The sequence below is a fragment of the Phormidesmis sp. 146-20 genome (genome assembly GCF_052939475.1).
Map to the genome: position 1 here is coordinate 1 of NZ_JBJPHT010000003.1, position 56,491 is coordinate 56,491.

Here is a 56,491-nt window from a genome sequence, read left to right on the forward strand (position 1 = left end):
TAGTTCATTAGATCTCAACTTCTGACCTTTGACACAATTTATTTTACAATCCCAACGCATCTGCTGCTCTCCCACGCACATCGGAGTCAGGAGGCTCTAGCAGTTTGAGCAAGCCAGAAACAGCCGTGTCCGATCGCGTCTCCTCCAACAGTTCAGCCTTCAACCACTCCGGCACATTCAAAGCATCAATCAGTTCAACCGTTTGCTTCTGAAGCTCCTGCTTTACCTCTCCCGCCGATCGTGCCGCCAATCGCTCATCGACATCCAGCGCCAGCCTCACCACTCGCACCGCCTGCGCTTCATCTTCCAATAGCGCTAACATCAACGCCACAGGCTCTGTCCACTTCAGAAAGTTCAAAAACTCCCGCTTCAGTTGCTCATCGCCCAACTCCGGCAACTGCTCCAACAGTGCTTCCGCCGCATAATATTCCAAAAACAGTTGGTGATGAAACTCAATCTGCTTCGGGTCGTCCGCCACCTGCAACAAATGATGCTCCAGCAAATCCTCTAACCATTCCTTCGCAGCCTGTCCCGGTGCATTCACTCGCCCAGTCAGCAACGCCTCCAATCTCTGCTCTGCTTCACGTCTAGGAAGCCTCAACTGTGGCTCTAGCGCCTCTCCTGCCAACATCCCAAACGCCAAATGCTGCAATAGCTCAGACTTAAACCGCCGAAAATCTGCCGAAACAGGCACCGTTCCCTTAATTTCCTCATACTTCTGGTCAAACGTGCAAAACAACGCCCCTAGACTGCGCGGCAACTCTCCCTCAAGCCGAAACACATCGCAGAGCATCTTCAGTAACATTGGCGTTTCTGCCAACTCTTTTAAGCGATCGTTCAACCGCCCCAAAAGCGCCTCTCCCTGCTCCGGCAAATACTTCCTGACAAACTCCTTCAACTGCTCAGAAGTCAAAGGCTGCATCTTCAGTTTTTTCTCAATGCCGATCGCTCCCCCCAGTTCCAAATCACGGGTCGTAAAAACCATCGACACATTGGGATTATCGTCTCGAAACTGCTGCAAATTTTGCCGTAATGTCTCTTGAGGGATCTCATTCACCCCATCTAACAACAGCAACAGTTTGCCTTCAAACAGCAGATCATCAAGATCGGCTTCCGTCAGTTGTAATCGATGCCGCCGCACCGTCTCCCGAATCAACGACAAAATCGGACGATCGGCTTTCAACTGCACCAACACCGGAATCGGCAACGCTGCATCTTTCTGAGATTTCTTTGCCAACTCCAACAGCAATTGTTCTAATGCCGTTGACTTGCCCGACCCCGGGCGACCCACCAGCAAGACGTGTTGTGAGGCATACTTCTGCAATCCCACCAGCACAGGCAACCGTTCGATCTTCTCTCGTTCCTTTGGTCGATCGCGGTCGCCCGGTCTTTCTTCTTCTGCCGTCTCTACCATCAAGTCAAAAAACTGCTCTCTACCTTCCGCATCCGTTTGCGTGTAGAGGTGCGATCGCTTTTCATAAGCGGCACAAATCGACTCAAGATAGGGCTGAAATTGAGAAGACATCGATCGTGCAACCTTAAAAAGAGCTTGTACTTTATCCTACACATTCAAACTTTAAACACTGGGAGGCTTGAGCATTTCTTCCATCCGCCAAGCAACTCAAAAAGAAGGAATGCCGATCGTATCTCCCTCACATCGCATTCGATCTCGCCTGCGGAACATACGGAATCTTGCCGCGCTCATCGAATTTCCCCTGCATTCTATTTGATGTTTCTTTTGTCACATTCAATCTTTTCTGCGGAATCTACCGAATCTTGTTGCGCTAATTGAATTTTTCCTGCGTCGCATTCGATATCTCTTCCGTTCCATTCGATCTCCCCTGCGGAATTGACCTCAGTCGATCGCGTCCCTCAAATTCGTCCTGCATCTCATTCGATTTCCCTGCGGAATCTACCGAATTGCGGCGATCGAGGTGTCTCAAGATCTTCTTCCGGTTCAGCAACGAGGACGATTACACGAACTCGACTGTTGTAAGCGAGATTGAACGGTTCATCAAGGGTGAGTTGTCCTGTTTCGGTGAGGGCTGCGGTGGTTTCGATCTCTTCGAGTTACCCGCAAGGGTCGCTTTCATGGATGAGTTTCTTTTGCTTGCAGTAGGATTTGCGTGTAGAGTGCTGAACTAACTCTGAAGGAGGCTTGTTGAATCAGGGCATCTAAGATAGGTTGAACTTGTGGAATCAGTTGACGTTGCTTTGCAATCAAGAGAACGCCGAGAATTCCGATAATTGGAATTCCTAACTTTGCGGCTTCTTGTCTGCCTCTGCGCTCATCCATCAGGAGTTCATCGGCTTGTTGTTCTAACGCCAGCACGATTGCATAAGACTCGCCTGGATCAAGTTTTTGATCTTGCTGTAGGGTGTTTGCCATTGCGAGATTGACGATCGCTTTTGTTTCAATCCATTCGAGTAATAGTACAGCTTGAATTTCAGGGCGTGAGGCGTTGCTGAGTTCTTGTGCAACAACATCGGGAATCAGAACTTTGCCATAAATGCTCTGAAGCAGCCAAAGGTGATTGACGATCGCTAAGTTTCCAATCGCGGAGGTGTCACTGACAATAATCATAGCCAACCGCGCTCTTGAAGATGCTGTATGTCTTGTTGGAATTCTTCGACATCGTAATGGATGCAGATGCCGCGATCGCTGATGAGTTTTTGAAAATCCATGACGTGTATTCCTGCGATTTTACTAGCACTACCGAGGCTGACGCGATCTTGTTGGAAAAGCGCGATCGCGAGTTCGGTGCGAAGTTCGGCTTCGGTTAAATTGAGAAAGTCGGGGATGTCGATCGTAATTTGCATAACTTAAGCTCCTTGATCAGGGGTTTCACTCAGTTTATCGAGATAGGTGACGACAGCTTTTGACCACACGCTTTCTTCGAGGTAATGTTTGGCGACTTCTGCAAAGGTAGCTTTGATGGCTTGAAGATGCCGTTCTGGATTTAGCAGTTGTTGGCGGAGGGTGACAAAGGGATGAGTTGTGGATTGCCGAATTTCGGTGAATTCTGCGTCGAGGACGGTGAGGGCTTGGGATTCGGTAGTGACTTGAGGATGTTGTGTTTGGAGTTGGGTGAGTAGAAGCGTGAGGTCAGCGATCGCTTTGCTAATTTCGGGATCTGTGGGATGGTTATTTTCGATGTAGGTGGTTACTTGCTCAAAGATTTGAACTTTTTGAGCGTTGGGGAAGTTGTATTTGGAAGAATTAGTCATCTGATTCCGGGTTATTCTTGGTCGAGGGTTTCGCGATTCTCTGAGCGATCGTCTAAAGAGTTGAATTGAGCCTCCGCACGGGTGATAATTTCTCGAACTTCATCGGCAGCAATGTCAGACTTGTCGGACTTGGAATAAATGGTCACAAGAAGAATCTGGACTTCTGTCTTGAGGTAGTAGATGATGCGGTAGCCGCCGCTTTTTCCTCTTTGAACGTCACTGTTTTTGACTCTGACTTTGAAGAGGGTATAGTTCATGCCAGGAATTTGATCTCCAGGCAGTTCACCAGATTCAAGTTGATCGATGATGGGTTGAATGTCAAGCCGGATACGGCGGTAGCGTTTGCCAAGTTGACGGACTTCACTTTCAAAGCGATCGCTCACTCTAACTTCAATAGGTGAATCAATCGACATCCATGTTCTCCCAAAGTTGAGAGACAGGTTTGGTTCTTCCAGCTAGGACATCTTGCCAACCTTGATAAAGTCCTTCGCGAATCACTTCGATCGACGTGTCTTCGAGGTCTTCTTCGGGTTCAGCAATGAGGACAATGACGCGAACTCTGCTATTGTGGGCAAGGTTGAGCGGTTCATCCAGCGTGAGTTGTCCTGTTTCTGTGAGAGTTGCGGTGGTTTCGATCGCTTTCATGGTTAAGTTTCCTTTTAGCTGGGAGTTACGAGTCGTACGTCTCTATGGTGGGGGATCTTTGGGTGGGGCTTCGTGATAGCGATCGACATTCTCGAAGATTTTAATCTCCTTGGCGTTGGGAAAGTTGTTGATGGTAGTGGGAGATCGATCGCTGTCTTGTTGGGTTGAGCGATCGTTCTTCTGTGCTTCCAGATAGGCTTGAAAGATTTCGTAGTTGTAATATTTGCAGTTCTCTTGGATGGCGAGGATAACGCGATGAGCAACTTCACCTGAATCTGTTGGGATTAAGGTTAGGAGGTAAGGGAGATGTTGAGCGATCGCAGCCTTATCTTCACTTTTATTCGCAATTCTACGAATCGAATCTGCGGCAATCGAACTCACATCAGAATCAGAATCTTTTAGCAATTGCAGTAAGCCTGAAATTGCAGTTGCGGAACCAATCTTACCTAGCGAATAGGCTGCCTGTTCACGCACACTGATTTCTGAATCGGTTATGAGTTTCAATAAAGCTTCAACTGCGGCTTCAGAATGAATTTTACCCAATGCGACTGCTATTTCTTTGCGAACAACTGACTCATGAATCACAATCAGTTTGCGTAGTTCTGGAATTGCAGCATCAGAACCAATTTCGCCTAATGCTCCTATCGCGAACAGGCGAACATCGGAGTCGGGATCTTTCAAAAGTTTGAGTAGGTTGAGAATTTCGGTAACGGAGCCAATTTGTCCCAATACCACTGCCGCACGCCAACGTTCGTCGGAGCTAGAACTTTCCAGAAGTTTTAGTAGCGACGGGATTATATCATTGGAACCAATGCTGCTTAATCCATTTGCTTCACTCCAAACATCATCGTAGGAGGAATTTGGATCTACTACTAGGTCAAGCACAGCTTGAGGCGAAGTATCTATCGGAAATGGCTCATAATCCGGAGGAAAGAGCGTGAATCTGGACAAAGTTAAACGGGGAAGGATTGTAGGCTTTAACCAACTCGGTACTTTTTTGTCCACCAATTCAATCATCTTCTCCTGAAAGCTAGGTTGCACCTCCTCCGCCAACCGCTTCCCCAACATCGAATCCACATCCAACGCCAGTTTCACCACCCGTATCGCCTGCGCTTCATCTACCAGCGCCAGCATCAACGCCACAGGCTCCGTCCACTTCAGAAAGTTCAAAAACTCTTGCTTCAGTGGCTCATCCTCTATTCGCTCAATCTTGTGCAGCAGAGCCTCCGCCACATAATATTCTAAAAACAGTTGGTGATGAAACTCAATCTGCTTCGGGTCGTCCGCCACCTGCAACAAATGATGCTCCAGCAAATCCTCTAACCATTCCTTCGCAGCCTGTCCCGGTGCATTCACTCGCCCAGTCAGCAACGCCTCCAATCTCTGCTCTGCTTCACGTCTAGGAAGCCTCAACTGTGGCTCTAGCGCCTCTCCTGCCAACATCCCAAACGCCAAATGCTGCAATAGCTCAGACTTAAACCGCCGAAAATCTGCCGAAACAGGCACCGTTCCCTTAATTTCCTCATACTTCTGGTCAAACGTGCAAAACAACGCCCCTAGACTGCGCGGCAACTCTCCCTCAAGCCGAAACACATCGCAGAGCATCTTCAGTAACATTGGCGTTTCTGCCAACTCTTTTAAGCGATCGTTCAACCGCCCCAAAAGCGCCTCTCCCTGCTCCGGCAAATACTTCCTGACAAACTCCTTCAACTGCTCAGAAGTCAAAGGCTGCATCTTCAGTTTTTTCTCAATGCCGATCGCTCCCCCCAGTTCCAAATCACGGGTCGTAAAAACCATCGACACATTGGGATTATCGTCTCGAAACTGCTGCAAATTTTGCCGTAATGTCTCTTGAGGGATCTCATTCACCCCATCTAACAACAGCAACAGTTTGCCTTCAAACAGCAGATCATCAAGATCGGCTTCCGTCAGTTGTAATCGATGCCGCCGCACCGTCTCCCGAATCAACGACAAAATCGGACGATCGGCTTTCAACTGCACCAACACCGGAATCGACAATGCTGCATCTTGCTGTGATTTCTTCGCCAACTCCAGCAGCAATTGTTCTAACGCCGTTGACTTCCCCGATCCCGGACGACCGACCAGCAAGACGTGTTTTGGCGCATACTTCTGTAATCCCTCCAGCACAGGCAGTCGTTCAATCTTCTCTCGTTCCTTTGGTTGATCGCGATCGCCCGGTCTTTCTTCTTCTGCCGTCTGCACCATCAAGTCAAAAAACGTTTCTCGACCCTCCGCATCCGTTTGCGTGTAGAAGCTCGATCGCTTTTCGTAAGCGGCACAAATCGACTCAAGATAAGACTGAAATTGAGAAGACATCGATCGTGCGACCTTAAAAAGAGCTTGTACTTTATCCTACACATTTAAATTTTAAACACTGGGAGGCTTGAGCATTTCCTCCATCCGCCAAGAAACTCAAAAAGAAGGACTGCCGATCGTATCTCCCTCACATCGCATTCGATCTCTTCTGCGGAACATACGGAATCTTGCCGCGCTTATCGAATTTTCCCTGCGTTGCATTTGATGTTTCTTTTGTCACATTCGATCTTCCCTGCGGAATTTACATAAGTCGATCGCGTTTATTCAATTCGCCCTGCGTCGCATTCGATTTCTCTGCGGAATTTGCTGAATTAGCGCGATCGTCCCCCATCTCAACAGAGATAATTTCAAGGCTTTTCACGGATTTAGCCACAAACGATTGCCGGGAATATTAAAGATAATCATCTAAAAACACCTTTTTTTATGCCAAGCAAACGCCTCTCCCGCGAGATCATCCAACAAGACGTAGACTCCATGAACGGACTCAATGCCGTCATCGGCTACGCCACCAGCCGCACCGAAGCCACCCCCGAAAGCCTACAGATCGCCTACCAAACCATGTTGTCTAAACAACAGCTCGAAACCGAACAGCAAGTGATCGCCCGCGAAGCCGCCGAAGCCGCCCGCAAAGCAGAACAGACCTTCCATAGTGCCGTCCTCGCCATGAAAGAAGCCGTCAGAGGGCAATTTGGCTCAGATGGCAAAGAAGCCGTCGCCATCGGACTCAAACGCAAATCCGATCGCAAACTCCCCTCCCGCAAACTCAAAGAAACCGCCGCCAGCTAAGTCAGTCGATCGGTAGCTGCTCTAAAAAACCAGAGTAGCTACTCCCCGATAAACAGCACCATCCCACCCAAACCTTCTCCACCCTCAAAAACTTCAACCACAACGCCTCCCGCCTCCCGCCTCCCGCCTCCCGCCTCCCGCCTCTCTCCTCCCGCCTCCCGCCTCTCTCCTCCCGCCTCCCGCCTCCCGCCTCTCTCCTCCCGCCTCCCTCCTCCCTCCTCCCTCCTCATCCCTCCTGACCATTCAGAGATACACTTAGACAGTCAGCACTACCTCTGCCTCCAAAATAAGCAGCTTGAAGGAATGCAGTCCTTTACCATCGATCTTCTAATTATTCTGTTTTTGACGCTTGCCAATGCCCTGTTTGTAATGTCAGAATTGGCGATCGTCTCCGCTCGTAAAGTACGTCTGCAACAGGCGGCCAACCAGGGCGATAAAAAGGCAGGAGTAGCGCTAGAACTTGCTAATCAGCCAAACGATTTTTTAGCCAGCGTTCAGATTGGGATTACCCTCATTGGCATCGTCTCAGGGGCGTTTGGAGAAAAGGCTCTGACGACAAGATTGGCTCCGTTTTTGGGAACAGTTCCCGTTTTGAGACCCTACAGTGATGGGTTGGCATTTGGCATTGCTGTGCTGTTGATTACCTACTTGACTTTGGTTATTGGCGAGTTGGTGCCAAAGCGGTTGGCGCTCAATTCCCCAGAACGGCTGGCTGCGTGGGTTGCGATCCCGATGAATCTGCTGGCAAAGATTGCTTCTCCGATCGTCTACTTATTAGGAGCCTCGACTAACCTGGTGATGAGAATTCTAGGGATTCGCCCTTCTGATGAGCCGCAGGTTACAGAGGAAGAAATTCGCATCATGATCGAGCAGGGCACCGAAGCCGGGATGTTTGAGCAAGCAGAAGAAGACATCATGAAACGGGTGTTTCGGCTGGGCGATCGGCGCATCAGCGCGTTGATGACTCCCCGCCTCGACATTATCTGGCTCGATCTCGAAGATTCCACTGAAGAAAACCGTCGCGCCATGATGGAAAGTTCTCACTCGCAATTTCCAGTCTGTCATGGAGGGTTGGATAATCTGCTGGGAGTGGTGCAAGTTTACGATCTGCTGGTCAAAAGTTGGTCAGGTCAAGAACTCGATCTCACCAGTTCTCTGCAAACTCCTGTATTTGTGCCAGAAAGTACTCGCGCCTTAAAGGTTCTCGAACTGTTTAAACAATCGGGAACTCACATCGCCTTTGTGGTGGATGAGTATGGCGTGATCCAGGGGTTAGTGACGTTCACGGATGTGCTGCAAGCGATCGTGGGCGATATTCCGTCGATCGAAGAACTCGAAGAACCGCAGGCTGTCCAGCGTGAAGATGGCTCCTGGCTACTGGATGGAATGTTGCCCATCTACCAATTCAAAGAAATTCTCAACCTGGAAGACGAAGAACTGCCGGGGGAGCAGCGGGGCACTTATCAAACCTTGGGCGGCTTTGTCGTCATGCACCTGGGGCGAATTCCGGCTCCGGCTGACCATTTTGAGTGGAGTACGATGCGCTTTGAAGTGATGGATATGGACGGCAATCGAGTTGATAAAGTGCTGGTGATGGTGGACGAAGAAGCCGACGGGCGATCGCGCGATTATCGAGATTAGCGATCGAGGGTAACGACTCAAGAGCTACAAGAAATCGGGCGTTGCTGATTGGAGGGATGAATCTGTGGGAAGTGTCCATCTTTTCGCCCCCTAAATCCCCCAAAATTGGGGGACTTTGAACCTTGGGGTTCCCGCCGCTTTGGGGCAATTCATCCCCTGATTCAGCAACGCCAGAAATCGAGGTCTGCGAAGGCAAACTTTGCTCTTTTGAGCGCATTTCTAATCCAGATTCCCTGCTAGCAGAAAACTTGGAGACAGTTCGACTCCACACTCCAAGCGAAGAATTCTGTCGAGTTCAAATTTATCGAAATTGCGTTATCTCAAATCCTCAATTAGCCGCACCTCAAGCAGTTGGCCCGGCTGAAGGGTCGCAGGTTTGGGAGAAGTCACATACGTCAAAGCTGCCCCCGCCGCCGCTCCGCCAAACACATTCCCGCCCGACAGACCGCCTAAAATTGCCCCCGCCAACGCCCCAATCCCTGAGTTGCGAAAGAGACGATTGTCAGAAACTTTGCGATTGCCGCCGCCGATCGGTTCAGATTGAGCGGCGATCGTCACACTTTGCCCCGGTAGCGAAATCGTCTGTGTGATAAATCGACTGCCATTGTTATCGGTTTCAAATCGTCCCAAAACGGTGGTGCCTTCGGGCGCAATCACGTTCCCATTCACATCCCGCAAATCGGCTGGCAGCACTAACGCTTCTTGACGGGGTTGACCGCCTTGTAACGACAATGGTTGAGTTCCGGGGTAGCGCAAATTAAACGCCGTCCCCGCAGGCAACAACAGTCTCAAGGCAGAACGGGTGTCGTTTGTGGGCGGAGAACCCAACTCCATGCCACCCGTGGGCAGCGGTTGACCAAACTCGATCGCACCCGATGTCCCCGATGAATTCTCGATACGCGCCGCAGGCTGCACAGGAGGAACCGTCATCGTCGCTGGATTCGGGATCTCAGCCGGAGGAAGCGGATTGGAATTAGCAGGGCGACGATCGATCGGAGGCACACTCACACTCGGAGCCGTCCCCGGACTGGGCGCACTCACCGGAGGCAAAGAGTCTGGAATACTCAAATTAGAACTCACCGCCGGAAGCTGGAGAGAAGGTTTGGCACCCATCGAACTGGCCGCTGGAGTGGTGGCACTTTCTAAAGCAGGCGTTGGATTAATCGAAGCCGTCTCTGGCACAACAGGCGCGATCCCCGGCGGAAAGCGATCGGGCGATGGCGGCACCGGGCCCGGACTGGTCGAAACCACCGTCGGAGGCTTAGTCGGCGGCAGACTGGTCGAAGCCGCAGGAGAAGGAACCCGTTGAGCAGGCCGCGAAACCACGATGTCGATCGGCTTATCGGTTGGCTGATTTGTCTCAGGCTGGTTCGATTGGGCTGTCGAAGTATCTGCGGGAGGCGCGTCGTCTTCAGAAGGAACCGGAGGCTGGGAACTGGGAGGCGGTGCGGTCTTGGCAGGCGCGATCGGGGGGCCAGCAGCAACTCTCGGCGACTCACTCACAGCGGTTGGTTTAGGAGTCGGTGCCTGCGCCAAAAGCGGCCGAAGAACCCAGCGATCGCTCGACTTTTCGGCATCTCCCACTTGTTTTAGCTGCGCTTGATCCCGCGTCAAGACTGTATCTGGCGAAAGCTCTAATACAATTCGCGTCACTCCTGGCTGAAACTGTGACACCCGAACTTGTCTGACCGCTCCGTCAAAACTCTTTTGCGTCGGCACCGTTCCTAACTCTGTTTCAGGAATTTCTAAAATGATGCGAGCAGGTTGCGCCATCAAAAAATAGCGGGGCTTGACCCCATCTTTGACAGTAACTTCTAGCTGATTTGCGGCAGGGTCATATTGCCAGTTTTGTAGCGGGGCCGCCCATGCCGAGGAGCTTGCCAAACAAACCGCAAACGGCAAAAGGTGAATGCCTTGACCAAACCCATTCGATGTCCGTCTCGATCGCTGGTTAAACTGCTTTTTAAACATGAGGTTGCCGCAAATTTTCAACCGACTTGGCTTTCTAGGATAGTCGCAAGTGTTGATTTTGCAGCAAAAGTTTCGACTTTTAAGACAACTGAGATTCGACCAGGTTCAATCGGTTAGAAATCTGCTCAACTTGCTGTAAATAAGCAGTGTCGTCGAAAACAGGGGTTACGTCCGTAACGTCAAATGAGGTGTCTAGATCAATCCACGATCGACAGCCTCCATACGCTTCTCGATAAGGAATCATTTGGGTTTTGGGCAGTCGAGAAACCCTTAGTAAAAGCACATAGAGCGGCGATTTTGGCTTCCATTGAAAGCGTTCTTCTACGAAGTCAGCCGTCCAGATGTGAAAGGGCAACAAAGACTCTAAAACCGCTGCTTCAGTGACTTGAAAAATGTGAGTAATGTCAGCGATCGAGCCAATTCTCACCGTTTCAGGATGCCACCCGGATGTGACAGGCTCAACCGATCGAAACTTGTCTTTCAACAAATGGGGCTGCTGATGTTCGTAAGTGGGATAGAGCAACACCTGATTTTGAGAGACGGTAAAGCGGCCGCCCTGTTCTCGAATGCCGCCTTTGCGAAGCAGCACGATCGTTTCACCCTGTTCGAGAGCTTGGACGGCGATCGCCCATTCTTTAAGCGCATGTCTGAGGCTAGTCATCCAAATTCTAAGTTTGAGAAAAATTCAACACAAACCGTAAATAGAGGAAATAAAATGCCCGCTAACCCAATCCAGCCGCCAAATTGTCCCAAAAAGCTGTAGAGCAATCGATTGTTGTTGGCTCGTTCGTGAGTCATCGCCATAAATCGCGAACTGCTGCTGATCAAAAGCGCTCCCCCGATTCCCAGCGGAAGGCTCATCGTAAACCATGTTCTCAGTCTAGCGCCCGGATTAATCAGCCCCAACGAAGGAAAAAACACAAAGCTCACAAACTCGACCACGAGCCACAAACCTAATGCGATAAACAGGTCTTTTCTCTGTAACTCATCAAAGGAGAAGTTATTCATGGGGGAGAGAATTGGTAGAGTGCGGTTGGTGTTTGGTTGGCAGGTGCTGACCCAGGGTCTACCTGACAATCTTCAGGTTTTCTCAATCTCGAAAAAGCAAAAAATCGCTCTCTATTTAACTAGCATGGAATGAGGGACAAGTAACCGTGTTGGTTGACACCAGATGCAAATTCTTGTCGTGACGAAATCGTAACCTTTTAGAGAGAATATTCCATGACCACTCATGATCTGCTAATGCTCGTTTTGATGCTCTCTCCTGGCATTCTATTGTCGGTCTTTGTGATGGTCACATTTGCCGCAGGAGGTTGAGAGGGAGGGATGAGGGATGAGTTTGAGATTTCTGGCTGGTGATGCAGAACGTAGGTTAACGCAAATTCAGTAAACCCCTTGACTTCGATCGCCACTCCAAAACGCCTCCCAAATCCCTCACCCCTGAGAAACGTTGACCTAAAATCACGTGAATTCGATGAAATCCTTCGCTGCTGCTACAAATCCGGGCAGCCCCCTAAATCCCCCACGAGTGAGGGACTTTGAACGAAAAATATGATCTAAAAGTCCCCCAGATTGGGGGTTGGGGGGCAGAAGCGCTGAAGACCGAAGCGAAAAACTTCCATCGAATTCACGTTAAAATCTTGTCTCAAAGTCCCCCAGAATTGGGGGCAGAAGCACTGAACACCGAAGCGAAAGAACTTCATCAGACTGACATTGGATTAAAAAGCAAAAACGCTCTCATTTCTATCCAAACCTCAGAACTCAGAACGCAAAATCTCTTTTATCCCGCCTCCCGCCTCCCGCCTCCCGCCTCCCGCCTCCCTTTTTAAGTCCGATCTCTCGAAGACGTTGCTGTAAGTATTCGCCTGCGGTGATAGGCGGAAATTTTGCGATTCCTCCCGTTTGCTCAACGCAGCTAGGGAGCGGTGTCAGATCGATCGCTCCGCTCGGATGGACAAAAAATGGCATCGAGAAACGACGATCGCGATCGTTATCCGGGTTTGTGACGCGATGGGTTGTACTTTTGAGTCGCCCGTTGGTCAGTTGTTGGAGCATGTCACCACTATCGACAATAATTTGACCCGTGACCGCGTGAATTGGTTGCCAGGTGCCGTCTCGCTGCAATAGTTCTAGACCTTCGGCGGTGGCTTCACAGAGTAGCGTGATCAGATTGATGTCTTCGTGGGGTGCTGATCGCAAGCTATTTGGATGGACACGATCGGGAATGGGCGGATAGTGAATCACGCGCAAAATGGTATCGCTGTTTTCGGCCATCTCACTCAAAAAATTTCTGGGCTGCTCCAGATACAGCGCACAGGCTTCGAGCAGTTTGGCAGCGCACTGATCTAACTGAGCATATAGCTCGTTCAGGGTGGGATGAAATTGAGGAATTTCTTGAGGTCGCAGATTGGGCAAGATTGCATCGCGTCCGACGTGCCAAAATTCTTTTAGATCAGGAACAGGATGATCTTTGGCGTGTTCTTGCCCAAAGCGAGTAAAGCCCCTCTGTCCGTTGAGTTTTGGGTCTTCGTAGCGCAGCTTGATCGAGTCGGGCAACGTAAAAAAATCTTGAGCAACTTGATACGCAGACTGAATTAAGCTTGCATCAACCTCGTGATTGACGATCGCAAAAAAGCCAATTTCCTCCAGTGCTCTCCCCATCGTTGATACAAAACTTTGTTGTCGCTGTGGCGAATCAGAGAGAAAATCCTGTAGATCGACGACGGGAATCGTTTGCAGCATTATCACAAGCAGGATGAAATTATGGACTTATTGTTGCCGCTTCTGGGCATCTGGTCAATTTTGGGATACGGAATCCTGGTGGCGATCGGGGGCATCATCGGCTATGTCAAATCTAGAAGCAAGGCATCGCTGATTTCGGGGTTGGCTAGTGGAGGGGTGCTGGCGATCGCGTGTTATCTCTGCTGGCGGGATCTCTTGCTCGGATTCGGTCTAGCCAGCCTGGTTGCCCTTTTGCTGTTGGGGGTGTTTGCCGTTCGGTTTTCCAAAACGCGCACCTTTATGCCTGCGGGTCTGATGGCGATTCTCAGCTTTTTAGCAACGGTTGGCTACGGGCTGCCTACGCTGTCAATGCTCAGTAGCAGACGTTTTTAGCGTGAATTCGACGAACTTCTTCGCTACGGCTACGAACGCGGGAGAGCTAACTAAATCCCCTACAAGTGAGCAGCTTTGAGCCGGAAATCTTCTCTAAAAGTCGCCCAAAATGGGGAGTTGGGGGGCAGAAGACCCTGAGAGCGAAGCGAAAGAACTCCATCGAATTGACGTTAAATCGGAGTCAAGGCTTAAAGGAATTAGGATCGTCCATTCCAGCCTTGGGCAGCATCATTCACCGCCTGATCAACAGTCTTCTGTCCCAGCATCGCAGCTTGCAGATTTTGATAGACGACTTTTTGCAATTCCTTGACATCTTTCATCGCTGGAATCAACACTTCAGCCGTTTTTAATTGGCTGGCACTGACCATTCTGGCCTTGTCTACCGGAGTCGCATCAGCAGGAATGTTGGTGAAATAGCGATCTTCTGAAGCCTTAATCGTCGAAGGCAACACATTGGCCGCTTTGGCAAACGACAACTGATTTTGATCATTCGTAACAAACAGCGCAAACTTAAGAGCCGCATCGGGCTGATCGGTGTCTCTAGGAATCACTAAATTCATGACGGCAACGTTCTTTTTGCCCGTATCTCCGGTGATCTGTGGCGCAGAGGCAGACACCTTGGAAATCGAAGGCGCATTCTTTTCGATCGTCTTCAAAAACTCCGCGCCCGATGCCAAAATTGCGGTTTGTCCTTGCTGATAAAGGTCGATCGCATGGCGGTGTCCCTCAGTCAGCACTTCTTTGGGCATCAGACCATTTTTGTACAAATCCACCCAATATTGAAACGCAGCTTTCCCTTGGGGCGTATTGAAGGCAGCTTTTCCCTGTCCGTCTACTAACTGCACCCCCATTTGCACAAACGATTCGAGAACCTCACCAGAATCTTCAGGAACTAAGGTCGCAAAAAAGGCATATTTTCCCGTTTTGTCTTTGATTTGTTTGGCGGCTTGGGCCAATTCTGCGTAGGTTGTCGGAGGTTTAGTCAGACCCGCTTGCTTAAGTAGATCATTGTTATAGATAGCTACTCGCGTCGTCAGATACCAGGGCAACCCAAAACTTTTGCCATCCAACGTACTCGACTGCCAAATGTTAGAAAAATACTGCTGTTTGACCTCAGCGGGCACTTTGCTATCGAGTTCGAGCCAGGCGTTTCGGGTGGCTAACTGAGAGGCAAAATTGGGATTGAGATTCACCACATCGGGCGCACTTTTAGCGGCAACTGCTGTGAGAATTTTGCGCTCCATCTCCGCCCAAGGCACATCGACCCAACGGATTTTGGTGCCCGGATTTTCGGTTTCAAAGGTGGCAATCAGTTGCTTAAAGTAATCGGTGAACTGAGGCTGTAGTTGCATCGTCCAAAACTCAACCTCCCCCGAACTGGATGCCTGCTGCCTGACTGCGGGTGCGCCACAACTCACCAGCCAACTCAACACAATGCCCAACAGCGCAAGCACTCCAAATTTTTTCCAGGCTCTCATTTGACGCATCTTAATTTGATTCTTAACTTGATTTGATTTTTAACTTAAACAGCGATCGGTAGCTTAGTCTACCTGATCCTCTAAAGATTCAGTTTTGAGTTTTGCAGCTTGAAGTTCAAGATTTTCTAGCGGCAAAATGATCTAAAAGTTGGTTTCTTTAAAGTTCATACTGTTTAACCTGACCTATCAAAGTTCAAAACTCAGAACTGAGATATTAGCGTTCTCCTTTCTTTTGGTAGAGGTAATGGTCTCGGTTTTCGATCCAATCTGAAAACAGCAAACTTCCAAGGAGAGAAGACGACATGATCAGGGTTTCAAAACTGAGCGCGATCGCGAAACATTCTTCTGTCGGCCTTGCGTCTCTGGCGTTGGCTTCACTGTTTCCCGCTGCTGGGTTGACTCAATCGACGACCGCAGGCTTTCCGCTCTTAATCGCACAGTCTTCGAGGGATCAACCTGTGACCAATCCAGGGATTTCTGGAGGAAACACACCTGCGTCAACGATTCCCTCGACGAGTTCTCCTTCGGTGCCGACGGGTGATCAGCCTGTGTCCAATCCTGGTGTTTCTGGAGGAAACACACCTGCGTCAACGATTCCCTCGACGAGTTCTCCCTCAGTGCCGACGGGTGATCAGCCTGTGTCCAATCCTGGCGTTTCGGGGGGAAATGCTCCCGCATCAACGATTCCCTCGACAAGTTCTCCCTCAGTGCCAACAGGTGATCAGCCTGTGTCCAATCCTGGCGTTTCGGGAGGAAATGCTCCCGCATCAACGATTCCGTCTACCACTCCCGCAACAGGCTCTCCAACGGATGACCCCGCAAACCCGCCCAATGTCATCGAGCGGAGGATTATTCAAGGAGATGACGTGATCATTCCCAATAATCAGACCCCAAGACAGCCCAGAGTCAGAACGGCTCCAGCCCAAACGCCCAGTCAATCAACCACCCCGGCTCCAGTTTCTCCCACATCTCAGCCTCTTCCTCAAACCACAGGCTTTATCCGAACGGCGATCGCCAGTCAGCTAAACAACTCGACTCCCGGATTGGATGCTCAACTGCTCCAGGCGACCTGCAACCAAAACTGGCGAGGAGCCATTGCTATCGTGGATCGGGCCCTTGCGGCGGCTCCTGCCAGTCAGGGACTTTATCGATCGCAGCTTCGTCAATATCGGGGTCGATTGGAGTCTTTAGCCGCTGCCGGAACCGCCATCCCCAACTGGACTCAACGCTGCACAGGAAGCTAACACAGTTCGTTTTGCTCAGAGTTTTACTCAAAACAACCTAACCCAAACTTCTCCCATCTTTTTGCAGAGGCCGTGTTGCGATCGCGACATGGTTTTTCTGTGTTCATCTGTATTTATATAGAAGAAACTCTTTCACGCCTGACTTTTGTCATATATGAGGATATCAAAGCAAACTTTACCCTTCCATACTCTGATTTTTAGCTACCAATATTTCAATTAGGCGATCGTGAATTGTCTGAGTTCTTAACCGATCGCTCTCGATTCCTGAACCCGCGATCGTTCAAAGCTCGATCGTATAATCCTGCTCTCCCTCTTTCCTCCTCACCCCTACCCCTCCCTCCTCACCCCTCACTCCTCCACCCCACTTATCACAGCTTAAAAGAATTATTCGTCTGTTTTCTGAAATAGCGTGTACTATTCACTGAAGAGTGGTCAACGCTATCAAAATCGGTGAATTTTAAGCAAACAAATTCTCGATCGAAGCGTCTGCCAACTATCAGGTCAGTGCGTTTTACCCTGGAGAAATCAAAACCTTTTAGGTCTGAGATTCCTTTAGAATGACCTGGTTTGTTCACTGCTCAGTTTGGGGTAGTTTAAAGTCGTCAATCAAAATTTATTGCGTGAATGTACAATAAATTCCTTACATGATTCTGATGGGTTCGCAAGTTTGTATCCAAACGAGTCATTGTGAATTAAATTGTGTACTATGCACTAGCACCTGACTGTGTTGTGATGAATTCTGTCGGTAAACCGGGTTCCTAAACTATTTCTTAGTGGGCTAACAAATCTGTGGTGAACGGTCTAAAAGGTCTCTTTTCAAGAAAGTCGAAAGGGGTTGGCATAGAGTTAGCCCCCGATCGCATCAACATTGCCCAGTTACGCAAGCAGGGTCAGGGGTTTAAACTGACCAGCTTCATAACCGTTCCCGTGCCTGACGGGGTGTTTGAAGAAGGGCAAATTGTCGATCCGCCAGCGATGTCTGAACTGATTCAAACTGCTTTGGCTGATAACAAAATTAAAGTTAAACAAGCCGCGACGGCCGTTCCGGGAGGGCGCGATACCGTCACTCGAATCATTCCCGTCCCCGCCGAGCTAGACGATCGCGAGCTGCGAGAAATGGTTCTTAACCAGGAAGCCGGCCTCTACCTGCCGTTCCCACGCGAAGAAGCCGACGTAGACTATCAAAAACTCGGCTTATTTATTGACGAAGACGGCATCGAAAAAGTCCAGGTTTTGCTCGTCGCCACCCGCAAAGAAATTACCGACGTTTATATCAACACCTTTCGCCAGGCGGGCCTGCAAGTAGACGTACTAGAGATTAGCAGCTTTTCGCTGATTCGCACGATTCGCGACCAACTACGGCAATTTGCCCCTCAAGAAGCGGTCGCCCTCGTCGATATCGAGTTTGAAAGCACCGAAATCTCGATCACCGTGGATGGCGTTCCCCAATTTTCGCGCACCGTGCCGATCGGGTCGTTTCAGATCCAGAGTGCTTTGTCTCGCGCGATGAATCTGCCTCCGTCTCGCAGCATCGATTTGCTCCAGGGCATGACCATTCCCTCTAACCCGATGGATACAATGGGCAGTCCGCGAATGAGCAGTGGCACCAATCCCGGCACCGCCGCCATGCTGAGAGTTTTAGGAGAGCTGGCTGACGAATTGCGCCGATCGATCGACTTTTACCTCAACCAGGGCGAAAACCTGGAGGTGGCCCAACTGCTTTTGGCTGGGCCAGGCGCGTCGATCGGACAACTGGACGAATTTTTTACCCAACGGCTGAGTCTGCCCTGCAATCAAGTCGATCCGGTGGCAGCCCTCTCGCTAGAAACGCCGCAAGAAATTCCCCTGACCGCGAGACCAGGATTGGGCGTTGTATTGGGCTTAGGACTGAGGGAGGCATGGTGAAATGTATAGTTTAGACATCAATTTTCTCAACGATCGCCCTGAATATAAGCCCGATGGGACGAGGCGAGGCACCCGTCCTAGAGCGGCTACGTTTGCGTCAAGCGATCGTCGCCCCCTTTACTGGGGTCTGGCCGCAGGCGTGTTTTTCCCGGTCGTGATGCTGGCGCTGTGGGGCATTCTTCAGACAGAAAGTTCCAAACTCACCACTGAGCAGGCCGAGTTAGACAGTCAGCTTGGCAACTTGGAACAGCAGAAGAAAGAACTCGCCGCCGTCAACGAGCAAATCAAGCAGACCACCGACGAAACTCAAGCGCTGGCAACAGTGTTTAACCAGATCAAACCCTGGTCAGCGATGGCTCAAGATATTCGCGATCGCTTGCCACCGGGGGTACAAGTCACCGCCATCAAACAAGTGGCTCCTCCAACGACGGGGGCCGCTGCCCAGCCTGCGCCTTCTCCCGCTGCCGGGGGCGCTCAACCCGCTCCACCTGTTTCAGGCGTGATTCAAATCACAGGGCTTGCCAATTCTTTTAATGATGTCAATGACTTTATCTTGACTCTACAGCGCTCTAACTTTATGCAGAGCGACAAAACACGGCTTTTGGCAGCAAAACTAGGGACTCCTGGAACCCTACAGAGCCTCAATTTTCCGGGGTCAACTCCAGGTGGAGGGTCTAGAGAAACGCCAAAATTGCCGCCCCAAGTCGAATTTTCCATTGAGACTGCTTTGAATGAGGTTCCTGCTTCTGAGTTAATTCGTGAACTCGAACGCAAAGGAGCCGTTGGACTGGTGACTCGCATTGATGCGCTCAAAGATAAGGGAGTGATTAAACCATGACGGCAGGTGGAGATTTTATTCCTCAAGACTCTGACTTTGATCAGGGCCCAAGCTACCCCACGGTTTTTGGGGTCACGATCACGCCCGTCGTCAGTGGGGTTTTGTTGGCGACCGCAGGGGTAATTGGTGCGGCGGCTCTTTGGGCCTATGTGGTCAGCCCTGCCTGGGAAAGTTATCAGACCCTCAAAGCAGATGTAGAAGCCAAGCGCGAGCAGGTCAACCAGATTGCAGCCGTTAAAAAACAGGTGGCAGACGCGAAAACAAAACTGACGCAGGTTAATCAGCAACGCGATCAGGTGTATGCACTATTTGCCAACGAAAAAACGCTGGATACCCTGCTATATGATCTCAACCAGTTAATCGAGAAAAACAATGCTGGGCGAGTGGTCGCGACTCAGAGCAAGTTGAATAATTGCCCCTCCTGGGTGAGAGATCAGTATGCCAACATCCTCACTTACCAGAAGTTTGAAGACCAAGCTGGGGCGCTGATTGCCGAAGCCAAGCTAAATCGGTTTGAACCCAATCCCAAGGGAGCCGAAGTGATTACTGACAGTTCTTTAGGGCCAGCCATCAACAACAAGCTTAAGCGTCAAAGTGTGAGTGTTGACTTTAAGGGCAACTTTAACCAAACGCAGTCGATTTTTAGAACGATCGAGCGACTTCAACCCTTGCTTCTGGTAAAAAATCTCAGTGTGCAGGTCGGCACTGGCACAGGAAATAAGCCGGGTACCGTCCTCTATGAAACCGGGCCGGGGGGATCTGTGCGATTTTTGACGAATTGCCAGCCGGATGCGGTGCTAACGACAAGCTTTCAAATGGAGGCGCTATTGCCTTTGAGCGCGGCAGATAGAAAAGCATTGGCTCCCAGCCCTGTGGTCAGCCCGGTGGCTTCACCTAAATAGATGGACAAATTCTGCGAGGTTGTCCATTTGTCTAACGTCTCGAACGCTTTAACTAATTATCTTTGTTGAGGGAGGAGTGAATTCAGTGAAAGAACTTTATGGAATCAGCGGCATAGCCGCTACGACGATCGCTTTGATCGCTAACTTGCCAGCGGTGGCGGCTCCATCTCAGATTACCAATGTCAAGCTCAATCCAACTCGCGCTGGCGTGGATGTGGTAATCGAAACTCAAGCGGGCGATCGCCCTCCCCAGGTGTTTAATGTCAATCGAGGCAACACTTGGACAGCCTACGTGTTTAACACTCAGATCCGCGCTCCTTTTCAGCAGAGCAATCCTGCCCCTGGGATCTCGTCGATCGCAGTTACGCCAGTCGCGGGGAATGGAGTACAAGTGACCGTGGTTGGTCAGGGTGGCACTCCCACAGGGCAAGTTTCTAGCCGCAATGCTCAAGGGGTAATTTTGAGCGTCAACAGTACAGGGGGCCCGATCGCTCAAGCGACTCCTGCAACTCCCACGGCTCCCACGCCCTCAGCCTCGCCTTCTCCGACCGTTCCTGTTGCGCCGCTAGCGCCCAACCCGGCTATTTCGCCGAGTGCGCCGAGTGTTCCTACGTCTCCGGTGCCGCCGTTTCAGAGAAGGGCTGTCCCGCCGCCTGTCGGAGATATTTCGGTTTCGCAGACGGATACGAGTGCTGCGTCGATCGACTTGGGCACCGCCGAACGGATTCCCCGGTTGGTGTTGAGAGATGCTCCGGTACGAGAAGTGTTGTCTCTGCTGGCACGGGCAGCCAATTTGAACCTGGCTTACAGTGAAGGATCGCCTGCTGGAGCGCCCGGAGCGGCTGGACGAACGTCTGGTGGCCCAACGATTTCTCTCGATATCGAGAATGAGTCGGTGCAGGATGTCTTTAACTATGTGCTGCGGATTGCTTGTGTCCCGGCGGCAGGGGGCGCTCAGGGCGGTGGGAGCGCTCAATGTGGCAGCTTGGATGCTAACCGGAGCGGACGGACGATCTTTGTCGGCCCCAGATTGCCCAATGCAGCTCGCAATTTGGCTTCTCGCAGTTTGCGGCTCAATCAGATTCCGGTGACCAGTGCGGTCAATTTTTTGGTGGGCTTGGGCGCAGAAAGTGCGGTCACTCGCGAACGTCAAGTTAGAACGGTGGTGGCTCAGTCAGCCGCGCAGCTAGAAGGTGCCCAGACAGGTGGAGGGGGCAATCAGCCTCAAACGCAAACCGAAACAACTACTGAGTCTAGAGTTGAAGTTCAGCGAGCCAATTTCCAAGATTCTACGCCGCTGTTGCGGGGGTTGCAGGTGTCGGGGGATGAGCGAACCAACTCGATCACGCTGATTGGGAGTCCCAAACAAATCGAGTTGGCGACGAGTCAGTTGGTGCAGCTTGATTCGAGACGGCGGTTGGTGGCTGTCAATGTCAAAGTAGTGGATATCAATCTGCTTGCCCTCAACCGAGCAGGTGTGAGTTTCTCCTTTGGGGTCGGCAATTCACAGTTTGTTAACTCAAACGGGGTCGCCCTGCTCAACTTTGGCACCAGAACTCCCGGCTCAACCGGATTGACAGGACAACCTGGTCTTGTAACCAGTGTTCCTGGAACTGGCACCGCTGTTAATTTCGCCCGTGCTTTCTTTGCTCAGTTGCAAGCTGCGGTAACGAACGGCAATGCCAAAATATTAACCGACCCAACGCTGGTTGTTCAGGAGGGTCAAACAGCGACGGTAAACCTGACTCAGGAGGTCGTTACCAACTTCACCCAGCAGATCACATCGGTTGGTACGAGTGGCGCTCAATCTACAGTAACGGTTGAAAAGAAGCCTGCTGGACTCATTTTGCCCGTTAAGATCGATCGCATTGACGACAACGGTTATGTCTCTCTATCGGTTGCTCCTTCTATCTCGCAGCCAGACGGCACCGCCGAAATCGTTTTGACTGCGGGCAGCAGCAACAGAATCACGCTCTTGTCAGAACGAAAAGTGGAGTCAGGTCAGATCCGTCTGCGCGATGGTCAAACGCTCGTGCTCTCAGGCATCATTCAGGAACAGGATCGCGTCGATTCCACTAAGGTTCCGATTTTAGGAGACATTCCTCTGTTGGGTGCTCTATTCCGCAGCACTCAGCGGACGAGCCAACGGCGGGAGGTAATTGTACTATTGACTCCCCAGATCATTGATGATTCTGATCGTTCTGCTTATGGGTATGGCTACACGCCTGGAGCCGATGTTCGCCAATTCTTGCAGCAGCAACAACAGAATGGAAACCGCTAACTCATAGACCTGCTTCTAGAATGGTGAATGACTCAAACAGTTGTTCATCGTTCACCCACTAAAAAGCCAGAATTCGGGAATGGTTCCTGAGTCCTGGCTTTTTGAGTAGAGAGACAACTAATTGAACCTGACCTTTAACGTGAATTCGATGAAATCTTTCGCTGTGGTTGTTAATCCAGGCAGCCCCCTAAATCCCCCACGAGTGAGGGACTTTGAACCCAAAATCTTGTCTGAAAGTCCCCCAAAATTGGGAGTTGGGGGGCAGAAGCGCTGAACAACGCAGCAAAAAAACTTCATCGAATTCGCGCGACCTTTAGAAGAACGATCGCTCCCTACCGATGCAAGGCCTGTTTGCGTGAGACTCGACCCAGTTCAACTCTGGTGGTGGCTTCTTCGAGCATCAACGTCCGCACCGTCTGATTGTAAACATTTACCTGGACAACCTTACCGTGATCAACATCTAGCGCCGTCAGCCAACCGCTCTTAGGATGATAAGCGCCCGTATCAATGTCGAGCCAGCCTTGTCCTTGAGCGATCGCCCCTGGGGTCACGCCCGGAAACGTAAAGGTGATCGTGTGTCCAGTAATAATCGTCTTGTTGGCAAAATAAGGGCGCGGACAGCCGTGAAACTCTTCACGAATCCAGCAAAATTCTTGAGAAGTCTGATGCTCGATCGGCAAGTCAGGATGCACCCCTGCATGAACCAACCACAAATCACCCAGATCTAGATGCGTTGGCAATGTTCGTATCCAGTCAACGTGTTCGAGCAAGATTCCAGAATCGCCATAGCTAGCTACCGTCGCCCGTCCGCCACTTTGTAACCAAGCTTGGAGCGCAGGCGCAAACACTTGCCCGTTGGGAAACGATTCGAGCAGAAGCTGTTCATGGTTGCCTAGCAGCGATTGATAAGGGCTACTTTTGACAAATTCGACCACCTGAGCACTCTGCGGGCCGCGATCGATCAAATCCCCCAAAAAGTAAACTTGATCCTCTGTGCCAGGAGCTAGCGCGTCTAAAAGCGTCATTAGCCCAGCGTAGTGACCATGCACATCACCAATGATAATTCGACGGGGGGAGTTTGAGGTCATGCGATCGCCTTTCTCGAAAAGTCTAAACACAAGTTTGGAGGAAATATGAAAACGCGAACTTTATGCAGATACCCCTTGTCTGGACTAATTTCTGGGAAGTAAGAAATTAATTTTCTACCCATTGCATCCAGAGTCTCTGCAAGAAGTGTCCAAGGTGGAAAAGTCGTGAATAATCGACCTGCTTACTAACTGCAATTATGCCCCTTCGCTTTCCGGATCTCACGAGACAGGTATTAATCATCACAGGATCTCTTCAAAAACTTTATCTTCCTAAAGCTCTCAAAAACTGCTGCAAGCCTGAAAGTAGCCCCTGTCTTGATTGTTGGCTTCCAGTCACCGACGCAAATAGCTCATCTAGCTTTTCAGAATCAGGCTTTTCGGCAACTTCGGCGATCGCTTGATAAACGCCATCCGTTTCGAGCCAGACTTGCCAGGGGTCAGGGTAGCAGCGCAAAATCGCCGAGTGGTCATCCAAAGGGCGCAAGTGATAGCAGGGTTCGATCGTATCCAAAAAACGCTGTCGAAGCTGACGACCTGCATAGCCGATGCCGATCGTAGACACGTCTTCTAGTCGGGCATTGAACAACACAATTGGACGATCGCCCGCCACACTGCAAATCTGCTCAACTGGGGCAACCTCGACAGCACTGGGAGCCACAAAGATATAAAGCTGATCTTCAGGATCAACCTGCTCCTCAGCCGATGTGGTTTGTCGTGCGCCTGCGACATCTAAACTGCGAATCTGAAAGGGAACTTCTCCCCAATCCCGTTTTGCCAGAGCCGCCATGCCCGCATCTGTAAAGAAAACTTTTAGCCCGCTTCCCCACTCTGTAAAGGCTGTGAGAAACGTTCCTGCGATCGGTAGAGGTTTGAGTTCGGGAAACAAAATCTCGACCTGAAGGCGTGTATAGCCCGCAGCGATCGCCGCCTGAATTGCAGTTTGAGCCTGAGCGATCGCGTCATCTAGCGTGGTAGGAAGTTCAGCCATAAGGCAATCAATTAGAAAGCAGTTAGAAAGCGTTACGTCCGTCTGCAAAGATAGAGATAATTTCACTACCTACTCTGTGACGGCTCAAGTCTAGACCAACACTTTACCAAGTTTTTCCAATTTTTATCGACTCACTCCCCTACTCCCTACCTATGCTGACTTCTACAAGAGAACTGCTAGAGACGGCCCGACGAAACGTTTATGCGATCGGCGCTTTCAATATCTACAACTTAGAAGGCGTAAAGGCTGTGGTCATGGCAGCCGAGGCAGAAAACAGTCCCGCGATGCTACAACTTCATCCCAGCGCCTTGAGCTATGGCGGATTTCCCTTGGTGGCGCTCTGTTTGGAGGCGGCCCGATCGTCTACTGTCCCCATCTCCGTTCATCTAGATCACAGCACGTCTGCTGACGATATTCGCACAGCACTGACGTTTGGGATGGCTTCGATTATGGCAGATGGCTCTCACTTGCCCTACCAGCAAAACTTAGAATTTACGCGAGAAATAACGCAATTGGCGCATCGAAAAGGAGCCGTCGTCGAAGCAGAAATCGGCAGAATCAGCGGCACTGAAGATGGTTTAACGGTGGCCGAAAAAGAAGCCAAAATGACCGATCCGACCCAAGCAGTCGAGTTTGTCAAAGCGACAAAAGTAGATGCGCTCGCGGTGACGATCGGCAATGTCCACGGAGAATATCGCAGTGAACCAAAGCTCGATTTTGCTCGCCTTGAAAAAATTCGCCATCTTTTAGGAGACTTGCCGCTGGTGCTACATGGGGCTTCCGGGTTGCCAGAGTCGATGATTAGTCGCTCGATCGAGCTAGGGGTTTGCAAATTTAATGTCAATACCGAAGTGCGGGCGGCCTACATGAAAACGCTCAAACAGGGATTGTGTTCTTCATCGCTCAAGGATTTAGTGGACTCGATGGGGGCAACGATCGAATCCATGCAGTCTGTCATCGTCGAAAAGCTGCGGCTGTTTGGTTCTTCTGGCAAAGCTCACCTGCATGAAGGCCCCTACGCAGATATGCTGCGATTTAACGGTCAGTTCCCTGAATCTGAGATTCTTGAATTTATTATGAAAAATTAACGTGAATTCGATGAGAGTTTTTTCGCTTCGTTGTTCACGGCTTCTGCCCCCCAACCCCCCAATTTTGGGGGACTTTCAGAGAGGAATTCTGGTTCAAAGTCCCTCACTCGTGGGGGATTTAGGGGGCGTTCCTGGATCTAAAAGCGAAGCGAAGCGTTCATCGAACTGACGTAAAATTAGGCTTCCAGCGCCGTTGAAAATTCGCCTCACAATTTGCCTCACAAACAAAGATCCCCAACCTCTTGAAGAAATCGGGGATCTTGAACGTTTTGGGACTCTTTTTGGGACTCTAAAATAGAAATCTTTAAGGCATCGTTTTAGGTCTGAGCCGCTCAAACCTCAATCTTTTCTTCGTTAGGATCGACTATCTTTTGGTCGATCGCTTCCTTGATATCCTGAGACTCTGCACCAGAAGGCACTTCTACAGAAAGCTTACGCTGTGAGAAACCCCATGCAAAAATCCCTGCGATGAACGCCACCATTACCCACTCAGGCGGCACAAAGTCAGGATTGACCACTCGTAGCAGCAAGCGCACCCCAACTAACGCAACCGTGAGATAGCCTGCATCTTCTAAATGCTCATACTCGGTCAACCAGCGAATGAATAGACCCGCCATAAAGCGCAACGCCACGATCCCAATCGTTCCGCCAACCAGAATCAGCCAGGTATCTTGAGAAACCGCGATCGCCGTCGTTACACTATCTAACGAAAACGCTAAGTCGGTTACCGCAATCACGGGGATCGCCTGCCACAGTGACGCAAATCGCGGCCCATGATGCGCCGACCCTTCTTCTGGCTGAGACGTGAAGTATTGAAATACAAGCCACAACAGATAGGCCGCACCCGCCAACTCAAATTGCCAGTACTTCATCACCCACGATGCTGTCAATATCAGCGTCATCCGTAGAACATAGGCAAACACCAGCCCAATGTTGAGTGCGCGTTTTTCGAGTTCGGGGTCTTCTAATCCCTGGGTCAGGGCAGCAAGTGCGATCGCGTTATCCGCCGACAGCACAGCTTCTAATGCCACCAAAACAGGTAGGAGCAAAAGGGTTTGAGTGTTAAACTCGCTCGGCAAATTCAAAAACTGGTCTAGCATCAATCGTTTTAATCTAAGCGTGACAAACCACTCTTGACAATTTTACTTCTCAAGGCGAGGTAGACACTGTACCTACCTATCAGCCTACCCTCATCAAGGTGATTCTGGACGAGCCAGATTAATTCGCAGCTTAGAAAAAATTAGAGCCTTGATTCTTCAAATCAAAATCTTCTTTAACTCAAAAATCTTCTTTAACTCAAAAATCAATGCTGCTGCTCTGTTGCATCTTGTTACAAAGTCTTCCGCAGTGGCGCGTTTTCGTTCACATTGGGAAACTATAAACGCTGAGATAAGGAGTTTTCAAACAATGCCTTTATCGGATACTCAAATTCTGGTTGCGCTAGTCGTTGCCCTCATTCCTGGAGTGTTGGCGTTTCGGTTAGCGACAGAGTTGTATAAGTAGGTTCTGGTGACTTGGCGAGAAATGTGAGCAGTTGGCTGCTGGCAAGCGATCGAGCGATCCCCAAAATTTGGATGATCGTTTTTGAGCAAGCGAGTTAAACTAACAGGACAGATTTCTCGCCTGTCTGATGAAAAATAACTTCTTAGACAGGGAAGCTGGAAAGCTGCTTAGTTCAAACATACTTCTTGATTTTGACGGTTAGATTTGCGATTTTAGGTTAGCTCGATCGACTGATTCAGATAACTAATTTGGGGCGCGGTTTTGCTAGAAGTTTGACTTCTCAAATTTTATCCCTTCATTAGAAAAGCTTCTAGATTTGTGGTTTTGCCTCTTAGGGGCGAGAGATTTAGTCTAAAATTCAAACTCCGAAATTCAAAATTGCTTCTGGCAGTTACTCTTCAGGCATGGCTTTTAGTGCCTTAAATTCTGCCTTTGTTCTCGCACCGTATGAACTGATGAACGCACTCCAAACGCCCCCTCCTGTCCGTTCGACTCGATCTCCTCGATATACCCATAAGGGGTCGCCCCGATCCAATCCTCGTCCCATACAGCGCCACCATCATCGCGCGATCGCCGTAGAAACTTCGATCAAGCTGACGGTAAATCTAGTGATTTCGGGAGCAGCGATCGCAGCGTTAACACAGCTATTGCCCTACAGCATTGCTCAACAATCCAAACTTCAAGAAGTGAGAGCAGAGGTCAAAACGACCCAGGCGCGGGTTGGTCGCCTCAAGTCAGAATTTAATCGCTATTTTGATCCCCGTCAGGCTAAGAGCATCATGCAGGAAGAAACCAACCGGGCTGACCCCAATCAGCGAGTTGTGGTTTTAGAAGAACCTGTGCCTGACACGGCTGCTCAGTTGCCTTAACCTTTGTCAAAGTCTCACTTGCCGAAGCGTTCCCAAAAGGGGCGCTTTTTGGTGTTGGTGGCTAAGTTTGCATTAATGTGGTCAGTTCGACAACGGTTTTTCGCCTCGGTGTTCTGAAGATGTTCTGAACTTTTGCCCTCCAAGCCGCTAATTCTGGGGGTCTTTCAGTCCAGACTTTCAGTTCAAAGTCCCTCGCACATGAAATCTGGCAAGCGCTTCCGGAGTAAGATTTTTGCGGCGGCAATCCGATACAACTTTTTCGCTTCGTTGTGAATCACTTCTGCCCCAACCTTCCAATTCTGAGGGGCTTTTAGATAAGATTTTCAGTTCAAAGTCCCCAAAAATGGGGGATTTAGTGGGGGCGAAAAGATGGACACTTCCCACAGATTCATCCCTCCAATCAGCAACGCCTAAAAAAACTCCACAACGGTCTTGCTGCGGAGCTTCTGCACTGGAGAGATTAAGTCGCCAAGTTAGCGTTTGTTTTTACCGGAGTTGCGTCAGTCTTCGTCATTGCTGCCACCGCGGGGACGAGAATTTCCAGGATCGCAACCTTCCGCACCGTTGCCAATCCCTTGATTACAGCGCTGCTTTCTGCCTTTCTTATCGTCGTCATCGTCATCGTCGTCGTCATCTGAGTCGATCGTCTGATCAGTGGTCAATAGCCGATCTGCTTCATATACCGAAACATTTGTGCTGCTGACGTCGATCGTTTGCACCACTCGCCCCGGAGGCGACACAAACACCGAACTGAGGTCGGACTGAAACACCTCGATCGACTGGTTGACCAGCGAAAACGCCCCACTTGTGAAAGAAATTGGGTAGACACAATTAGAGCGCGGCATCGGCAGCCCAGACAGCGCAAAGGAACTCAAATTCTTCAGACTCCGAACGCTGCGAAAAAACGTCACTCGTGCATTTTGATAGCTTTGACGAGTCACTTGAGAAACCTGGGTGAAATAGTCGTAAATTTGCGTGTTGGAGTCGATCGCCCCATTTTGATCAGCGTCAATGCCATAAACGGTGCGGACGATGCGATCGGAGGAGCGATCGGGCAAAACTAAAGTCACGGCAGCATTTTCAGACAGCAGTTCAAATTCGCTGTAGCCGATGAATTGATTTTCCTGGTTAAAAAGTCGCACAATCACCCGATCGCCCGATTTCAAGCCCTTCATAAATTTGGCTTTTTTGTTGACCTTGTAGCGAAAGTCTCCTAAAAATCGCTCACTTGAAAAGCCCTGTGACGTTCTGTTGCGAACTGAAACCCGCGCTACTACTTTTTTGGAAGACGCTTGCTTTTGAGCGATCGCCAGACTAAAACTGCCTTGATTGACTCCATATTGGCTACTAATCTGCTGTGTGATCAACTGAGAACTGGTGGTTTGAGCGATCGTCTGATAAGACTGGGTTTGCTCAAAAAAGACGGATCTGTCGCGCACACTCCCCCGAACGTCATAGCGCAGTTGAGCCGTGACCCGCAGTTCAACATTGTTCAGGTTTATGTCACCTAGTTGTCGGCGCAAATCATTCAGCGAAATCACTTCGGGTGCCAGGATGGTTCGTCCTGCGTTATTGCTAATCAGCCGTGCCCCTGTCGAGGTAAAAATCTGCACCCATTGGTCATTTCGTCGCGCAAACACTTGATAAACCGCGTTGGCATAGCTCGTTTGAGGCTTGTCGAGAATGCCCAGTTGCACCACCAGTGAGGCATCTTGTCGTGTTTGCACCAGTCGAGCCACCTTGAGAACAGCGTTCCAGCTTCGCTGCTGACTGATCTGTAAGGGAGCCGCGATCGCCATCTGCCCATAACTTCCCATCAGCAGCGTTGAAGACAGGAGGGCGATCGTCGCTTTTCTCCAAAGTGACTTGCGAGTATAACCAGGCACAGAGTTTTTCATGAGTTCCGTTAGTGAATGTGAGTGTGAATTTGCTCAAAATGACTTGAGTAGACACAGCAAAACCTTCCCTCACAAGCTCATTGAGCGATCCCCGCAAGCCAGTGAAGTTGGGTCATCCTGGCTTAAGTGACCTGTTGGAAATATGACGAGTTCCATACGGATGTAAAGCTTCTATCAAGAAATTTGCTCACTGTATGAATTTCAGTCCTTCACCTTCCGTTAGAATGAATGAGATTCCTGACCCGCTTTGAAAGAGGCGATTCACAACGATATTCGCGGTTCACCATATTGAAGGCTCTGTGTTGAGTACTCGCCCAGTCTATGGAAAGCTAGGCACCGCGCATCTTTTGGCGGATCGTGGCTGAAAGTCCTGTACAGTGGTTAGTCTGAGTACACTTTCTCTGGGAAGGTCATGAAGGACAGGCTGCTCATCTCTCCAGATTTTTTAAGCAGATATAGTGTTTTCTTAATTCATTTAGTTGATTTTCTGTTTGATTGAAAATTGACGCATCTTTACAATGTGTTACACAATGGGAGATACCGTTGCAGATAGAAACGATGTTCAATGGATTCACAAACGTGAAAAATTCTCCTGGAACTGACTTTGGGGAGCGGATGCTCAATGCAGCAGCAAGTGAATCTATCCGTCACCTGTTTACCAAAAGTGAGTCAGTCGAAGTTTCTATTCGCTGCTTTCCGTCGAGCAAGCTCTTGCAGGGAAGCATTGACAACTTTAAGATGAGCGGACGCGGGCTAGTGATTCGCCGTGATTTTTGGGTGGAGGAGATGCGGTTTGAGACTGATGCAGTGGCGATCGACTTTGGTTCTGTCTTGGGGGGCAAAATTCGTCTTAAGCAGCCGACTCAAGCGATCGCTCAGGTGACCTTAACCGAATCGGGGATCAACGATGCCTTTAAGTCAGAACTGGTCGTCAAGCGGATGCAAAACATTACCGAACCCGCGCTGATGAATCTGTCTGGTGGCGAGCCTGTCTCGTTTGACGATGTGCAACTCAAGCTCTTACCAAACAACAAAATTCAGATCTTTGCCAAGGCGGTTTTGCCCAATAACACGGTGCCGATTAGTCTGACGGCGAGTGTGGCGATCGAGCGACGGCGACGAGTGGCGTTTCAAGATCCCAAGTTTGAGCCAGAAGCCGTTCCTGAAGCGCTACGCGGCATTTCTGAAATTCTCACAATGGCGTTTGCTGAGATTTTAGACAATATGGTGGATCTCGATCGCTTTGACCTCGATGGTGTTTTGCTGCGAATCAATCGTCTGGAAACGGAAGGCGACAAGCTAATTTTTAGCGGCTACGCCCAGATTGAGCGATTTCCGAACACGGGACGCAAATAACCTGTGCCAAGTGAGCAACTGAGGGATTAGAATAAACCCTGCTTCTACAAGTGGCTCGACGCGACATGCAGGCGACGAATTGGTTTACATCCGGCGGGATTGTCATGGTGCCTCTGTTGGGATTTTCGATCCTGGCGGTGGCGCTGATTTTTGAGCGGATTTCTTTTTGGGCAAAGGTGACAAAACGCCACGATCGCATCATCCGCGAAGTGTTGACGCTTTATCGGCGCAGTCCCAGAGCCGCCTTTTTGATGCTAGAACAAAACACGGATCTGCCGATCGCTCGTATTTTTCTAGCGGCTTTAGAACTCGAAGAAGCCACGCCCGAAGAGTTTCGTCTGGCGTTAGAAAGTGCGGCTCAAGCTGAAATTCCCCTGCTCAAGCGCTTCAACACTGTCTTTGAAACAATTATCAGTCTGGCTCCGCTGCTGGGACTATTGGGCACCATTTTGGGACTGATCGCTTCATTTGCCAATCTGCGTCTGGGCGACTTGGGCGGCACTAATACGACGAATGTGACAGGCGGGATCAGTGAAGCACTGATTTCAACGGCATCGGGACTGGTGGTGGCGATCGTCACGCTGGTGTTTTCCAACACGTTTCGAGGGCTATACATCCGTCAAATTGCGCTGATTCAAGAATATGGGGGACAGCTTGAATTGCTCTATCGTCGCCGCCACGAAAAAGGAGGGTCTTATGCGTCTACCTGAAGAACCGGATCTGCCGCCTCAAATTTATATCGTGCCGATGATCGACGTGATTTTTGCCCTACTCACGTTTTTCATCATGTCCACGCTGTTTTTGACGCGCTCTCAAGGGTTGCCTGTCAGTCTGCCGACGGCCGTCAGTGCCCAATCTCAACAAGCCGCTCCCGCAACGGTGACGATCGACCAAAACGGCAAACTCGCCCTCAACCGCAAGGCCATTCAACTTAAAGATTTACAAGCTCAAGTTCAGGGATTAAAAGGGAAGAAAAATCAGATCCAGGTGATCGTCAATGCCGATCGCCGCGTCAGTCATGGGCTAGTGATTACAGTAATGGATCGATTGAGAACAATTCCAGGGGTGAGGCTGGCGATCGCGACTCAGCAGCCCTGATCCGTAGGGGTGACTTCCTTCACTGCGCTGCTTGAATCTTTTGCCCCCCAAGTTGCCAATTCTGAAAGACTTTGAACCAGGAGCTAGTGTTCGAGTGGGGACGCTAAGAAGGGGGAGAATGTATTTTAGAAAACCTCTGGCTGACGCTGATTTCTTCACAAGTCTTATCATTGGAAGGAAGCCCGATCGCAGGATTCCTATGAAAGACCGCATCAAAGAACTCGCTACTGCCCTTGCGCCTCGTTTGATTGAGATTCGTCGCCATTTGCATAGTCACCCCGAACTGAGCGGACAAGAACAGCAAACGGCCGCTTATGTGGCTGGAGTCCTCTCTTCTTGTGGGTTACAGGTGCGGGAGTCGGTAGGAAAAGTGGGCGTAGTTGGGGAATTGGCAGGAGGGAGCGATCGCCGTCTCTTGGCCATTCGCACAGATATGGATGCGTTGCCGATTCAGGAGCGCACGGGGCTAGAATTTTCGTCTCGCAAGTCAGGAATTATGCACGCCTGCGGTCACGATGTCCATACGACGGTGGGCTTGGGGACGGCCATGGTGCTGTCTCAGTTAGGTATTCAACTACCGGGTAATGTGCGGTTTTTGTTTCAACCTGCCGAGGAGATCGCACAAGGGGCGGAATGGATGATCCAGGATGGAGCGATCGAGCAGGTCAATGCGATTCTCTCAGTCCATGTGTTTCCGTCGATTCCGGCTGGGAAGGTGGGCATTCGCTATGGGGCACTAACGGCGGCGGCGGATGATCTGGAGATTACGATCGTCGGTGAGTCGGGACATGGCGCAAGACCTCATGAGGCAGTGGATGCGATCTGGATTGCGGCTCAGGTGATCACGGCATTGCAACAGGCGATCGCTCGCACTCAAAATCCATTGCGGCCGGTAGTGCTGACGATCGGCAAGATTCAAGGGGGACGGGCCCCGAATGTGATTGCGGATCAGGTGCAGATGATGGGAACGGTGCGATCGCTCCATCCTGAAACCAGTGAAGCGTTGCCGACCTGGGTTGAGAATATTGTGTCCAGTGTGTGTCAAACCTATGGGGCAAAATGTCAGGTCAATTACCGTCGAGGAACGCCTTCGGTACAAAACGATCTGAAGTTGACGAGTCTGTTGGAGTCTTCGGCAAAGGAAATCTGGGGCAGCGACAGTATTCAAATTATCCAAGAGCCATCGCTGGGTGCAGAAGATTTTTCTTGTTACCTGAAACACGCGCCTGGCAGTATGTTCCGTTTGGGGGTTGGCTTTAAGGACAGGCGAAACTATCCCTTACACCATCCTCAATTTGAAGTGGACGAAACGGCAATCTTGACGGGCGTGGTGACGATGGCGAATGCGGCTTGTCGGTATTGGCAGGGAGGAGGGATGAGGGAGGAGGGATGAGGGAGGAGGGAGGAGGGAGGAGGGAGGAGGGAGGAGGGAGGAGGGAGGAGGGAGGAAAGGATTGATCTGTTTGGGTCAGCGTCTTTCATCTTTTCTTGAATCTTTGAGTCGTGGGTGGCTTTGAGGCAAAAATCATAACTCTGGAGAGATTTGCGATCGACTCGTCTGGCTGCACAGTGGAAGGCGATGCAATAAAATTTTGGAGCAACTGATGGCATCCTCTACCCCACTGCAAGGTTTGGATTTGGTTGATTGTGCGCGGGCAAACGCGAAGCAAGGAGTCGAAACGGCGGCCGATTTGTGCGGCTATGGCTCAGATCTCAATCGTTTTCGACAAGAGTTGGCGGCGGCTTGTCAGCATATGGGCGTTCAGTTTCACGAGTTGAGTGATTTGATCGCAGATGAAGCGCCTTTGCTGCAAATGGATGGAGAAGTCATTGCACCGGATGAATCTTCTGAACTTCTTAAATAATTCTTTGGAATCGGGTCGTTAAACAGAAATTGCCCTCTACCAGTTTTGGATAAAGGGCAAACAACAGAATTTTTGAGACTTTACGGATTCAGAATGGCGGACACGGTAAGAACGTCTTTGTCGCCACGACCTGAACAATTGATCACGATGCGAGGGCTGCCCGTGAGTTGGGGACAGAGGGTGTCAAGGTAGGCGATCGCATGAGCCGTCTCCAACGCAGGAATAATTCCCTCTAGCTGAGAAAGCTTCTGAAACGCTCCCAACGCTTGCTCATCGGTGACGGCGTAGTACTCAGCCCGTGCTGTTTCCATCAGATAGCTGTGTTCTGGCCCGACACCCGGATAGTCTAATCCAGCGCTAACGGAATGCGGCTCGATCACCTGACCATCGTCGTCTTGCAGCAGATAACTCATCGCCCCGTGGAGAACACCAACTCGTCCCTTGGTCAAAGTCGCGGCATGTTTATCGGTTTCTACGCCATGACCCGCTGCTTCTACACCGATCATTCTCACGCTAGATTCGTCGATAAATTCGTGAAAAAGTCCCATCGCATTAGAGCCACCGCCCACACAGGCCAGCAGAATATCCGGCAAACCGCCCCACTTTTCTTGAGCCTGAGCGCGAGTCTCCTGACCGATCACCGCATGAAAATCACGCACCATCATCGGATACGGATGCGGGCCAGCGACAGAACCCAGGATGTAATGGGTCGTTTCTACATTCGTTACCCAGTCCCGAATCGCTTCCGAAGTGGCATCTTTGAGGGTTCCGGTTCCCGATGAGACGGGGCAGACTTCGGCTCCCATCAGGCGCATTCTAAAGACGTTGAGCGACTGCCGCTCCATATCCTGCACGCCCATGTAGATGATGCACTTTAGCCCAAATCGAGCGCAAACTGTGGCGGTAGCGACTCCGTGTTGACCTGCTCCCGTTTCGGCAATGATGCGCTGTTTGCCCATGCGTTTCGCCAAAAGTGCTTGAGCGAGGGCATTGTTGATTTTGTGGGCCCCAGTGTGGTTGAGGTCTTCGCGCTTAAGATAAATCTGCGGCCCGGTGCCGTCGGGTCTAGCGTAGTGGGTCGTCAACCGTTCGGCAAAATATAAGGGACTGGGGCGACCCACATAGTCTTTTAGCAGTCCTTGAAGCTCTTGTTGAAAGTCGGGGTCTTGGCTGTATTGATGGTAGGCTGCCTCTAGCTCAAACAGAGCGGGCATGAGGGTTTCAGGGACATACTTGCCGCCAAACTGACCAAATCTCCCCAACGAATCGGGGCGACTTTGAGGAGAAAGATCGGAGGCCGGCTGGAGATTTTTGGGAAGTGGGGTTGTCGTCACGATTCCTGAATCTTATAGGTGCAATTGATGCCTAATTATAAGCTTGAGGAAAGCTGCGTTACACTGGCCCTTGCTGCTGATTTGGCACTGATTTTTATGGCGAGTTCTAAGAAAGCAAAGTCGGGCACCTCTGCGGGCGATCGCATCATCTATTCCGAATTTGGTAACGCGAATCATTCAGACGCATTGGAACGGGGAGTTCCTGACCTGCCGCCCAATCAGCAAAACGTTCGAGTTCAAGTGTCGCGCAAGGGACGAGGCGGAAAAACCGTAACGGTGATCAGTGGATTTCAGTCCAAGGCTGAGACGTTGACAGATTTGCTCAAAAAGCTGAAAGCTCAATGTGGAACGGGCGGCACCGTTAGAGAGGAGACGCTAGAGATTCAGGGCGACCATGCTCAGAAGTTACTTCAGATTTTGGTGCAGTTGGGCTACAAAGCGAAAATTAGCGGCGGTTAAAACGGGCAATTCTTCTCATTCGCGGTCGCCTCTTTTGGAATAGTGACGCATCAATCATCTCTCTCCAAAGCACGAGGGAGATTTGTGCGGCGATTGTCATGCTTATTTAGCGCTCAATAATTATCTAAAACAAAATCTAAAACAAATATTGGAGAATCACTATGGTAGAAGGAACTTCGAGAGACGTGAAGAAGATTGATGTAGGCGATCGTCCCTTAGTGCAGAACGATCCACTGGATTCGGCCAATCTAGATTCAGCAAATGACTCCTATGGAGTGGGCTACGATGGCGGAACTCCGCTCGACCAGGATCAAGATGGCGATCCAATCAATCAAGCGCATGGGGTGGGATACGACGGGACGAGTGCGATCGCGCCAAACGGTAACTCGGTTGATGAGTCCTACGGTGTAGGGTACGATGGCGGTACTCCTGCTGACCAAGATTCAGATCGCAACCCGGTGCATCAAGCGCATGGCGTGGGATATGACGGGCTGGATACAGATGCCTCAAAGCACCATTAAGGTTTCACTGCGCTGAATTTTCTAAAAGATGGGCGAGGGCACAAATACACTGCCTTTACCCATCTCTTTGCAATTCCTGGCAGATTGAAGCGATTCAACAATGATGGCGGGAACTCCCCCACCTCTTGTAATGGAGCAACAGCGAAGCGACTTGCGTAATGGAAAAGGTGGGGGATGAAAGCCAGGGCGGTGTAGCAAAGCGAAACCGCCAATCCCCTAGATATCAACACAAAAGATTTATTAACGCTTCTTACTACTATCGTTAATTTACAGTAAGATAGAGAAATGAAACACGCAGTCAAGGTACGAATTTATCCAACCGATGAGCAGCAAGTAGCGCTATCAAAAGCGTTTGGCTGCGCCCGTTGGTTTTGGAACAATTCTCTATCCCTGACGAATCAACTCTATAAAGAGACGGGTAAAGGTCTATCCCAACAGGGAATGAATGACCGTCTACCTCTCCTGAAAAAAGAGTTTGAATGGTTGGCTGAACCTTATAGCCAAGTGTTGCAATCGGTGTCATTGAATCTGTCTAGAGCGTTTATCAACTTTTTTGAGGGGCGGGCTAAATTCCCTAACTTCAAATCGAAACAAGGTAAGCAGTCTATCCAATATCCTCAGAATGTCGAAATCACTGATGAAGGGTTGAAGCTGCCTAAACTGGGAGTCATCAAAGCCAAAATCCATCGAGTGCGAGAAGGTAGACTGAAGACCGTTACCCTCTCTGTGATGCCCTCAGGCAAGTATTTTGCCTCATTGCTGTTTGATGACGAAAAGCCTGAGGTAGATCCATCTAGTCAGGGTAAAGCGGTCGGCATTGATTTAGGTTTGACTCACTTTGCTATCACCTCGGATGGTTCAAAGTTTGACCATCCGAGGGTGCTGAGAAAACGGTCTAAGAATCTTAAACGCAAGCAGCAAAAATTGTCTCGCAAAGTAAAAGGATCTAACACTCGCAAAAAAGCGCGTCGGATTGTGGCGCGGGTGCATGAAAAGATTGCGAACACCCGTAAAGATTTTCTGCATAAGCTCTCACGCAAAATGGTGAACGAGAACCAAGTCATCTGCGTTGAGAATTTAGCAGTCAAGAACATGGTGAAGAATCACAACTTAGCTAAGGCAATTAGCGATGCCAGTTGGGGTGAGTTCACTAAAATGCTGGAATATAAAGCAAGAGAAGATAGAAGGTACTACATCGAAGTAGACCGCTTTTTCCCATCTTCAAAGACTTGCTCAGTCTGTCTCAATCGAGTCGGTAGCTTGCCTTTAGATGTCCGGTCATGGCAGTGTAACAACTGTGGCACAAAGCATGACCGAGATGTAAATGCCGCTATCAACATTCGAGATGAAGGACTCAGAATATTAGCGTTAGGAACTAGCGCTACTGCCAATGGAGGGAAGGTAAGTCCGAAGGTTGGAAGGCGAAAGTCATCCGTATCTAAGGCGCTTCCCGTTGAAGTTGGAAGCCCCCACTCAACGACCGCAGCGCGTAGCGCGTAGGAAGCCAGTGGGAGTAGTTCACCGAACCTAAGTGACGATCGTGAACTTGCCAGTTGTTAGGTCGTAGCGCCCCCCCACGATCTTGAGCTTACCCTTCTGGATCAAGTCAGCCAAGATAGTCGAACTCTCTGCTAACTTTTGCGCCTGATACTGCACATTGGCGATGATCGAGTTTTGTTCTAAGTCTCCCGTTTTAGCCCTGACACGAGCGACAGCAGGCTTAATTTCTTCGACAAATATACCAATTCGGCCGGGTAGGGGATCTCCTTTTACGGCTGCTATGACTGCCCCACAGCGACTGTGCCCAACCACCACAATTAGTTGAGAACCCAGCACGGCTGTAGAAAATTCTAAACTACCGATCGCCGTTTGACTGGCGACATTTCCGGCAACTCGAACGACAAATAAGTCACCCAAGCCCTGATCAAACACGATTTCGGAAGGCACTCTAGAATCTGCACAGCCCAAAATCGACGCAAATGGATATTGAGCGACGGCAGTTTCTTGAAGACGTAAGCGAGATTGCCCAGGGTTTTGGCGCTTATCATCCACAAATCGCGTATTGCCGTCCAGGAGAAGCTTTAAGGCTGCATCCGGGCTAACAGGTTGAGGTTTTTTAGAAGTCGCGGGGCTTTGTGCGAGAGCTTCTTCTGGATGCCAGATCGATCCACTTCCTGCGGCCGCCGCAATGCCCAGTCCTCCCATTCCTGCCAGATGCAGAAACGATCGCCGTCCAATAAAGCCGTCTGTTCGAGTCATACAATCAATCTCAAGCTATTTCTAATCAATGCAATAAATTTCAATCAATAGCATCGCTACGAGTGATGAGGAGAAATATATCAGAATCCCTGTTCATCTATTCTGAGAACTTGGATTTGCTAACAGGATATTTGAAAAAGTTTTGTTACGAGTGGTACGGACGGGATTACCTTTTGGAGAACGAATTACAGAACTGATTGGAGTTGATGCGAAAGTAGAAATCATGACAACATTTCTCCTGCATCAGGGGTGGATTATGGCGACGCGGCGTTGGCGGTTTCTCTGGATTTGTTTGATCATGGGCTTGCTGACCTTGACTGGAGTTTTTTCTAGTCGGTTAGAACCTGCCTCGGCTCAAGTTCGCTTTAACGATATTCAAAACTATTGGGCAAAAGCCTGTATCGAGTCGCTGGCTCAGAAAAAGATTCTTAACGGCTACCCGGATGGGAGTTTTCGCCCGAATGCGTCGGTGACTCGTGCAGAATACGCTTCGCTGATGGTGACGGCGTTTCCAGGAATTGTGAATGCAACGCTGCCTGCACGATCGCTTCAATTCAAGGACGTTCCCAGTAAGTTTTGGGCGGCCAGCGCGATCGGACAAGCCACCAACGCCAACTTTTTTTCGGGCTACCCAGACGGCACCTTTCGCCCCAATCAAAGCATTTTACGAGTCCATGCGATCGCTGTTCTCGCCAGTGCTGCGGCGGGTTCCACTTCGACAGCTCCGCTGGATCAAACGCTGGCGGTTTTTCAGGATGCTCAAGCGATTCCTGACTATGCGAAAAAGGCGATCGCAGCGGCCACAGATAAACGCATCGTCGTCAACTATCCCAATGTCAAGCAGCTAAATCCTGATGCGGCGGCCAGTCGAGGAGAAATTGCGGCTCTGATCTGTCGGGCACTGCCAGAAACCGCTTCGTTGATTCCGGATCAGTACGTTGCGGGTAAGCCAGCGGTTCGCAGTGAGATTCGCGCCGTTTGGTTGACGAATATTGACAGTGACGCAATGTTTAGCCGCGATCGTCTCAATGCGGCTGTTCAAGATCTCGCTCAACTCAATTTCAATACCATTTATCCCGCCGTTTGGAATTGGGGCTACACGCTGTATCCGAGTCAGGTCGCCAAACAAGCGATCGGGCTGTCCTTTGATCCGCGACCCGAAGCGATCGGCTTAAAAGATCGGGACATGCTCAAAGAACTGATCGAACAGGGACACCAGCGCAAATTAACGATCATTCCCTGGTTTGAGTTTGGCTTTATGGCACCCGCCGATTCAGAACTGGCTAGTATGCATCCTGATTGGTTAACGCGACGACGAGACGGCACTCAAGTCTGGCAAGAGGGCAAGTATCCCCGTGTCTGGTTGAATCCGTTTAAGCCAGAGGTTCAGAAATTCATTAGCGATCTGGTTCTCGAACTCGTTGACAACTATGACCTTGATGGCATTCAGTTTGATGATCATTTCGGGTTGCCTTATGATTTTGGCTACGATGAGTTTACGGTTGCCCTTTACAAGCAAGAAAATCAGGGGAAACAGCCGCCGATCGACCCCAAAGATCCCGATTGGATTCGCTGGAGAGCTAACAAAATCACTGCTTTCACGGCTCAGATCTTCCAGGCGATTAAAGCCAAAAAACAAAACGTTCTAGTCTCGTTGTCACCCAACAATTACAATTTCTCCTACAATCATTCGCTGCAAGATTGGCGCACCTGGGATCAACAAGGACTGATCGAAGAACTGGTGCTGCAAGTTTACCGAGACAGCCGTCAGGGATTTATTGACGAGTTAAATCAGCCCGAAGTGCAAGCGGCTAAAAGTCATATTCCGACAGGGGTTGGCGTGTTGACGGGACTCAAAGATCGTCCAGTGGGTATTCGGCAGATTCGAGATCAGGTGCAACTCGTACGAGAGCAAGGATTTGCTGGGGTTTCGTTCTTTTTTTATGAAACGATGTGGAACCTGTCTAATGAATCGGTGAGCGATCGCAAAGCTATCTTTAACACGCTATTCTCTTCTGCTTTGCCCCGTCCCAATCTTGCTAAAAAAGCTGCAAGTTGAGAAATAGAGCGATCGGATGTGAGTGAAGTGGGAGCGATGAAATTCTCGTTGACTTGAGGGATGGACGATCGCTTTACCTCTATCCCAGGGCGAATATCCTACAAAAATTCAATAATTTGTGAAATTTGGCGTTCTCTAACGGAATCTGTACTTAAAATCGATTCAGTAGTTGGGGCACCCTTTCATGACAGCAGCCACACCGTCCACGACACGCACCTACGACATTATCGGGTTTGGTGACGAAGTTCCGGGTATTCTCGCGATCGTTGCAGCCGCTAGAGAATATCGTCGCAGAATTGGCAAATTTCCCAAATCCCTGATCATGTTTAAGGGCAACTCTCAAGAAGGCGTGGGCGGCCATCTGGTACGAGGCGGATTGGCGTATCTCGATCGCACCCACGTTCCTCCGGATATCCGACAAGCGACGGGTGTAGGGTTGTTTGGCGATCCGTCTCGGTTATATACCGAATTTTTGCAGCGATCGGGCGTTCCTCAAATTGCGCTTGATCCCCGCAAGGCAAACACCGCGCTGCGTCAGATGTTGAGCGAAATCAGTGCAGACATCATCAGTCGGGTGCAGATTCAAGCCATTCTCAAACAGGGCGCAAAAATCTCTGGCATTCAGTTGATGAATGGAGAAACTTATCTTGCCAAACAGTTTATCGACTCGACCGTCAACGCCGAACTTGCTCAATACGCGGGAGCTGATAAGCTGCAAGGGTTTGGCACTTTTGGACTCCCCGAATCAGAACTGCCCGTGACGCTGGTGTTTGAAACCGAGGGACTGACGATCGCCGAACTCAAATCCGTCGAAATGGCTTACCTCAAACGCTTCACCAACCCCAGAGACACCGAAGCGCAAAGATTTATGCAGCTTGCCGCCGGGGGCGACGCGAGAATTATAGAGCGCTTCAAAAAAGAAATGTTTGACAGCAAAGGCGCTCTGGCAGATATGAACGTCGGCTCTGATCACATCGATATTTGCAGCAAAGCGTTATCGATCGCCTATCATGCCTACCGGGGCACAAAATTTTCGCTCAATAGCAACAGTTGCGCCTTTGACTCCGGCAATATCGCCATTCTTCCAGGGGGTCGGCTTTCCTGGAATGCGCTGCTGTGTCATGTGTCCGGTTCTCAAGCCGAAGCGCTGGCTCGAAACGCCGCCAAACCCACGCCCGCCATGCTAGAAGAAATCAAATTTCTCGATCGCTTCTTCAAAAGTCTCGGTGCCACCGCCGTCCGCCCCATGCCAGAACTCTACATTCGTCATGCCGGGAATGTGACGGGTGTGGTCGAACCCCTGAGCGGAGCCAGAATGCTCGAAGGCGGCGTGTCTAGAGAAGAAGCGATCGCCACCTTTGGCTACCCCCTAGACGTGCGCGGCGGCATCGAAGGTCTGGGACTCAAAGCCCTAGAAAGAGGCATCACCAGCATCTCCTTTCTCAAACCGCCCCTCTTCAACGTCGGCATTCGTCACGCCCTTCTCAGATCCGTCCCTAATCTTGCTGTCATCAGCCCCGCATCCGGCTTTGATGGATACGCCTGTGCCGCAGGTCGCATTGTCGAATTTAACGTAGCCGTCGGTCAAGGAGTCGGAATCGCCGCCGCCCTAGCCATCACCACCAATCGTGACCTAATGAATATTTCCAACACCGAAGTTCGACAAGTCCTGTCCCAAACCAAACAACTCCCCATCATCTACGGCAAAAACTACTCGATCGAAGCCTCCCGCCTCCAACAGTTTGAGGAAATGATGATCGCCTAATTCCCTCCTCCCTCCTCCCTCCTCCCTTTGTAATGCTTTGTTGTAATTTCGTGCAAACCTGCTCATCTTGACGTAACCTACCGTTAACAATCGCTTTCAACCGACTGCATGATCGATTACAACGCGCTGTTTGATTTTTCGCGATCGCACTGCATTGCTATCTGCGCTTTTCTCGTCCCGGCTAATCTACTGACAACCTCCCAAACCCTGATATTGACAGGAATGCGTCGTCCTCCGATCCAAGTTTTATTAGCCGCTGGAGTCGCTTCTCTGTTTTCGGGCATTATGGTGCTGCATGTTCTCACCTGGTTTTTAATCGGCGTGGTGATGCCGCCCACGTTTATTTTGCTGTGGCTAGGAACGGTGTGTTTGGGAACTAACTTGTGGGCAGTTTTGGCGAGAGAAAGCCTGGCTCGATTGCTCGGTGCGATCTATAAAATTTGCACTAGAGTAGATCTGCCTGCATTCCGCCATTTGCATGAGTGATTCTCAAAACGCCAGCCCAAATTCGCCCAGCTCTAACCAGCCTTCCGATGAGGAAAACTGGCTCGACGACATCGTACCCGAAGTTCAGGAAGCCTCTGATCGACCGCGCTACGTTCGCAAGGTTGATCCCGCAAGTCCGATCGTCATGGTTGAGACGGCGTTTTTAGCCAGTGCGGCCAGTCTGATCTATCTGGTGAATTCCTACTTTCCGATGGGGCCGCTGTTGCAGATTTTTTTCCCGATTCCGATCGCGCTCGTCTATCAGCGATGGGGAAGTCGGGCTGCATGGATGGCGGCGTTGGTATCGGGGCTATTGCTGTCGGTGCTAATTGGCCCCACTCGCAGCATTCAGTTTGTGGTGCCCTTTGGGTTACTCGGCGTGTTGTTAGGAGCGTTGTGGTATCGTCGCGCTAAGTGGGCCGTTTCGATTCCCCTTGCCAGTTTACTGAATGTAACGGGCGCTTTTTTTCGCATCTGGCTACTGTCTATTTTGACGGGTGAAGATCTCTGGCTATATGGCACCAATCAAATCATTAACCTGTTGGAGTGGGTGTTTCTCAAACTGGGATTATTGATGCAACCGTCGTTAGTGCTGGTGCAGTTTGCAGTACTGGCGATGATTGTCACCCACAGCGTTGTTTATTTGTTTGTGGTGCATGTCGTAGCGTGGTTTTTGTTTGATCGCCTCAACAATCCCATTCCCAATCCGCCAAACTGGGTGCAAGTGTTGCTTAATTCAGAATGATTTCGATTTATACTCAGCCTCAACAAGCGCAGCAGTGGCTTCATCAGTATCGAGGACGATCGCCACTTTTTGCCTGTGTTTTGGGCTTTACCGAGACGGGACTGATTCCTGGAATTTCGGCTGCTGGTGCGACTCCGACCGATCGACAGTACACAGCGATCGCGGATGCAGAATTTCTAATCAATGGGGTGCAAAAATCGCCTCGTTACCCATTGCCTCCTCTGCATGTGGGCGCGTCTCCCGTCTTAATTTCTCGTGCCATTCTCGCTGCCCAAAACATTCCCATTTATCTATTTAATGCAGGGTTGCCCAATCCGCCTGCTGTCTCTGCGATCGATCTGCAAGGAATGCCCGCCCGCTGTCTAAGTACAGGTCAAGCGATGGAGCGAGCGATCGTCGAACACCTATTTCAACAAGGACTCATCTGGGGAGAAAAACTAGCCGCTCAAGTTCCTGACAGTTACCTAATTTTGAGTGAATGTGTGGTGGGAGGTACGACGACTGCATTAGCAATTCTCACAGGTTTGGGAATTGATGCCGCTCAAAAAGTTAACAGCAGCCATCCCGTCTGCAATCACGCCCAAAAGTGGCAGCTAGTCCAAGACGGGTTACAGAATTTCTCAAGCTTAAATTCTCACGCACCACGCCCACTACAGAAGTCTAATCAAAACCTCGCGCCTCACGCCTCAGACCCGATCGCCCTCGTTGCCGCTGTCGGAGATCCGATGCAAATTGTGGTTGCTGGCATGACGATCGCCGCCAGTCAAACCTGTGGAGTTCTATTGGCCGGAGGCACACAAATGTTAGCCGTGTCTGCCTTGACACAAGCCATTTCCTCAACCCATTCTCTTCCCTGGCACCCTCAAAGAATTGTTGTCGGAACCACTCGCTGGGTAGCCGAAGATCCCACAGGCGATACGGTAGGGTTAGGCAATCAAATCGGAACCATTCCCCTCCTCGCCACACAGTTAAGCTTCGCAAAATCGCGCCATCCCCAACTGCGATCGTACGAACAAGGCTACGTCAAAGAAGGTGTGGGCGCTGGAGGATGCGCGATCGCAGGCCACCTCTTTCAAAACTGGGGACAACCCGAACTTCTTGAAGCGATCGAAACTTTGGCAGATCATCGTTTAAAGAGCGATCAACCACCAAAAACAAAGGACAAGGAATAAACGGCTACCCGATTCATCCCTCATCCCTCATCGCGAAGCGGATTACCCCCAAAGGGGGAACAGATCATCGAAGTTCTCCCTCATCCCTTTCTTAGGAATGAGAATTAAATAACTTCGACAATTGTAGAGTCTCGGATCGCCCTCCTCACAAAGCGGGGCAAAGCCCTCGCCAACCCTTCTTCCTAAGAAGGAGGCTAAAGTCTGGTTCCCTCTCTTTGGGGCTACCGTGTACACACAAGTTGATTGATCCGTCATTGCCGAGACCCTTCGCCCCCTAAATCCCCCAAAATTGGGGGACTTTGAGCTGTCGTCATGGCTTTGAACTTTGGAAATCTTTCCTTGGTCAAAGTCCCCCAGACTGGGGGATTTAGGGGGCTGAAGCCGATTGAAACGAAGCGATTCCGGACTTGTGTGTACCCGGTAGCTCTTTGAGGAGAGGGTGAGGGTGAAATTTCGGAGTTATTTAATCCACGATCCTTAGTGAACTCTCTGCGCCAACAACTGTTCTTCAAGCGCTGCAATCCGGTTGTAGGCGGCGGTCAGTTGTGCGGTCAGTCGCTGAATCTGAATTTCGGGTGAGAGGGGCTTTTCTCCACCTTGAATCGAGGCCTCGCTGCCCTGATTGTCTACCAAAACGTCTTTGTGTTCCATCGACGGATCGCTGTAGCGATGACTCTGATAATAGCGCCCGTTGCTGGTGCCTGATAGGGTGTAGCCCATCCCCTGATTAGGGGTTTTGATCTCGGTGACGACTTGAGAAAGATTGTGAGTTAGCTGCTCGATAAGCTGATACAAGGTATCAATCTTGCTATCCATTGTGCCGATTTGCTGTTGAAGCGTGTCCATTTACTGCCCTACTTCCCCTACTTTTGTTATCGTTCATCTTAGTGAAAAAACCTGCGATCGCACGGTTACTCCCGAATCATTTAACTTTTCATGCAAAAACAAAATGTAGCTCAGGAAACGATTGAGCAACTGCTTTAAGAAAGGCTACAAACTGTTCGCAAAGTTCAGAAAATGTTGAACGAATTTCGTTAAAATAAGCGTTCAAAATGCTTGTAAAACGCTGAAAGCGGGACGCTGTAAAGATCAAGCACTTATCTGCTTCTAGAGTGAAATGAAAGAGCCTGGTTACGACAGTTGAGGATTACAAAGAAAGTTTAGATCAAAGGAAAAAGATCTGCCCTTAAGCCATTTTTTCTGTTCTGAGAAACGAGCTATCACGCCTCATAAAAGCTTGTAACCTCTCAAGAAGAAGTGAGCCGTGCGTTAACCCTTCTACTGGTGCAAAAAAGTACGATCGGTCGTCTGGCTCCAAAGTGAGATGCTGTCTGAGATTTAGAGCAGATGCTATGCTTTCAGAGAGTCGCTTGATTCAAGTGTTTTTGTGCTGAGTATTTTTGTTAAACGCCGTTCTACTAGAGAGAAAAATGCTGAGTTTTCAAGAATTCTTTGCTGTTTGTGCGGGTACCTGGACTACTGAACGCACCTACCACTACATTGAGCAGGGAGAAGTTGAGCGCTCTTACACCGAGTTTAAAGTAGACGCGCTGACGGAAACTGAAAAACAGCGTATTCTCATTCCCTCTGACGAGTCTGCAACGGGGCAATTTCAAGTAGACACCGCTAAAGTGACTCAACCGGACACCTGCCCAGGGTTTGCGATCGCCTTCAATACCGTTTCTGAAAAAGGTGAAGAGGTGGCGATGCGCCTCAAAGCTTTGTTTGTGCCCGATGCCTACATGATTCAAAAAGTCACTCCGGAGGCGCTTTTACCCCTGGCGGCCCAGGTTCCTACAGACTCCAATGGCGACATCATTCAAGGCTTTTACCTGCGAGATCAAGGCTACTCAGAAGCAGGCACGATCGCTGGACGCTTTACCTACCAGAAGACTCGCCAAACCCTGGAAATGACGACCCACTACAAGCGATCGGTCGCTGTCGATCAGATGCGGCTCTTATCGCCTACCACCCGCCTGAGAACGATCGTCACTTACCAGCGCCCCCAACCCGGAGAAGTGCCCTCGGTCATGACCCTGATCGGCTTTGGGGTAGAACATAAGCAGTAGACTTAACTTTTTCCTTCATGATGGATCGTCGATCGTTTCTCACAGCCGCCAGCACCTTTGCCCTCAGTACGACGCTGACAGGTTGCAATTCTCAAGGTCAAGCCGCGCTCAAAATTCGGCTGTTAAAGAACTCTATTCCGGCTCAGTTGCCCGGTCAGTTTCGCAAAAGTTTGAACGATCGCCAGGTAGGACTCGACTTCAAGCCAGAAAATCAACTCCAAACGCTGTTCTCACTGCTGCAAGCCTGGAAACAACAGGAAGGCTCCCCTCAAAAATCCCCCTTTTCTCTCCCGTTTTTGGCAAATGATTCGGCAACACCCGACCTCGTGACCCTGGGCGACTATTGGCTAGAAACGGCCATTCGTCAGGGACTGATTCAACCCCTCAATCCTGATAATTGGCAACAGTGGAAGCAACTACCGGATAGATGGCGAAACATTGTGACTCGCAACGATCGCGGCATTCCAGACCCCAAGGGCAAAGTCTGGGCGGCTCCTTATCGGTGGGGCAGCACGGTGATTATCTACCGCAAAGACATTTTTCGTCAAAAAGATTTGCAGCTACCAACTGACTGGAGCGATCTCTGGCGCGAAGATCTCAAAGGTCACATTTCTCTACCTGACCAGCCCCGCGAGGTCATTGGTCTAACGCTCAAACACCTGGGCAAGTCTTACAACACGGCTGATCTCAAAACCGTCCCCAATCTAGAATCTGAACTTCTCAGGCTGCACCAACAAGTCAAGTTCTACAGTTCTGATACTTACCTGCAACCCTTGTTATTAGATGACATCTGGTTGGCGGTGGGGTGGTCTACTGATGTTTTACCGCTGATTCAGCGAAACCAGCCGATCGCTGCGGTTTTTCCCCCGTCTGGCACTGCTTTATGGACAGATCTCTGGGTGCGCCCTGCCCGTGTTCAAAACGCTTCAAACCTGCTGTCAGACTGGATCAACTATTGCTGGCGAACGGACGTTGCTACACAGCTTTCTCAATTTAGCTTTGCGGCCTCCCCGATTTTGACGACGTTGAATTCTACAACGCTGCCGCCGGAGGTGCAAAGCAATCCTCTTCTGATGCCCAGAGCAGAAAGCTTAGACCGCAGCGAGTTTCTCGAACCCCTCACCGATACTACGGTCGAGCAGTACCGCCGCCTGTGGGAGACCCTGCGTCGATCCCATTAGGGCGACCCCGAAATCCTGCTTTGCCAGATGAGTCCAGCGAAAGGATGCAGGCAGCGGGTTGAGGGTTAGAGGCTTTTTCGACGGCTTGCTGAAAAGCACAGGTATAGGCTGCTAATAGCGTTCCCTGACGGTTAAAAATTCTCATGTTGTAGCCATAGCCACTGGACTCTGTTCCTAACTCCTGGACAAATTTGTAGCGCTCTAAATAGTCTAACAAGCTCCAGACCTGCTGGTTGACCACAAAATCTGCCTGACCGGGAGTTGTACGTTGACCAGGGCAGGCCAGCCATTTGTCAAGTAACCTGCTCCCAAACTGAGGCTGGGCGGCAATTTGATCACGAGTCCACCAAAAACTAGGGATGGTCAGATTGGTTTGAGAAATCGAAGTTTCGGTGATTCCTAAAGTGTCATCTGCACAGCGCCCTTGTTGCAGTTTCTCAAAGTCTAGGGGAGCTAAAGAAGGCTGTAGGGCAGAGAGTAAGACTCTTTGTGGATCGCTCGAAACGGCCGAGTCGGCAATGGCGCTTTGATTTCCCCAGACTAGCATCACCCCAATCAGCGTCTGAAATAAAAAAGCTGTTCTCTGAAGTGCTGAAACCTGCATGGACTGGCCCTTGTCTTGCTCAACTAAATCGTATTCTCAAACTAAGTCGTACGGTCACAAATTGTAGCGATTGTCGTCCCAATCATAGGTAGGTGATTCTGAGGTCGCTGGAATGAGCTGTTTCTGCTCACCTTTGCCTTCTCGCTTGGCTTTGCGAAGCGATCGCTCCACCACATCAACTAGCGTATCCCAGGAGAGATTTTCCTTCCCCAATAGCTGTCTGAGACCCTGTAAGGCGGTATAAGGTTCCAGTTCTTCTTCCGTGATTTGCAGGGGAGCCGCAACCCGCAGGGGATCACGCTGAACGGCGACTAACGCTTGACGGACGACTGTGTTAACCTGATTTTTGAGTTCGTTTTTGCCCCGAAGTCTTTGTTGTCTCCAGCCTTTTTCACTGGTGGCGTAGAGGGCGGGTAGTCGGTTGAGCGCGTAGGCGATCACTTCGGCGGTGCTGATGTATTCGACGAGTTTGGCGGGGAGGCGTTGAAGCTGGCGATCGACCTCCTCGACGACTAGAGATTCCATTGCGTTTCGATAGCTGATGGCGCGGTTAAATTGCATGATAGATGGATAAAGTGAAGTTCACAAGGATCACAACGGCTGGCGCGTGTCAAAATTGAGGTCTGCTAGAAGGGTCACCGAGCCGCAAATTTTGAGCCGCAAATTTTCTAGTCTGCTCACGCTTAGATTTTTGATCTAGTTGATTTTTGGATACCCAAAATCAGATTGCAACTATCGAATCTGAGCGATCGACGGTTGATCGGCAGAGTTTTTTACGGTTGACAAAAATATGTTTGACCCGCTACGTCGTTTAAAGTTTCTTCCCTGGACGGCGCTGCTTCAGGTAGCTCTCGTGACGGTTGCGATCGTGGCTGCTTTTGATGTGCTGATTATTCAAATCTTTGGGGCAATTCCAGCGGCGCTTGAAGTGTTGACAACGGTACTGAGTTCTCCTTTGATTTTGCTGATCGAGTTAGCGATCGCCGTTGGCATAGGAGCGTTGAGCGTTGCCATTTTGGAGCGATGGTTTCAAAGAGTCCCGATTACAAATGCAAGTCTCTGGGCGCTGGTTCCTTGTCTGGCGCTGTGGCTGTTGTTGCTCTCATTTTTACCAATTCCAGTCGCGCTTGTGCCTCAAATCAGTATCTTTCAGATAGTCGGAACTGTGTTGGGCGTTTTTTGGAAGGGGCGATCGTACTGGAGATAGTGTAAATTTTCTCAATGAATGCGACTGAGCTGGCAAAGACGGAAGACATTGAGCGTTAGACATTAGACCAAGGACGTTGGACGTAAACTGAAGCCCCGAAACCGCTCTGTCCAACGTCAGTTCGATGAACGCTTCGCTTCGCTTTTAGATCTAGGAATGCCCCCTAAATCCCCCACGAGTGAGGGACTTTGAACCAGAATTCCTCTCTGAAAGTCCCCCAAAAGTGGGGGGTTGGGGGGCAGAAGCCGTGAACAACGAAGCGAAAAATCATCGAGTTCACATTGTTCAGAGTTCAAAAAAGTCCAATATTCAAACTTCAAAGTCTCAAGTCTGGAGTCTCAAGTCCCCTTCATTCTTGCCACAGTCGTCGTCCTGGTTTGCCGTTTAGTCGCTGGTGGGTGTCTCTAAGCAGGGTGGGAATGTCGAGATTTTGGGGGCATCGAGGCAGACAGTCGCCACAATCATTACAGCGGTTGGCTTTGCTGCCTGGAAACCAATGTCCCGCATTTTCAAACATTCGATAGCGATACTCCCCAAAGGACTTCATGTCGTAGGCGACGGCCAGATTTCTCAACCGCAGTACTTCGGGGATGTGAATGTCGATCGGGCAGGGCAGACAAGCATAACATTGACTACATAAGTCCGTTTTGAGGGTTTCAGCCTGGTGAAGCTCAAGGCGGCTCAGGACAGCAATTTCTTCTGGAGTCAGGGGAAAGGTACGATCTCCTTGAGATACCTGCAAAGAGTCGCTCACCTGTAGAGGCAAGTCCAATTCTGTCGGGTGGGCGGCTCCGACGCTGAGGGTTGTAATCCGAGGGTCACTGAGCAGAAATCGGTAGTTTAATTCCAGGGGCGAAAAGGGGGCACACAGACGAGTCAACGTGTCTGGTGGCGTATAGAGCATTCCAGCTTTGTCGGCGGGGGAAATGATGAACACACCCATATCTTGCCGATGAGCCAGATCGATCGCTGCCGCATTGCGTTGAAAAAACAAAGAATAGTGCAGGTTGACAAACTCAAATTGTTGGGTGGCGATCGCCGCTAAAATCACGTCTAAAAATCCGTGGGTCGAAAAGCCGACATGCCGAATTCTGCCATCTGTCACAGCCTGCCTGACTGCCTGCATACCGCCCTTTTCTGCCTCAACCCAGGCAAGATGTTCCCAGGTATTTAAGCCGTGGATCGCTAAATTGTCTAAATAATCAACTTTCAGGTGCTGTAAGGATTCATCAATGTGGCGATCGACGGTCTCAGCATCGGTAGGCGAAATTTTCGTTGTAATGTAAAGCTGACTCCGCGACAGCCCATTTTGAAGAGCCGTTCCCAAAAACTTCTCACTCTGACCGTAGCCTCGCGCTGTCTCCAGGTGATTGATCCCTAGCTCAATGGCCCGTCTTACCGTCTGTTCTGCGACTTCCTGCGACGCTAGACAGCGCATTGTCCCCAGCGAGAAAACGGACAGCGGTAGATTTGTTTGACCAAAGCGACGATAGTGCATTTAAGGAGAGCAATGAGAAATCAGGACAAAAGTTCTATTCAAAGTCCCTCGCTGGTAGAGAACTTAGGGAACGTTTCCGCATCTGTCAGCGAAGTCGCTCCTACCAATTCACGTCAACCCAGTTTCATCCCTCATCCCTTCCTACTGCGCTTCTCCACTGCTAAAGCGACCTTTTTGAATCAAGTCTTCGGGGCGCAGGGTCGCCAAAAACTCGCGGAAGGCTTTGCGCTCGGCTTCGTCAGCATCGCGATCGACCGGAATCGAAGCATCCGCAATCACTTCTTCCATCACCCAAATGGGACTATTGGTACGGAGGGCAATGGCGATTGCGTCACTGGGACGAGCATCAATCTCGCGCTTTGCCTCACCTTGAGAAACAATTAAGACTGCGTAGAACGTATTATCCTGTAGAGAATGAATAATAATCCGCTCTAGCTCCATGTCCCAGGTTTCCATGAGATTGACAAACAAGTCATGGGTGAGCGGACGGGGCGGGGTTTGGTTTTCTAAGGCGTTGATGATCGCTTTCGCCTGATCCTGAGCAATATAGATAGGAAGTGCGCGGCGATCGGTGCCATCTTTGAGAAGCACGATCGGGCTACGAGTTGCCGCGTCCAACGCAATTCCAGCGACCTTCATTTCAATCATCGGTATAGCCTCTAGAACACCTGAAGCAAAGGAGGAACTCTTCATCGTGAAGACCCAGGAGAACCAGGCGTAAGACCTGGCACACCACGAGCAAGTTAAACACGAGCAAGTTAAAGTAGATGACCTTAGTATGCCCTGATCTCTGCCCTGATCCTAAATCATCCCTCCCAGATTTTGACAAAATAAAGAAGAGTTCTCGATTTCCCCAAATACTTGAGCGAAAGATTAATCTCAGGACAAGCTGGTAAAGTTTCTTTCATCCAACTACCCCATACTACTCGTGTTTACTGGACTCATTCAAACTGTCGGCACCCTGCACCCGATCGGGGTCGAACATTTACAAATCACATGCCCAGAGCCGTCTGCCGGACTTATTTTGCAGGGATTGGCGCTGGGCGACAGTGTGGCGGTCGATGGCGTTTGTCTGACGGTGACGGAGATTTTGGGGACGGGATTTGTGGCCGTGGTATCGCCGGAGACTCAGGTTCGCACGACCCTCAGCCAGACCGAGGGCGGCAGTAAGCGGGTCAATCTAGAAACGTCGCTCAAGGTCGGCAGCAAGCTAGGTGGTCACTTTGTCACAGGTCACATTGACGGGGTGGGCGTTCTCAAATCCTCGGTGCAGACGGCGAGTTCTTGGGAGATGGCGTTTACGACAACGAGCGATCGGGTATCTCGTTATATTCTCCCCAAGGGCAGCATTGCGGTGAATGGGATCAGTCTCACGGTAGCGGATTGTGACCCGTCAGGTTCCTGGTTTAAAGTAGCGGTGATTCCCCATACGTACGCTGAGACCAATCTTTCTCAACTCCATCCGGGTAGCTGGGTCAATTTGGAGGGCGACATTTTAGGAAAGTACGTCGAGAAGTTTTTGCGATCGAGTTCCGCTTATGGCGAGATGGGCGAGGCTTCTCCCAATGGTCTCAGTCCTGACTTTCTAGCCGAACACGGATATTTGTAGAAATGATGTGGGGCGAGTGAGCCGAGAATCTAGCAGAGGAAGAACTCCGCTCTGGCTGCCTAGAGCCTCTGAGCAACCACTGGGAAACTGCGCCACAAATTTCATCCCTCCTCGCAAAGCGAAGTTCTCCTCATCCCTACCGAACGGCCGCAGTAATTTCGTCCAGAATCTCCTTTGCGCCCTGCTCGATCAGTTGGTGAGCCAGTTGAGTCCCCAGCGTTTCGGCATCGGCAGGAGAGCCAGAGACTTCACCTTTGACGATTTTTTGTCCATCGACACTGGCGACGATTCCTGTGAGCGTCAGCGTGTCGTCTTTGAGAAGGGTGTTGACCCCGATCGGTACCTGACATCCGCCTTCTAAGGCTCTCAAAAAGGCTCGTTCTGCATAACAGCGATCGGCGGTGGGCTGGTGTTGCAACACGTTGAGAACGTTCAGCACTTCTGGATCGTTGGTACGGCACTCGATGCCCAAAGCGCCCTGACCGACTGCGTGGAGAGAAATTTCGGGGGGGATAACCTGGTGGACGCGATCGCCCAGATCCAATCGTTCTAGTCCGGCTACTGCCAAAATCAGCGCATCGTATTCGCCTGCATCCAGCTTTGACAGACGAGTGATCACATTGCCCCGCACATCTTTGAAGACAAAATGAGGAAAGTGATGTCGCAGTTGGGCTAGCCGTCTGAGCGATGAAGTGCCAATGACTGCGCCTGCGGGTAGCGTGTCAAGCTGTTTGTCCTGGTGTTTTTCGTGAACGACCAGCGCATCGGCAGGATTTTCGCGATCGGTGACACAGCCCAACATCAACCCTTCGGGCAAGCGAGTCGGCAAATCTTTGAGCGAGTGAACCGCAAAATCAATGTCGCCGTTGAGCATTCCGACTTCTAGCTCTTTGGTGAAGAGGCCTTTGTCGCCAATTTTTGCTAACGCCACATCCAAGATTTTGTCACCCTGGGTACTCATCGTGTGAACTTCAAAGGTGCGATCGGGAAACGCCTTTTGCAACTGAGCTTGCACCCAATGAGTCTGGACAAGGGCAAGCTGACTTTTGCGAGAACCAATCCGAATGGTGCGGTTAGAAACGGGGGTTGCAGTAGGAGACATATCAACGAGTGTTTGAAACAGGCTTCGATCGTGACTCTTTCCACATTACCGCAGTGAGTCGCCCCATTTGTGAGCATTCACCTGATGGATCGTTACAGATAGTTAAGCATTCGATCTAGGCTCTTTGCTGCCTTGTTGAGCGCTTCTGCTCCCCGACCCGACAATTCTGGGGGACTTTTAGAGAAAGTTTCTCGTTTCGTTGCTGAAATCTTCTGCCCCCCAATTCTGCTACGGTGTAGACACAAGTCCATACTCACTTCGTTCTAGTCGGCTTCAGCCCCCTAAATCCCCCATTCTGGGGGACTTTAAGCAAAAAAGGCTTCCAGAATTTAGAACCCTGATCAGCGTTCAAAGTCCCCCAGAATGGGGGATTTAGGGGGCGAAGGATTACGGCAAGTACAGATCAATCGACTTATGTATACACAGGTAGCAATTCTGGGGGACTTTTCAACAAGAATCGACTTATGTATACACAGGTAGCAATTCTGGGGGACTTTTCAACAAGAGTTTTACGCCCCAAAGTTCGACAACTTAACCTGATCGCCAAACTCGATCGTGAGATTTAACCGCCAAACTTAAATTGCTCTGTCATACCCAATCAATTTGTGAATGCTACAGATCCTTCGCCCCCCAAATCCCCCATTCTGAGGGACTTTGAGAATCCGAGACTTCTTTGGCTTGAAGTCGCCCACAAGTGGGGAATTTAGGTTGCTCTCCCAGATCTGTAGCACTCAAAGATCAATTTGGTGTCAATCATCAAAATCAGTCTCGATAATGGAGTAGTACAAGTGACCATTTTTGAATGAATCGCACGATCGTTTGGTTTCGTCGAGACTTGAGAATTTCTGACCATGCGCCTTTACACCGGGCGGCTTCTGGAGGGTTAGTCATTCCAGTTTTTGTTTTAGATCGGGCCCTGTTACATCATCCAGAGACCAGTTCGGCGCGGGTGGCGTTTATGTTGGCATGTCTGCATGACCTGGATCAAGAACTGCAAAAACGAGGCGGACGGCTGATATTGCGTTCAGGAAATCCGATCGACGTGCTGCCCCAACTGATTCGTGAAACTCAGGCAGACGGAATCTACGCCTACATTGACTATGAGCGGATTTATGGGCGAGTGCGAGATGCCCAGTTGAATGCGACATTGACTGAGCAAAACTTAAAGATTCGCTGGTTTGAGCCAACTGCGGGCATGGGCGATCTGGTTTCGGCTCCTGAATATGGCAAGCACTGGTATGCAGAAATGAATGAAGCCCAGGTGCCTACGCCCAATCGGATTCTGACTCCTGATTTGCCCAGTGATCCGCTGCCGACTTTGGCTGAATTGGGACTGATCGCCGATCGCAAGCCCATTCCCCCAGGGGGCACGCAACCTGCTCGTCAACTATTACAAGATTTCATTAGTCAGAAAGCCGATCGCTACTACTGGCAACTGTCCTATCCCAATGCCATCGCGACTTCGGGACTTAGCCCTTACATCAAATTTGGCGCGATTTCGATTCGTGAATGTTACCAAACAGTACGCTTTCTCAAAGATTCTCCAGACTATCGCATCCAACGCAGCGGCCGCCAACTGATCAATCGATTGCGCTGGGGAAGTGGATTTGCTCAACGATTTCGCTATTTGCCTCAATTGGAACTGCGATCGCTTTACACCGTCTTTGAGAAAGAAGGCTGGACATTTAACGAAGACCACTACCAGGCATGGCAATCGGGGAACACAGGCTTTCCGATCGTCGATGCGGCCGCCCGCTGCTTGTTAGAAACTGGAGGCTGGAAAGAACTGAACTTTCGGACTCGCGCCCTGTATGCCAGCTTTTTGAGCAACCTTCTGGGAATGGATTGGCGATATGGAGCATTGCACTTTATGAGGCATTTAATTGATGGAGATTGTCCGATCGACCACTATCAATGGGCTATGCAAGCGGGCGTAACTCACTGTGTCAATAAAACCTGGACACGCATCTATAACCCTGGACAAACCGCCGTCGATCGCTGTGATCCAGAAGGTCTGTTTATCAAACGCTGGGTGCCCGAACTGGCAAACTTACCGATCGCAGCTTTAGGCTCACCGCCCCGCATCAACGGCTATCCATCGCCCATTTTGAACTACAAAACCGCCCGCCAGCAGCGAGTCCAACAGCTATTACACCAACGACAAACGTTTCTACAAAGCGAGAATGTCTTGCCTCAACTGGCTCGATTGCCAGATTCCTTTTTGCCGTTTGGGTACGATCGCGTTTCCTGTGACATTGCCTGGGCCCAATCAGAAAGCCGTGATTTGTTTCCGCCTCC

At 50.3% G+C, this 56,491-nt stretch carries 53 protein-coding genes (1 of these 53 cut by a window edge); 29 read left to right on the plus strand and 24 right to left on the minus strand.

What is annotated here, in order from left to right; translation table 11 throughout:
• Positions 1-43: 43 nt before the first annotated feature.
• The 7 genes from ACKFKH_RS03640 to ACKFKH_RS03670 all read right to left on the minus strand — a co-directional run bounded on the left by ACKFKH_RS03640 (position 44) and on the right by ACKFKH_RS03670 (position 6,210).
• Positions 44-1,525: an NACHT domain-containing protein gene (locus ACKFKH_RS03640; protein WP_446856874.1), complete on the minus strand. Its 1,482-nt coding sequence runs from the start codon at positions 1,523-1,525 to the stop codon at positions 44-46.
• 564 nt (positions 1,526-2,089) lie between these two features.
• On the minus strand, positions 2,090-2,584 hold the full coding sequence (locus ACKFKH_RS03645) for a DUF3368 domain-containing protein (RefSeq protein WP_446856875.1): 495 nt from the start codon (positions 2,582-2,584) through the stop codon (positions 2,090-2,092).
• A complete protein-coding gene (locus tag ACKFKH_RS03650) occupies positions 2,581-2,820 on the minus strand; it encodes a UPF0175 family protein (RefSeq protein ID WP_446856876.1) in 240 nt (79 codons plus the stop codon). The genes ACKFKH_RS03645 and ACKFKH_RS03650 overlap by 4 nt, the downstream gene beginning before the upstream one ends.
• Positions 2,821-2,823: 3 nt before the next feature.
• Positions 2,824-3,228 carry a hypothetical protein gene (locus ACKFKH_RS03655; RefSeq protein ID WP_446856877.1) on the minus strand — a complete coding sequence of 135 codons (405 nt, stop codon included), beginning with the start codon at positions 3,226-3,228 and terminating at the stop codon, positions 2,824-2,826.
• Positions 3,229-3,239: 11 nt separating this feature from the next.
• Entirely contained in the window at positions 3,240-3,641 is a 402-nt protein-coding gene (locus ACKFKH_RS03660; protein ID WP_446856878.1) for a type II toxin-antitoxin system RelE/ParE family toxin, read from the minus strand.
• Entirely contained in the window at positions 3,631-3,873 is a 243-nt protein-coding gene (locus ACKFKH_RS03665; RefSeq protein ID WP_446856879.1) for a type II toxin-antitoxin system RelN family antitoxin, read from the minus strand. Before ACKFKH_RS03665 ends, ACKFKH_RS03660 begins: the two co-directional genes overlap by 11 nt.
• Before the next feature lie 42 nt (positions 3,874-3,915).
• Complete coding sequence (locus tag ACKFKH_RS03670; RefSeq protein WP_446856880.1) at positions 3,916-6,210, minus strand: NACHT domain-containing protein; 2,295 nt, start codon at positions 6,208-6,210, stop codon at positions 3,916-3,918.
• Between the two features lie 423 nt (positions 6,211-6,633).
• On the opposite strand from ACKFKH_RS03670, the gene ACKFKH_RS03675 reads away from it, so the two are divergent.
• On the plus strand, positions 6,634-6,996 hold the full coding sequence (locus ACKFKH_RS03675; protein ID WP_446856881.1) for a hypothetical protein: 363 nt from the start codon (positions 6,634-6,636) through the stop codon (positions 6,994-6,996).
• 303 nt (positions 6,997-7,299) lie between these two features.
• A complete protein-coding gene (locus tag ACKFKH_RS03680; protein ID WP_446856882.1) occupies positions 7,300-8,637 on the plus strand; it encodes a hemolysin family protein in 1,338 nt (445 codons plus the stop codon).
• A 315-nt stretch (positions 8,638-8,952) separates the two neighbouring features.
• On the opposite strand, the gene ACKFKH_RS03685 is transcribed toward ACKFKH_RS03680, so the two are convergent.
• The 4 genes from ACKFKH_RS03685 to ACKFKH_RS03700 form a co-directional block, all read right to left on the minus strand.
• A complete protein-coding gene (locus tag ACKFKH_RS03685; RefSeq protein WP_446856883.1) occupies positions 8,953-10,608 on the minus strand; it encodes an AMIN domain-containing protein in 1,656 nt (551 codons plus the stop codon).
• Positions 10,609-10,687: 79 nt separating this feature from the next.
• The gene (locus ACKFKH_RS03690) at positions 10,688-11,269 is read right to left on the minus strand and encodes a DUF1802 family protein (protein WP_446856884.1); all 582 of its coding nucleotides are present in this window, start codon (positions 11,267-11,269) and stop codon (positions 10,688-10,690) included.
• Positions 11,266-11,616, minus strand: a complete 351-nt coding sequence (locus ACKFKH_RS03695) for a hypothetical protein (RefSeq protein ID WP_446856885.1) — start codon at positions 11,614-11,616, stop codon at positions 11,266-11,268. The genes ACKFKH_RS03690 and ACKFKH_RS03695 overlap by 4 nt, the downstream gene beginning before the upstream one ends.
• 753 nt (positions 11,617-12,369) lie before the next feature.
• Positions 12,370-13,350: an isopenicillin N synthase family dioxygenase gene (locus ACKFKH_RS03700; protein WP_446856886.1), complete on the minus strand. Its 981-nt coding sequence runs from the start codon at positions 13,348-13,350 to the stop codon at positions 12,370-12,372.
• A gap of 21 nt (positions 13,351-13,371) precedes the next feature.
• Between ACKFKH_RS03700 and ACKFKH_RS03705 the strand changes: the two genes are divergently transcribed.
• Positions 13,372-13,722, plus strand: a complete 351-nt coding sequence (locus ACKFKH_RS03705) for a TMEM14 family protein (RefSeq protein WP_446856887.1) — start codon at positions 13,372-13,374, stop codon at positions 13,720-13,722.
• Positions 13,723-13,919: 197 nt separating this feature from the next.
• Here ACKFKH_RS03705 and ACKFKH_RS03710 read toward each other — a convergent pair whose 3' ends face one another.
• Complete coding sequence (locus ACKFKH_RS03710) at positions 13,920-15,209, minus strand: ABC transporter substrate-binding protein (RefSeq protein ID WP_446856888.1); 1,290 nt, start codon at positions 15,207-15,209, stop codon at positions 13,920-13,922.
• Between the two features lie 293 nt (positions 15,210-15,502).
• On the opposite strand from ACKFKH_RS03710, the gene ACKFKH_RS03715 reads away from it, so the two are divergent.
• The 5 genes from ACKFKH_RS03715 (at position 15,503) to ACKFKH_RS03735 (ending at position 22,370) form a co-directional block, all read left to right on the plus strand.
• Positions 15,503-16,444, plus strand: coding sequence for a hypothetical protein (locus tag ACKFKH_RS03715; protein WP_446856889.1), 942 nt, complete (start codon positions 15,503-15,505; stop codon positions 16,442-16,444).
• A gap of 789 nt (positions 16,445-17,233) precedes the next feature.
• Positions 17,234-18,349, plus strand: a complete 1,116-nt coding sequence (gene pilM / locus ACKFKH_RS03720; protein ID WP_446856890.1) for a type IV pilus assembly protein PilM — start codon at positions 17,234-17,236, stop codon at positions 18,347-18,349.
• 1 nt (position 18,350) lies between these two features.
• The gene (locus ACKFKH_RS03725) at positions 18,351-19,187 is read left to right on the plus strand and encodes a PilN domain-containing protein (protein WP_446856891.1); all 837 of its coding nucleotides are present in this window, start codon (positions 18,351-18,353) and stop codon (positions 19,185-19,187) included.
• The gene (locus ACKFKH_RS03730; RefSeq protein ID WP_446856892.1) at positions 19,184-20,089 is read left to right on the plus strand and encodes a hypothetical protein; all 906 of its coding nucleotides are present in this window, start codon (positions 19,184-19,186) and stop codon (positions 20,087-20,089) included. The genes ACKFKH_RS03725 and ACKFKH_RS03730 overlap by 4 nt, the downstream gene beginning before the upstream one ends.
• Before the next feature lie 85 nt (positions 20,090-20,174).
• The gene (locus ACKFKH_RS03735) at positions 20,175-22,370 is read left to right on the plus strand and encodes a secretin N-terminal domain-containing protein (RefSeq protein ID WP_446856893.1); all 2,196 of its coding nucleotides are present in this window, start codon (positions 20,175-20,177) and stop codon (positions 22,368-22,370) included.
• 332 nt (positions 22,371-22,702) lie between these two features.
• Here ACKFKH_RS03735 and ACKFKH_RS03740 read toward each other — a convergent pair whose 3' ends face one another.
• The gene (locus tag ACKFKH_RS03740) at positions 22,703-23,488 is read right to left on the minus strand and encodes a metallophosphoesterase family protein (protein ID WP_446856894.1); all 786 of its coding nucleotides are present in this window, start codon (positions 23,486-23,488) and stop codon (positions 22,703-22,705) included.
• 232 nt (positions 23,489-23,720) lie between these two features.
• Entirely contained in the window at positions 23,721-24,446 is a 726-nt protein-coding gene (locus tag ACKFKH_RS03745; protein WP_446856895.1) for a DUF1995 family protein, read from the minus strand.
• Between the two features lie 152 nt (positions 24,447-24,598).
• Between ACKFKH_RS03745 and ACKFKH_RS03750 the strand changes: the two genes are divergently transcribed.
• Positions 24,599-25,534 (plus strand): class II fructose-bisphosphate aldolase, encoded by a 936-nt coding sequence (locus tag ACKFKH_RS03750; protein WP_446856896.1) that lies wholly within the window; start codon positions 24,599-24,601, stop codon positions 25,532-25,534.
• A 332-nt stretch (positions 25,535-25,866) separates the two neighbouring features.
• Here ACKFKH_RS03750 and ACKFKH_RS03755 read toward each other — a convergent pair whose 3' ends face one another.
• Positions 25,867-26,634, minus strand: coding sequence for a TerC family protein (locus tag ACKFKH_RS03755; RefSeq protein ID WP_446856897.1), 768 nt, complete (start codon positions 26,632-26,634; stop codon positions 25,867-25,869).
• A 307-nt stretch (positions 26,635-26,941) separates the two neighbouring features.
• Here ACKFKH_RS03755 and psaM point away from each other — a divergent pair, with 307 nt between their 5' ends.
• Entirely contained in the window at positions 26,942-27,037 is a 96-nt protein-coding gene (psaM, locus tag ACKFKH_RS03760) for a photosystem I reaction center subunit XII (RefSeq protein ID WP_446856898.1), read from the plus strand.
• 404 nt (positions 27,038-27,441) lie between these two features.
• A complete protein-coding gene (locus ACKFKH_RS03765) occupies positions 27,442-27,906 on the plus strand; it encodes a slr1601 family putative cell division protein (protein ID WP_446856899.1) in 465 nt (154 codons plus the stop codon).
• Between the two features lie 500 nt (positions 27,907-28,406).
• Here the strand turns inward: ACKFKH_RS03765 and ACKFKH_RS03770 are convergent, their stop codons facing one another.
• Complete coding sequence (locus tag ACKFKH_RS03770) at positions 28,407-29,804, minus strand: hypothetical protein (RefSeq protein ID WP_446856900.1); 1,398 nt, start codon at positions 29,802-29,804, stop codon at positions 28,407-28,409.
• A 579-nt stretch (positions 29,805-30,383) separates the two neighbouring features.
• Here ACKFKH_RS03770 and ACKFKH_RS03775 point away from each other — a divergent pair.
• From ACKFKH_RS03775 to ACKFKH_RS03795, 5 genes are all read left to right on the plus strand, one after another.
• Positions 30,384-31,160, plus strand: coding sequence for an LmeA family phospholipid-binding protein (locus ACKFKH_RS03775; RefSeq protein WP_446856901.1), 777 nt, complete (start codon positions 30,384-30,386; stop codon positions 31,158-31,160).
• 65 nt (positions 31,161-31,225) lie between these two features.
• A complete protein-coding gene (locus ACKFKH_RS03780) occupies positions 31,226-31,870 on the plus strand; it encodes a MotA/TolQ/ExbB proton channel family protein (protein WP_446857106.1) in 645 nt (214 codons plus the stop codon).
• Positions 31,857-32,258 (plus strand): ExbD/TolR family protein, encoded by a 402-nt coding sequence (locus ACKFKH_RS03785; protein WP_446856902.1) that lies wholly within the window; start codon positions 31,857-31,859, stop codon positions 32,256-32,258. Before ACKFKH_RS03780 ends, ACKFKH_RS03785 begins: the two co-directional genes overlap by 14 nt.
• A 199-nt stretch (positions 32,259-32,457) precedes the next feature.
• The gene (locus ACKFKH_RS03790; protein ID WP_446856903.1) at positions 32,458-33,651 is read left to right on the plus strand and encodes a M20 family metallopeptidase; all 1,194 of its coding nucleotides are present in this window, start codon (positions 32,458-32,460) and stop codon (positions 33,649-33,651) included.
• A 211-nt stretch (positions 33,652-33,862) separates the two neighbouring features.
• Positions 33,863-34,123 carry a hypothetical protein gene (locus tag ACKFKH_RS03795; RefSeq protein WP_446856904.1) on the plus strand — a complete coding sequence of 87 codons (261 nt, stop codon included), beginning with the start codon at positions 33,863-33,865 and terminating at the stop codon, positions 34,121-34,123.
• Between the two features lie 80 nt (positions 34,124-34,203).
• Here the strand turns inward: ACKFKH_RS03795 and trpB are convergent, their stop codons facing one another.
• On the minus strand, positions 34,204-35,457 hold the full coding sequence (gene trpB, locus ACKFKH_RS03800) for a tryptophan synthase subunit beta (protein ID WP_446856905.1): 1,254 nt from the start codon (positions 35,455-35,457) through the stop codon (positions 34,204-34,206).
• Between the two features lie 27 nt (positions 35,458-35,484).
• Between trpB and ACKFKH_RS03805 the strand changes: the two genes are divergently transcribed.
• The 3 genes from ACKFKH_RS03805 to ACKFKH_RS03815 all read left to right on the plus strand — a co-directional run bounded on the left by ACKFKH_RS03805 (position 35,485) and on the right by ACKFKH_RS03815 (position 37,937).
• Entirely contained in the window at positions 35,485-35,916 is a 432-nt protein-coding gene (locus tag ACKFKH_RS03805) for a translation initiation factor (protein ID WP_446856906.1), read from the plus strand.
• Positions 35,917-36,077: 161 nt separating this feature from the next.
• Positions 36,078-36,437 (plus strand): hypothetical protein, encoded by a 360-nt coding sequence (locus ACKFKH_RS03810; RefSeq protein WP_446856907.1) that lies wholly within the window; start codon positions 36,078-36,080, stop codon positions 36,435-36,437.
• 285 nt (positions 36,438-36,722) lie between these two features.
• On the plus strand, positions 36,723-37,937 hold the full coding sequence (locus ACKFKH_RS03815; RefSeq protein WP_446856908.1) for an RNA-guided endonuclease InsQ/TnpB family protein: 1,215 nt from the start codon (positions 36,723-36,725) through the stop codon (positions 37,935-37,937).
• Positions 37,938-37,964: 27 nt separating this feature from the next.
• Here the strand turns inward: ACKFKH_RS03815 and ACKFKH_RS03820 are convergent, their stop codons facing one another.
• Positions 37,965-38,696: a carbonic anhydrase gene (locus tag ACKFKH_RS03820; RefSeq protein WP_446856909.1), complete on the minus strand. Its 732-nt coding sequence runs from the start codon at positions 38,694-38,696 to the stop codon at positions 37,965-37,967.
• Between the two features lie 223 nt (positions 38,697-38,919).
• Here ACKFKH_RS03820 and ACKFKH_RS03825 point away from each other — a divergent pair, with 223 nt between their 5' ends.
• The 5 genes from ACKFKH_RS03825 to cobT all read left to right on the plus strand — a co-directional run bounded on the left by ACKFKH_RS03825 (position 38,920) and on the right by cobT (position 44,923).
• Complete coding sequence (locus tag ACKFKH_RS03825) at positions 38,920-40,755, plus strand: glycoside hydrolase family 10 protein (protein ID WP_446856910.1); 1,836 nt, start codon at positions 38,920-38,922, stop codon at positions 40,753-40,755.
• A gap of 184 nt (positions 40,756-40,939) precedes the next feature.
• Positions 40,940-42,520, plus strand: a complete 1,581-nt coding sequence (locus ACKFKH_RS03830) for an FAD-dependent oxidoreductase (protein ID WP_446856911.1) — start codon at positions 40,940-40,942, stop codon at positions 42,518-42,520.
• A 108-nt stretch (positions 42,521-42,628) separates the two neighbouring features.
• Positions 42,629-43,006 (plus strand): hypothetical protein, encoded by a 378-nt coding sequence (locus ACKFKH_RS03835; protein ID WP_446856912.1) that lies wholly within the window; start codon positions 42,629-42,631, stop codon positions 43,004-43,006.
• Positions 42,999-43,751 carry a DUF2232 domain-containing protein gene (locus ACKFKH_RS03840; RefSeq protein ID WP_446856913.1) on the plus strand — a complete coding sequence of 251 codons (753 nt, stop codon included), beginning with the start codon at positions 42,999-43,001 and terminating at the stop codon, positions 43,749-43,751. The genes ACKFKH_RS03835 and ACKFKH_RS03840 overlap by 8 nt, the downstream gene beginning before the upstream one ends.
• Positions 43,748-44,923 (plus strand): nicotinate mononucleotide-dependent phosphoribosyltransferase CobT, encoded by a 1,176-nt coding sequence (cobT, locus tag ACKFKH_RS03845; protein ID WP_446856914.1) that lies wholly within the window; start codon positions 43,748-43,750, stop codon positions 44,921-44,923. Before ACKFKH_RS03840 ends, cobT begins: the two co-directional genes overlap by 4 nt.
• 477 nt (positions 44,924-45,400) lie before the next feature.
• Here the strand turns inward: cobT and ACKFKH_RS03850 are convergent, their stop codons facing one another.
• Positions 45,401-45,769, minus strand: coding sequence for a hypothetical protein (locus tag ACKFKH_RS03850; RefSeq protein ID WP_446856915.1), 369 nt, complete (start codon positions 45,767-45,769; stop codon positions 45,401-45,403).
• Positions 45,770-46,353: 584 nt separating this feature from the next.
• Here ACKFKH_RS03850 and ACKFKH_RS03855 point away from each other — a divergent pair.
• Positions 46,354-46,992: a phycobiliprotein lyase gene (locus ACKFKH_RS03855; protein WP_446856916.1), complete on the plus strand. Its 639-nt coding sequence runs from the start codon at positions 46,354-46,356 to the stop codon at positions 46,990-46,992.
• 20 nt (positions 46,993-47,012) lie between these two features.
• Positions 47,013-48,173 carry an extracellular solute-binding protein gene (locus ACKFKH_RS03860; RefSeq protein WP_446856917.1) on the plus strand — a complete coding sequence of 387 codons (1,161 nt, stop codon included), beginning with the start codon at positions 47,013-47,015 and terminating at the stop codon, positions 48,171-48,173.
• On the opposite strand, the gene ACKFKH_RS03865 is transcribed toward ACKFKH_RS03860, so the two are convergent.
• Both ACKFKH_RS03865 and ACKFKH_RS03870 read right to left on the minus strand, forming a co-directional pair.
• Positions 48,121-48,777, minus strand: coding sequence for a hypothetical protein (locus ACKFKH_RS03865; protein ID WP_446856918.1), 657 nt, complete (start codon positions 48,775-48,777; stop codon positions 48,121-48,123). The two genes, ACKFKH_RS03860 and ACKFKH_RS03865, sit on opposite strands and share 53 nt — an antisense overlap.
• A 54-nt stretch (positions 48,778-48,831) precedes the next feature.
• Complete coding sequence (locus ACKFKH_RS03870) at positions 48,832-49,338, minus strand: late competence development ComFB family protein (protein ID WP_446856919.1); 507 nt, start codon at positions 49,336-49,338, stop codon at positions 48,832-48,834.
• Positions 49,339-49,567: 229 nt separating this feature from the next.
• Here ACKFKH_RS03870 and ACKFKH_RS03875 point away from each other — a divergent pair, with 229 nt between their 5' ends.
• On the plus strand, positions 49,568-49,984 hold the full coding sequence (locus ACKFKH_RS03875) for a hypothetical protein (protein ID WP_446856920.1): 417 nt from the start codon (positions 49,568-49,570) through the stop codon (positions 49,982-49,984).
• A 349-nt stretch (positions 49,985-50,333) separates the two neighbouring features.
• On the opposite strand, the gene ACKFKH_RS03880 is transcribed toward ACKFKH_RS03875, so the two are convergent.
• Both ACKFKH_RS03880 and ACKFKH_RS03885 read right to left on the minus strand, forming a co-directional pair.
• Positions 50,334-51,482 (minus strand): aldo/keto reductase, encoded by a 1,149-nt coding sequence (locus tag ACKFKH_RS03880; RefSeq protein WP_446856921.1) that lies wholly within the window; start codon positions 51,480-51,482, stop codon positions 50,334-50,336.
• Positions 51,483-51,623: 141 nt separating this feature from the next.
• On the minus strand, positions 51,624-52,130 hold the full coding sequence (locus ACKFKH_RS03885) for a bifunctional nuclease family protein (RefSeq protein ID WP_446856922.1): 507 nt from the start codon (positions 52,128-52,130) through the stop codon (positions 51,624-51,626).
• A gap of 280 nt (positions 52,131-52,410) precedes the next feature.
• Here ACKFKH_RS03885 and ribE point away from each other — a divergent pair, with 280 nt between their 5' ends.
• The gene (gene ribE / locus ACKFKH_RS03890; RefSeq protein WP_446856923.1) at positions 52,411-53,091 is read left to right on the plus strand and encodes a riboflavin synthase; all 681 of its coding nucleotides are present in this window, start codon (positions 52,411-52,413) and stop codon (positions 53,089-53,091) included.
• A 136-nt stretch (positions 53,092-53,227) separates the two neighbouring features.
• Here the strand turns inward: ribE and hemC are convergent, their stop codons facing one another.
• Positions 53,228-54,193, minus strand: a complete 966-nt coding sequence (gene hemC, locus ACKFKH_RS03895; protein ID WP_446856924.1) for a hydroxymethylbilane synthase — start codon at positions 54,191-54,193, stop codon at positions 53,228-53,230.
• A gap of 802 nt (positions 54,194-54,995) precedes the next feature.
• Between hemC and ACKFKH_RS03900 the strand changes: the two genes are divergently transcribed.
• Positions 54,996-56,491 carry the 5' portion of an FAD-binding domain-containing protein gene (locus ACKFKH_RS03900; RefSeq protein ID WP_446856925.1) on the plus strand. It continues 148 nt past the right edge of the window, so only the first 1,496 of its 1,644 coding nucleotides appear in the window; the start codon lies at positions 54,996-54,998; the stop codon falls past the right edge of the window.

Excerpts from the sequence above, each read along its gene's own strand:
- hemC (WP_446856924.1), bottom strand. The coding sequence starts at position 54,193 with ATGTCTCCTACTGCAACCCCCGTTTCTAACCGCACCATTCGGATTGGT.
- ACKFKH_RS03870 (WP_446856919.1), bottom strand. The coding sequence starts at position 49,338 with ATGCAATTTAACCGCGCCATCAGCTATCGAAACGCAATGGAATCTCTA.
- ACKFKH_RS03780 (WP_446857106.1), top strand. The coding sequence starts at position 31,226 with ATGCAGGCGACGAATTGGTTTACATCCGGCGGGATTGTCATGGTGCCT.
- ACKFKH_RS03665 (WP_446856879.1), bottom strand. The coding sequence starts at position 3,873 with ATGAAAGCGATCGAAACCACCGCAACTCTCACAGAAACAGGACAACTC.
- ACKFKH_RS03830 (WP_446856911.1), top strand. The coding sequence starts at position 40,940 with ATGACAGCAGCCACACCGTCCACGACACGCACCTACGACATTATCGGG.
- cobT (WP_446856914.1), top strand. The coding sequence starts at position 43,748 with ATGATTTCGATTTATACTCAGCCTCAACAAGCGCAGCAGTGGCTTCAT.
- ACKFKH_RS03865 (WP_446856918.1), bottom strand. The coding sequence starts at position 48,777 with ATGCAGGTTTCAGCACTTCAGAGAACAGCTTTTTTATTTCAGACGCTG.
- ACKFKH_RS03650 (WP_446856876.1), bottom strand. The coding sequence starts at position 2,820 with ATGCAAATTACGATCGACATCCCCGACTTTCTCAATTTAACCGAAGCC.
- ACKFKH_RS03755 (WP_446856897.1), bottom strand. The coding sequence starts at position 26,634 with ATGCTAGACCAGTTTTTGAATTTGCCGAGCGAGTTTAACACTCAAACC.
- ACKFKH_RS03745 (WP_446856895.1), bottom strand. The coding sequence starts at position 24,446 with ATGGCTGAACTTCCTACCACGCTAGATGACGCGATCGCTCAGGCTCAA.
- ACKFKH_RS03790 (WP_446856903.1), top strand. The coding sequence starts at position 32,458 with ATGAAAGACCGCATCAAAGAACTCGCTACTGCCCTTGCGCCTCGTTTG.
- ACKFKH_RS03875 (WP_446856920.1), top strand. The coding sequence starts at position 49,568 with ATGTTTGACCCGCTACGTCGTTTAAAGTTTCTTCCCTGGACGGCGCTG.
- ACKFKH_RS03785 (WP_446856902.1), top strand. The coding sequence starts at position 31,857 with ATGCGTCTACCTGAAGAACCGGATCTGCCGCCTCAAATTTATATCGTG.
- ACKFKH_RS03770 (WP_446856900.1), bottom strand. The coding sequence starts at position 29,804 with ATGAAAAACTCTGTGCCTGGTTATACTCGCAAGTCACTTTGGAGAAAA.
- ACKFKH_RS03670 (WP_446856880.1), bottom strand. The coding sequence starts at position 6,210 with ATGTCTTCTCAATTTCAGTCTTATCTTGAGTCGATTTGTGCCGCTTAC.
- ACKFKH_RS03855 (WP_446856916.1), top strand. The coding sequence starts at position 46,354 with ATGCTGAGTTTTCAAGAATTCTTTGCTGTTTGTGCGGGTACCTGGACT.
- ACKFKH_RS03725 (WP_446856891.1), top strand. The coding sequence starts at position 18,351 with ATGTATAGTTTAGACATCAATTTTCTCAACGATCGCCCTGAATATAAG.
- ACKFKH_RS03795 (WP_446856904.1), top strand. The coding sequence starts at position 33,863 with ATGGCATCCTCTACCCCACTGCAAGGTTTGGATTTGGTTGATTGTGCG.
- ACKFKH_RS03715 (WP_446856889.1), top strand. The coding sequence starts at position 15,503 with ATGATCAGGGTTTCAAAACTGAGCGCGATCGCGAAACATTCTTCTGTC.
- ACKFKH_RS03705 (WP_446856887.1), top strand. The coding sequence starts at position 13,372 with ATGGACTTATTGTTGCCGCTTCTGGGCATCTGGTCAATTTTGGGATAC.
- ACKFKH_RS03700 (WP_446856886.1), bottom strand. The coding sequence starts at position 13,350 with ATGCTGCAAACGATTCCCGTCGTCGATCTACAGGATTTTCTCTCTGAT.
- ACKFKH_RS03860 (WP_446856917.1), top strand. The coding sequence starts at position 47,013 with ATGGATCGTCGATCGTTTCTCACAGCCGCCAGCACCTTTGCCCTCAGT.
- ACKFKH_RS03885 (WP_446856922.1), bottom strand. The coding sequence starts at position 52,130 with ATGATTGAAATGAAGGTCGCTGGAATTGCGTTGGACGCGGCAACTCGT.
- ACKFKH_RS03680 (WP_446856882.1), top strand. The coding sequence starts at position 7,300 with ATGCAGTCCTTTACCATCGATCTTCTAATTATTCTGTTTTTGACGCTT.
- ACKFKH_RS03850 (WP_446856915.1), bottom strand. The coding sequence starts at position 45,769 with ATGGACACGCTTCAACAGCAAATCGGCACAATGGATAGCAAGATTGAT.
- psaM (WP_446856898.1), top strand. The coding sequence starts at position 26,942 with ATGCCTTTATCGGATACTCAAATTCTGGTTGCGCTAGTCGTTGCCCTC.
- ACKFKH_RS03750 (WP_446856896.1), top strand. The coding sequence starts at position 24,599 with ATGCTGACTTCTACAAGAGAACTGCTAGAGACGGCCCGACGAAACGTT.
- ACKFKH_RS03730 (WP_446856892.1), top strand. The coding sequence starts at position 19,184 with ATGACGGCAGGTGGAGATTTTATTCCTCAAGACTCTGACTTTGATCAG.
- ACKFKH_RS03660 (WP_446856878.1), bottom strand. The coding sequence starts at position 3,641 with ATGTCGATTGATTCACCTATTGAAGTTAGAGTGAGCGATCGCTTTGAA.
- ACKFKH_RS03690 (WP_446856884.1), bottom strand. The coding sequence starts at position 11,269 with ATGACTAGCCTCAGACATGCGCTTAAAGAATGGGCGATCGCCGTCCAA.
- ACKFKH_RS03880 (WP_446856921.1), bottom strand. The coding sequence starts at position 51,482 with ATGCACTATCGTCGCTTTGGTCAAACAAATCTACCGCTGTCCGTTTTC.
- ACKFKH_RS03840 (WP_446856913.1), top strand. The coding sequence starts at position 42,999 with ATGAGTGATTCTCAAAACGCCAGCCCAAATTCGCCCAGCTCTAACCAG.
- ACKFKH_RS03805 (WP_446856906.1), top strand. The coding sequence starts at position 35,485 with ATGCCTAATTATAAGCTTGAGGAAAGCTGCGTTACACTGGCCCTTGCT.
- ACKFKH_RS03695 (WP_446856885.1), bottom strand. The coding sequence starts at position 11,616 with ATGAATAACTTCTCCTTTGATGAGTTACAGAGAAAAGACCTGTTTATC.
- ACKFKH_RS03655 (WP_446856877.1), bottom strand. The coding sequence starts at position 3,228 with ATGACTAATTCTTCCAAATACAACTTCCCCAACGCTCAAAAAGTTCAA.
- ACKFKH_RS03685 (WP_446856883.1), bottom strand. The coding sequence starts at position 10,608 with ATGTTTAAAAAGCAGTTTAACCAGCGATCGAGACGGACATCGAATGGG.
- ACKFKH_RS03640 (WP_446856874.1), bottom strand. The coding sequence starts at position 1,525 with ATGTCTTCTCAATTTCAGCCCTATCTTGAGTCGATTTGTGCCGCTTAT.
- ACKFKH_RS03820 (WP_446856909.1), bottom strand. The coding sequence starts at position 38,696 with ATGACTCGAACAGACGGCTTTATTGGACGGCGATCGTTTCTGCATCTG.
- ACKFKH_RS03645 (WP_446856875.1), bottom strand. The coding sequence starts at position 2,584 with ATGATTATTGTCAGTGACACCTCCGCGATTGGAAACTTAGCGATCGTC.
- ACKFKH_RS03835 (WP_446856912.1), top strand. The coding sequence starts at position 42,629 with ATGATCGATTACAACGCGCTGTTTGATTTTTCGCGATCGCACTGCATT.
- ACKFKH_RS03815 (WP_446856908.1), top strand. The coding sequence starts at position 36,723 with ATGAAACACGCAGTCAAGGTACGAATTTATCCAACCGATGAGCAGCAA.
- ACKFKH_RS03765 (WP_446856899.1), top strand. The coding sequence starts at position 27,442 with ATGGCTTTTAGTGCCTTAAATTCTGCCTTTGTTCTCGCACCGTATGAA.
- ACKFKH_RS03675 (WP_446856881.1), top strand. The coding sequence starts at position 6,634 with ATGCCAAGCAAACGCCTCTCCCGCGAGATCATCCAACAAGACGTAGAC.
- ACKFKH_RS03825 (WP_446856910.1), top strand. The coding sequence starts at position 38,920 with ATGACAACATTTCTCCTGCATCAGGGGTGGATTATGGCGACGCGGCGT.
- ACKFKH_RS03710 (WP_446856888.1), bottom strand. The coding sequence starts at position 15,209 with ATGCGTCAAATGAGAGCCTGGAAAAAATTTGGAGTGCTTGCGCTGTTG.
- ACKFKH_RS03810 (WP_446856907.1), top strand. The coding sequence starts at position 36,078 with ATGGTAGAAGGAACTTCGAGAGACGTGAAGAAGATTGATGTAGGCGAT.